The 47,827-nt window shown below is 44.5% G+C and carries 34 protein-coding genes, 2 tRNA genes and 2 rRNA genes (1 of these 38 running past the window's edge); all 38 read right to left on the bottom strand.

Going from position 1 to position 47,827, the window contains the following annotated elements; genetic code table 11:
- Positions 1-2,600, bottom strand: a 23S ribosomal RNA gene (locus tag Q8R38_01345); the annotation flags it as partial.
- 216 nt (positions 2,601-2,816) lie between these two features.
- Positions 2,817-2,892, bottom strand: a tRNA-Ala gene (locus Q8R38_01340).
- A gap of 8 nt (positions 2,893-2,900) precedes the next feature.
- A tRNA-Ile gene (locus Q8R38_01335) sits at positions 2,901-2,977 on the bottom strand.
- Between the two features lie 207 nt (positions 2,978-3,184).
- A 16S ribosomal RNA gene (locus Q8R38_01330) occupies positions 3,185-4,732 on the bottom strand.
- A 356-nt stretch (positions 4,733-5,088) separates the two neighbouring features.
- Positions 5,089-6,351: a tyrosine--tRNA ligase gene (gene tyrS / locus Q8R38_01325; GenBank protein ID MDP3790672.1), complete on the bottom strand. Its 1,263-nt coding sequence runs from the start codon at positions 6,349-6,351 to the stop codon at positions 5,089-5,091.
- A gap of 85 nt (positions 6,352-6,436) precedes the next feature.
- Entirely contained in the window at positions 6,437-6,637 is a 201-nt protein-coding gene (locus Q8R38_01320) for a cold shock domain-containing protein (protein MDP3790671.1), read from the bottom strand.
- 195 nt (positions 6,638-6,832) lie between these two features.
- Positions 6,833-8,221 (bottom strand): hypothetical protein, encoded by a 1,389-nt coding sequence (locus tag Q8R38_01315; protein ID MDP3790670.1) that lies wholly within the window; start codon positions 8,219-8,221, stop codon positions 6,833-6,835.
- 122 nt (positions 8,222-8,343) lie between these two features.
- Entirely contained in the window at positions 8,344-8,760 is a 417-nt protein-coding gene (locus tag Q8R38_01310; GenBank protein ID MDP3790669.1) for a type II toxin-antitoxin system death-on-curing family toxin, read from the bottom strand.
- The gene (locus Q8R38_01305; GenBank protein MDP3790668.1) at positions 8,760-9,017 is read right to left on the bottom strand and encodes an excisionase family DNA-binding protein; all 258 of its coding nucleotides are present in this window, start codon (positions 9,015-9,017) and stop codon (positions 8,760-8,762) included. Before Q8R38_01305 ends, Q8R38_01310 begins: the two co-directional genes overlap by 1 nt.
- Positions 9,018-9,184: 167 nt before the next feature.
- Positions 9,185-9,775, bottom strand: a complete 591-nt coding sequence (locus Q8R38_01300; GenBank protein MDP3790667.1) for a transposase — start codon at positions 9,773-9,775, stop codon at positions 9,185-9,187.
- Positions 9,776-10,054: 279 nt separating this feature from the next.
- Positions 10,055-10,426 (bottom strand): phage integrase N-terminal SAM-like domain-containing protein, encoded by a 372-nt coding sequence (locus Q8R38_01295; GenBank protein ID MDP3790666.1) that lies wholly within the window; start codon positions 10,424-10,426, stop codon positions 10,055-10,057.
- A 109-nt stretch (positions 10,427-10,535) separates the two neighbouring features.
- Entirely contained in the window at positions 10,536-11,255 is a 720-nt protein-coding gene (locus Q8R38_01290; GenBank protein ID MDP3790665.1) for a toll/interleukin-1 receptor domain-containing protein, read from the bottom strand.
- Between the two features lie 143 nt (positions 11,256-11,398).
- Positions 11,399-12,016: a tetratricopeptide repeat protein gene (locus Q8R38_01285; GenBank protein MDP3790664.1), complete on the bottom strand. Its 618-nt coding sequence runs from the start codon at positions 12,014-12,016 to the stop codon at positions 11,399-11,401.
- On the bottom strand, positions 12,006-22,118 hold the full coding sequence (locus tag Q8R38_01280) for a LamG-like jellyroll fold domain-containing protein (GenBank protein MDP3790663.1): 10,113 nt from the start codon (positions 22,116-22,118) through the stop codon (positions 12,006-12,008). Before Q8R38_01280 ends, Q8R38_01285 begins: the two co-directional genes overlap by 11 nt.
- Positions 22,119-22,201: 83 nt before the next feature.
- Positions 22,202-23,806 carry a 30S ribosomal protein S1 gene (locus tag Q8R38_01275; protein ID MDP3790662.1) on the bottom strand — a complete coding sequence of 535 codons (1,605 nt, stop codon included), beginning with the start codon at positions 23,804-23,806 and terminating at the stop codon, positions 22,202-22,204.
- A complete protein-coding gene (locus tag Q8R38_01270) occupies positions 23,803-24,681 on the bottom strand; it encodes a 4-hydroxy-3-methylbut-2-enyl diphosphate reductase (GenBank protein ID MDP3790661.1) in 879 nt (292 codons plus the stop codon). The genes Q8R38_01275 and Q8R38_01270 overlap by 4 nt, the downstream gene beginning before the upstream one ends.
- 14 nt (positions 24,682-24,695) lie before the next feature.
- Positions 24,696-25,367, bottom strand: a complete 672-nt coding sequence (cmk, locus tag Q8R38_01265; GenBank protein MDP3790660.1) for a (d)CMP kinase — start codon at positions 25,365-25,367, stop codon at positions 24,696-24,698.
- Positions 25,348-26,211, bottom strand: a complete 864-nt coding sequence (locus Q8R38_01260) for a prephenate dehydrogenase/arogenate dehydrogenase family protein (protein MDP3790659.1) — start codon at positions 26,209-26,211, stop codon at positions 25,348-25,350. The genes cmk and Q8R38_01260 overlap by 20 nt, the downstream gene beginning before the upstream one ends.
- A 3-nt stretch (positions 26,212-26,214) precedes the next feature.
- Positions 26,215-27,231 carry a 3-deoxy-7-phosphoheptulonate synthase gene (gene aroF, locus Q8R38_01255; protein MDP3790658.1) on the bottom strand — a complete coding sequence of 339 codons (1,017 nt, stop codon included), beginning with the start codon at positions 27,229-27,231 and terminating at the stop codon, positions 26,215-26,217.
- A gap of 13 nt (positions 27,232-27,244) precedes the next feature.
- Complete coding sequence (hisC, locus tag Q8R38_01250; protein ID MDP3790657.1) at positions 27,245-28,351, bottom strand: histidinol-phosphate transaminase; 1,107 nt, start codon at positions 28,349-28,351, stop codon at positions 27,245-27,247.
- Positions 28,352-28,394: 43 nt separating this feature from the next.
- Positions 28,395-29,465 carry a prephenate dehydratase gene (gene pheA, locus Q8R38_01245; GenBank protein ID MDP3790656.1) on the bottom strand — a complete coding sequence of 357 codons (1,071 nt, stop codon included), beginning with the start codon at positions 29,463-29,465 and terminating at the stop codon, positions 28,395-28,397.
- Complete coding sequence (gene scpB / locus Q8R38_01240; GenBank protein ID MDP3790655.1) at positions 29,434-30,120, bottom strand: SMC-Scp complex subunit ScpB; 687 nt, start codon at positions 30,118-30,120, stop codon at positions 29,434-29,436. The genes pheA and scpB overlap by 32 nt, the downstream gene beginning before the upstream one ends.
- Entirely contained in the window at positions 30,113-30,907 is a 795-nt protein-coding gene (locus Q8R38_01235; GenBank protein ID MDP3790654.1) for a segregation/condensation protein A, read from the bottom strand. Before Q8R38_01235 ends, scpB begins: the two co-directional genes overlap by 8 nt.
- Entirely contained in the window at positions 30,908-31,897 is a 990-nt protein-coding gene (trpS, locus tag Q8R38_01230; protein ID MDP3790653.1) for a tryptophan--tRNA ligase, read from the bottom strand.
- A gap of 3 nt (positions 31,898-31,900) precedes the next feature.
- The gene (gene infB / locus Q8R38_01225) at positions 31,901-34,096 is read right to left on the bottom strand and encodes a translation initiation factor IF-2 (protein ID MDP3790652.1); all 2,196 of its coding nucleotides are present in this window, start codon (positions 34,094-34,096) and stop codon (positions 31,901-31,903) included.
- A complete protein-coding gene (gene nusA, locus Q8R38_01220) occupies positions 34,093-35,301 on the bottom strand; it encodes a transcription termination factor NusA (GenBank protein MDP3790651.1) in 1,209 nt (402 codons plus the stop codon). Before nusA ends, infB begins: the two co-directional genes overlap by 4 nt.
- Before the next feature lie 16 nt (positions 35,302-35,317).
- Positions 35,318-35,770: a ribosome maturation factor RimP gene (gene rimP / locus Q8R38_01215; GenBank protein ID MDP3790650.1), complete on the bottom strand. Its 453-nt coding sequence runs from the start codon at positions 35,768-35,770 to the stop codon at positions 35,318-35,320.
- A 115-nt stretch (positions 35,771-35,885) separates the two neighbouring features.
- Positions 35,886-36,440, bottom strand: a complete 555-nt coding sequence (gene efp / locus Q8R38_01210; GenBank protein ID MDP3790649.1) for an elongation factor P — start codon at positions 36,438-36,440, stop codon at positions 35,886-35,888.
- A 352-nt stretch (positions 36,441-36,792) separates the two neighbouring features.
- A complete protein-coding gene (locus tag Q8R38_01205) occupies positions 36,793-38,505 on the bottom strand; it encodes a proline--tRNA ligase (protein MDP3790648.1) in 1,713 nt (570 codons plus the stop codon).
- Positions 38,506-38,533: 28 nt separating this feature from the next.
- Positions 38,534-39,556, bottom strand: a complete 1,023-nt coding sequence (ispG, locus tag Q8R38_01200) for a flavodoxin-dependent (E)-4-hydroxy-3-methylbut-2-enyl-diphosphate synthase (protein ID MDP3790647.1) — start codon at positions 39,554-39,556, stop codon at positions 38,534-38,536.
- Positions 39,556-40,635 (bottom strand): RIP metalloprotease RseP, encoded by a 1,080-nt coding sequence (gene rseP, locus Q8R38_01195; protein ID MDP3790646.1) that lies wholly within the window; start codon positions 40,633-40,635, stop codon positions 39,556-39,558. Before rseP ends, ispG begins: the two co-directional genes overlap by 1 nt.
- Complete coding sequence (gene dxr / locus Q8R38_01190) at positions 40,626-41,777, bottom strand: 1-deoxy-D-xylulose-5-phosphate reductoisomerase (GenBank protein ID MDP3790645.1); 1,152 nt, start codon at positions 41,775-41,777, stop codon at positions 40,626-40,628. The genes rseP and dxr overlap by 10 nt, the downstream gene beginning before the upstream one ends.
- Positions 41,778-42,599 carry a phosphatidate cytidylyltransferase gene (locus Q8R38_01185; GenBank protein MDP3790644.1) on the bottom strand — a complete coding sequence of 274 codons (822 nt, stop codon included), beginning with the start codon at positions 42,597-42,599 and terminating at the stop codon, positions 41,778-41,780. It abuts the gene before it with no gap.
- Complete coding sequence (locus Q8R38_01180; GenBank protein ID MDP3790643.1) at positions 42,589-43,287, bottom strand: isoprenyl transferase; 699 nt, start codon at positions 43,285-43,287, stop codon at positions 42,589-42,591. The genes Q8R38_01185 and Q8R38_01180 overlap by 11 nt, the downstream gene beginning before the upstream one ends.
- A 22-nt stretch (positions 43,288-43,309) precedes the next feature.
- Positions 43,310-44,584: an adenylosuccinate synthase gene (locus tag Q8R38_01175; GenBank protein ID MDP3790642.1), complete on the bottom strand. Its 1,275-nt coding sequence runs from the start codon at positions 44,582-44,584 to the stop codon at positions 43,310-43,312.
- 13 nt (positions 44,585-44,597) lie between these two features.
- On the bottom strand, positions 44,598-45,230 hold the full coding sequence (locus Q8R38_01170; GenBank protein MDP3790641.1) for a hypothetical protein: 633 nt from the start codon (positions 45,228-45,230) through the stop codon (positions 44,598-44,600).
- Positions 45,231-45,247: 17 nt separating this feature from the next.
- Positions 45,248-46,486 (bottom strand): homocitrate synthase, encoded by a 1,239-nt coding sequence (locus Q8R38_01165; GenBank protein MDP3790640.1) that lies wholly within the window; start codon positions 46,484-46,486, stop codon positions 45,248-45,250.
- Between the two features lie 19 nt (positions 46,487-46,505).
- A protein-coding gene (gene serA / locus Q8R38_01160; GenBank protein MDP3790639.1) for a phosphoglycerate dehydrogenase crosses the window boundary here: on the bottom strand, positions 46,506-47,827 show its 3' portion. The gene runs 268 nt beyond the window's last position; only the last 1,322 of its 1,590 coding nucleotides appear in the window; the start codon falls outside the window, past its right edge — the gene reads right to left on this strand; it ends in the stop codon at positions 46,506-46,508.

Here is a 47,827-nt window from a genome sequence, read left to right as displayed (position 1 = left end):
ATGTGATGAGCCGACATCGAGGTGCCAAACCTCCTCGTCGATGTGAACTCTTGGAGGAGATCAGCCTGTTATCCCCGGAGTACCTTTTATCCGTTGAGCGATGGCGCTTCCACACGCCACCACCGGATCACTAAAACCTACTTTCGTATCTGCTCGACTTGTATGTCTCACAGTTAAGCTCCCATATGCTTTTGCGCTCAGCGTGCGATTGCCGACCGCACTGAGGGAACCTTTGTACGCCTCCGTTACAATTTAGGAGGCAACCGCCCCAGTCAAACTGCCCGCCTGGCATTGTCCCCCGACCCGCTATAGGGCCTTAGGGTTAGAATCCTAATACAGTAAGGGTGGTATTTCACATTTCCGCTCCATCCCGGCTAGCGCCGAAACTTCAAAGCGTCCCACCTATGCTACACATACCGGATCAAAATCCAGTACCAGGGTACAGTAAAGGTTCCGGGGTCTTTCCGTCTTGATGCAGGTAACCGGCATCTTCACCGATACTACAATTTCGCCGAATCACTCGTTGAGACAGCGGCTCTGTTGCTACACCATTCGTGCAGGTCGGAACTTACCCGACAAGGAATTTCGCTACCTTAGGACCGTTATAGTTACGGCCGCCGTTTACCGGGGCTTCAAGTCAGAGCTTCACCCGTCTTGCGACGGGATGACCCCTCCTTTTAACCTTCCGGCACCGGGCAGGTGTCAGACCCTATACATCCTCTTCCGAGTTAGCAGAGTCATGTGTTTTTGCTAAACAGTCACAGAGCCCACTTTAGTGTCGCTTCTTCGCGCTACATAAGTATTTACTTGACGCTAATGAAGCACCCCTTCTTCCGAAGTTACGGGGCTATTTTGCCTAGTTCCTTAACGAGTGTTAATTCGAGCGCCTGAGGATATTCTCCCCGCCTACCTGTGTCGGTTTGCGGTACGATCACTCATTAAACTCGCCCCGGAGGCTTTTCTCGACAGTGTGGCCCAAGCCAGTTCGCCTTTTCCGTAGATTGGGCTCCCATTCGCCTCTCAGTCTGTTAAGACTTACGGGCTTAGACGACCACATCCAACCGGTCGATGGTTCTACCTCCTGCGTCACTCCAAGATTGATAACGCGAAATGAGTGGTATCTGAATATTAAACAGATTGTCCATCACCTACGCCTTTCGGCCTCGGCTTAGGATCGACTAACCCTGGGTGGATTAACCTTCCCCAGGAAACCTTAGGTTTACGGCGTGTCCGTTTCTCGCGGACATTTGCGCTACTTATTCCGGCATAATCACTTCTAATTCCTCCAGCAGTCTTTACAGTCTGCCTTCGCTGTACTATAGAACGCTCCCCTACCACTTGTATCGTCCGAAGACGATAGCAAATCCGTGGCTTCGGTACCATGCTTAGCTCCGATTATTTTCGGCGCGAGACCACTCGACCAGTGAGCTGTTACGCACTCTTTAAATGATGGCTGCCTCTGAGCCAACATCCTGGTTGTCTAAGAAGACTCACATCCTTGTACCACTTAGCATGAATTTAGGAACCTTAGCCGTCGGTCTGGACTGTTTTCCTTTTGAGAACGAAGCTTATCCCTCGCTTTCTGACTCCCGTGATACGGGCGGTAGCATTCGGAGTTTCGTTGGGTTCAGAAACCCGGTAAGGCTCTTAGCCCATCGAGTACTCTACCTCCACCGCCTATTACACGAGGCTATCCCTAAAGATATTTCGGGGAGAACCAGCAATAACCAAGTTTGATTAGTCTTTCACTCCGACCCTCAGCTCATCCCATAACTTTTCAACGTTAACGGGTTCGTACCTCCAGCTGGTTTTACCCAGCTTTCGCACTGGCCATGGGTAGATCACCTGGCATTCGGGTCTGCTTGACGCAACTATGGTCGCCCTATTAAGACTCGCTTTCGCTACGGCTACCCTATCAACTTTCGTTGGAAGGTTAACCTTGCTGCGCCCAGCAACTCGCCGGATCATTAACCAAAAGGCACGCGGTCACACATTACGCATCCGAAGATGCGTCATAGTGCTCCCACCGCTTGTAAGCTTATGATTTCAGGTACTATTTCACTCCCCTTAAAGGGGTTCTTTTCAACTTTCCCTCATGGTACTTGTTCACTATCGGTCACGAGATAGTATTTAGCCTTGGCCTGTGGTCAGGCCGGATTCATACGGGGTTTCACGTGTCCCGCATTACTTGGGATACCACTAGGGTGCTTTGGAATGTCGTTTACGGGGCTCTCACCCTCTTTGGCTGAGTTTTCCAGCTCATTCTACTATTCCTCTACAATCCCACATTGTGGTCCCGCAACCCCCTGCACCTTACGGCACAGGGTTTAGGCTGTTTCCCGTTCGCTCGCCGCTACTAGGAAAATCAATGTCTTTCTCTTTTCCTCGGGTTACTGAGATGTTTCACTTCTCCCGGTTTCGCTTCAGGCACCTATGAATTCAGTGCAAGATTTCACGGTATTATCCGTGAAGGGTTTCCCCATTCGGAAATCTCCGGATCAAAGTCTGTTTGCGACTCCCCGGAGCATATCGCTGCTTACCACGTCCTTCTTCGCCTTCTCGTACCAAGTCATCCGTCATAAGCTCTTAGTAGCTTGACCATTTTAATTCTTCATTAAAATGTAAAGTTGTTCGCTTTTGGCAACAAACAACGTCAATGTTTTGATGCTCGATTTACCTATGTTTTGTTACTTGCATTTGTTACTTTGGATAACATTTACTATGGATTGTCAAAGAACGAGCTTTCTCCGCCTCGCCCTATGCGTACTATCCGGCGGAAAAAAATTCTTATATATCAAAATTTCAAATAAGTTAGCTGGTGGAGATAACCGGGATCGAACCGGTAACCCCCAGCTTGCAAAGCTGGTGCTCTCCCAATTGAGCTATATCCCCACAAAACTTGGTGGGCCCATCTGGAATCGAACCAGAGACCTCCGCGTTATCAGCACGGCGCTCTAGCCAACTGAGCTATAGGCCCCTCTGGGCCTATCGGCCCGAAGGGCCGGAGGCCTGATTCGAAAAAGCACTTTTGCCCGATTCATAAATAAAATTATGAGGGCTTTGCTCGCAGTTATATAATTTGGAACAAGCCAAGACGAAACTCTTTTTTTTTCACCGATTTAAGTCGCCCGAGTAGGTGAAACTTACTCGAGGTTTGTGCTTCTTTTGTTTAAAGTCTCCTTAGAAAGGAGGTGATCCAGCCGCACCTTCCGATACGGCTACCTTGTTACGACTTAGCCCTCCTCGCCAACCACACCTTAGACGCCTTCCCCCCTTGCGGGTTAGAAGTAACGTTTTCGGGTGCAATCAACTCAGGTGGCTTGACGGGCGGTGTGTACAAGACCCGGGAACGTATTCATCGCGCCGTGGCTGATGCGCGATTACTAGCGATTCCGGCTTCATGAGGGCGAATTGCAGCCCTCAATCTGAACTGGCCCAGCTTTTTTGGGATTTGCTCCACCTTACGGTATTGCGTCTCTTTGTAGCTGGGATTGTAGCACGTGTGTAGCCCTCGGCATAAGGGCCGTACTGACTTGACGTCATCCCCACCTTCCTCCCGTTAAACACGGGCAGTATCGCTAGAGTGCTCCCTTGCGGGTGGCAACTAACGACGAGGGTTGCGCTCGTTGCGGGACTTAACCCAACATCTCACGACACGAGCTGACGACAGCCATGCAACACCTGTGCAAAAGTGTCTTTAGGACAGGTCTCTACTTTCATAGAGATTTCAAATGCATGTCAAGCCGAGGTAAGGTTCCACGCGTAGCGTCGTATTAAACCACATGCTCCACCGCTTGTGCGGGTCCCCGTCAATTCCTTTGAGTTTCAGTCTTGCGACCGTACTCCCCAGGTGGTTCACTTAATGTGTTTACTGCGGCACCGAACCCAGAGGGCCCGACACCTAGTGAACATCGTTTACGGCTAGGACTACCAGGGTATCTAATCCTGTTTGCTCCCCTAGCTCTCGCGTTTCAGTGTCAGCAGACATCCAGTAAGTCGCCTTCGCCACTGGTGTTCCTCCCGATATCTACACATTTCACTGTTACACCGGGAATTCCACTTACCTCTCTGTCGCTCAAGCAAATTAGTTTCGAATGCAGTTCCTTGGTTAAGCCAAGGGATTTCACATTCGACTTAATTCACCACCTACACGCCCTTTACACCCAATCAATCCGAGTAACGCTTGCCACCTCCGTATTACCGCGGCTGCTGGCACGGAGTTAGCCGTGGCTTCCTCTGCCGGTACTGTCAAACCTTCTCCTTTATTAAAAGAGAAGACCTTCCTCCCGGCTGACAGTGCTTTACAATCCGAAGACCTTCATCGCACACGCGGCGTCGCATTGTCACTCTTTCGAGCATTGCAAAAGATTCTCGACTGCAGCCTCCCGTAGGAGTCTGGGCAGTGTCTCAGTCCCAATGTGGCTGACCATCCTCTCAGACCAGCTACCCGTCAAAAGCCTTGGTGGGCCATTACCCCGCCAACAAGCTGATAGGACGCGAGCTCATCTCCAAGCGACGGGCCTTACGGTCCCCGTCTTTTACCACTGCTAGATGCCTAGCTGTGGTCATATGCGGTTTTAGCCTCGGTTTCCCAAGGTTATTCCCCACTCAAAGGTAGATTGCTCACGTGTTACGCACCCTTTTGCCACTATACCTTGCGGTATCGTTCGACTTGCATGCCTAAACCACGCCGCCAGCGTTCACTCTGAGCCAGGATCAAACTCTCCAATTGAATATCTATTAGAGTTATCTGTCTTGGCTCGTTCCAAAAATTGATCGCTAACTTAAAACTCGTCTTTTTAAAGAACAAGTGAAAAAAAATCCGTCCAGGGGACGGACTTTATACAACAAAAAAGACGTCAGAGACGTCTTAATATTTCATCCTCTGCTACTTTATGTATTCCAAAATTTTAAGGTGAAGTGATCAAAAACTTCTCCTTCTTGCGACACTGTTATCCACACCTTAGCGGTATGCAATCAGTTCTGTCGCGGAAGTCAAGTATATCATTTTCAGGATTTTTGTCAAGCGTTATTTTAAACTTTTCGCTAAAATATTTTTCTTAGCCTTGGGCGCGGAATTTTCTCACATTATCTTAAGCCTTGGGGAAAATTTTTTAAACTAATCCTGGCGAATTTCTTACCCACCCTTATCTTATATTCCCTGCCTGCCGGAAGCCCTAAATTGACGTCGGAAATCCTGGCCCCATCCACCTCAACAGCCCCTTCCTGGATCTTACGTTTCGCCTCACCCTTACTGGAAAGTAATTTGGATAAATCGGAAAGGACCTCCGTAATCACTGCCTTATCACCCTGTATCTGTACTTCTGTTAAATTTATATCTTGGGGGAAACCCTTGTCTTTGAATGCGCGGTCGAATTCCTCAATCTGTTTGTCAGCTTCAGTCTTACCGTGGTATTGTGCGGTGATGATTGCTGCCAAATTCACTTTGGCCTGTTTAGGATGCAATTTCCCAGCGTTAACCTCAGCCTTAACCTTTTCGACATTCTCATCCGTTAAAAGTTCATAGTATTTCCACATAAGTTCATCTGAAACCGACATAAGTTTGCCGAACGTGTCCTTGGCCGTTTCATTAATACCAACGTAATTGCCGAGCGATTTAGACATCTTGTTTACGCCGTCAAGACCTTCGAGAAGCGGCATTGTTATTACTACCTGCGGATTCTGCCCATAGGACCCCTGAAGATCCCTGCCGACCAGCATATTAAACTTCTGATCCGTTCCTCCGACTTCTATATCCGATCTCAATTTTACAGAATCGTATCCTTGCATCAGTGGATAAAAAAGTTCCGAATAACTTATTGGACGATTTTCCTTTAATCGTTTCTCGAAATCATCCCTTTCCAATAACCTCGCTACGGTGTATTTTTGTGCCAGTTCGATAAATTGCTCAAACCCGAAAGGATGTTCGCCGTTTCCGCTGAATGGCTTAATAAACCAATCTCTATTATGTTTTATTTCAAGAAGTCTTGGGTCCTCACGCAATATCCTTTTGGCTTGATTTACATACGTTCTGGAATTTCTATCTACTTCCTCTATAGGCAAAACTTTTCTGGTCTGTGACTGACCTGATGGATCACCAACTAATGCGGTAGCATCACCGATTAAAAATATAACCTTATGCCCTAGGTCCTGAAAATGCCTCAGCTTCCTTAATAATACCGTGTGGCCCAGGTGTATATCCGGTGCGGTGGGATCAAAACCCGCCTTCACAACAAGCGGTTTATTGGTTTTGATGGCGTTATCGAGCTTCTTCTTAAGCTCTTCAAGCTGTATTATCTCTACTGTCCCACGCCTTATCAGCTCTAATTGTTTATCTATATTTTTTTCCATAATGAGGACATTTTACCAGATTAAACTGCACATAACAATAAAAAAGGCCCGGTAAATTAATACCGGGCCTTTTGGTCGATCTAGGTTACAACTTTGTTACTTTTGATGCCTGTTCCCCTTTTGGACCCTTGGTGACCTCGCATTCGACGTCCATACCCTCGTCCAAAGTCTTATAGCCATCACCCTGAATCGCGCTGTGATGTACGAATACATCCGTGCCCGAATCAAGTGTAATAAATCCATAACCCTTCTGGTTGTTAAACCATTTTACTTTTCCTTTTACCATTGCTTCCTGTTCCTCCTTTCAACTATATTAAGCATTTAAATAAGCCGCACACAAAAAAACCGTAAGGTTTAGACTCTGCCTCACGGTTCAAGTTGCTAATCCTATCTAATACTCGAAGGCGAGTATACACTACGTATCATATTTTGTCAAGGGAAATTTTAACTTTTATTTTAACTTTATTAATTAGTCGGACTTTTACTCGCAAAAGACGGGAGCGGGTGAAATCTTTACTGAATTCGCGCCGACCATTTCTACCACTGCATCGCTATCCGTCTTTTCTTCCTCCGTAACTATATGCGTCACCTTTAAATGCGGTAAATCAGTATATTCGGACAAATCAACTACCCCGTCTCCCGTCTCGGACCAAAGCACAAAAACAGGCTTTTTATCTTCAAATGAAAATTTATAAATACCGTCTTTTACCTTATTTATTCTTGTAAATCCGGATAATTTTTCAGCCATCAATTTGTATGTGTAATACGCGGGCTTTTTATTCCCATCCATATCTATTAAAGAAAGCCTGGTATAATTATTACTCCATCCCAATGTGGGCCTAAGCGAACTGTAAAATATTTTACTTATACCGCCATCTAAACCTATTACATATCTTTTGATAAGGCAAGAGGCATGTATAGCGGGGTCATAAATATTCGTATCGCGATCCTCGGGTTTAGATAATCCCAACAGCGGGAAAAAATAAAATGGCCCGGCGTTTTCCAATGACCAGATCTCTTTTCCGCGGACATCGTTTTCTTCCATTGCCTTCCTTAGCCACGCGGCTTCATATTTTAAGTTTGAAGAATTATTCTCATATGAATGAAAATCGATCACATCATAGTAAGGGGCAAGATTCTTTATTAAAAATAGCGCCTTATCTCGCATGCTTTCGATCACCGTCAGCATCCCCTCCGGAATATTTTTAAAATAGTATTTCTTGTATTTGTAATCCGGATCCCCTATCTCAAAGTAACCATCCGCCAAATGGCCGTCCATTCCGGCAAATATCCCCACCCCTGTCAATACCCCAAGAATTATCTTTGCCCCAGGATCCTTTCTTTTTATAGCGCTCCTTATCGCAATAAAATGCCTTGCCAGCTCTTGACTGGATGCGGCTTTTCTAATGTCTTTGGAGTCTTTGATCTGCCAGAACCATTCATTTTCAATCTGCCAATATTTAATCGGCCTTCTCTTTATCGCGTCTCTTACGTCTTTGCTCGGATAAAGCCTGTCTCTTGGCCCGCAACCGAAGTCATCGTCTCCGTCATATCTCTCCACGAGATTGCCCACAGCCTTTTCCCACTGCTTTAGATCCCTGCCTTTTATCAAGGCAGACTCAGACATCCCTGTCTCTGATGAGTCCAGGGTTATCACAAAATCACAGTCGCTCTGAACAATGTAATTGTCAACCAGGCGTATATTTTCTGCATTTAGCTTGCCCCTGACCGCTATGAGCCTTATATCAGCTTTTAACTTTTTGACCAGGGCCGCATCATTTTTTCCGGGGGCATGTACGCCGAAAGGGTTCCCATAAACATGCGTTGAAAAACTCAATGATACGATAAGGAGTATTATTATTTTTTTCATTAAGAAATTTTTTTTGTGACAATAAAGGCGATTATGGCGTACCAGCTCGGAATCGCTATATTAGCTATAAATGTATTTGGGTGCATGCATGATTTCTCCCTGATTGTTTTACAATAGAAATTTTATAAACTGATCAGGTTAGATTTCAGAAATTTTTCCGTTGCCATAACTGTCTCATTTTTTGCCTTTGGCGGACTCTGAGCTATCCACATAGTAAAATTATATAGCTCCTGGGTGTCTACGGTCAACCACTTACCATTCATGTGAAGAAAAACGAACAGTGTTGTCATGGCAATTCTCTTGTTTCCATTCTGGAAGGGGTGATTTTTAATCATCAAATAGAATAGAACACTTGCCTTAGATATAAAATCCTTATAAGGTGATTTCCCAGAAAAACTCTGAAATGGCGCTGCTAAACAGCTTTCCAGTCTATTTGAAAATCTCGTAGAAAAATCGGGTATAGGCTCCTTAAACGACATCAACTCTTTGGCTAACCTGAACGCCATGTATTCAACTTCTTTCAGCGTTATAATCTTCATCAATCTCTGCCTAGGAGCCTTAAGACCTCTCCATACTCTTTGACCGTCTTCTTTACAGCATTGTCTATTTCTTTTTTATCCTTTTTATCTAGAGCCTTACCCAGAATATGATCTACGTATTTTTTTGGTATTGCGAAGCTTCTCCCTATCCTTACAGCCTTTATTTGCCCTTTTTTAACCTTTTTATACACAGCTATCCTGCTTATGCCTAAAATTCGGGCCATCTCTTGAATACTGATATATCCCCTATCTTGCATATTCTCACCTTCTAATAAATCTTATCGTTAACCGCTTGCTATTCAATTAACAATTGTTAACCTACATATACAAGGTTAACATATGATCTTTAAAAAAGCAACTCTTATTTACAAACATAAAAATCTCTCTTTACTATAATAGACCTTATCACTTTGGGACACTCCACTTATTTTAACTCGGATAACTTTTCATCGAGAAGCTGTTCATATGGCCGATCAGTAGAGACATATTCAATATATTTTGCCCTTCGTTCGGCATCTATAACAGAAAGAGCAATATATAAAGGGTCTGGCGTTATTATATCATCTGGTATGGTTTTTGCGTAGAAATTATAGCTTGACCAATAGTATTTTTCCGGATTATCGACTATACCTGCCCTTGCGGGATTACGTTCAATATATCTGCCGCATTCCATAAGATATTCATCCTTTTCAATAAGTATGCTCTTATATCTATTCTGAAATAAATAGCCGGAAAAATGATGTTTTCTCTTGTAGTGAAAGGCATAAGTCTGGCATATGCCTTTCATAAGAAAAGAAAGCTCTTCGCCTTTTGCTATTTTTAATAACAAATGGAAATGGTTTGACATAAAACAATAATGGTAAAGATCGAACTGGAATTTTTGCTTATACCTTGCTATCATGTCTTTGAAACTCTTGAAATCCTCGGCTTCCTGAAACAGTCTTCGCCTATCATGCCCCCTGTTAAGAATATGATAGACTGCATTATCATATATGACTCTTCCTATTCTTGGCATAAAAATGCCTCCTTTTTTGCCTTATATGTCCCTACTATATAAGACGTAAAAAGAGGCTAAATTGTTGCAGATTATTTTTAAATATTTTTATTTTCTAAAGTTGTGTGTCCCTAAGTGACACGTCCCCTATTTGCCTATTAAATACGATCTGCCGATAATTGCCCCGCTGAGTTATATGATGAGGGTAATCCGGAACTACTAATCGTGCTATACGTGGCATGGAGCAATACTATTACTAAGAATTTAATATGTCAATAAAAATAGGTGTCTGTCCCCTATTTAATCACTATAAGTAAGGTATTGAGGCGAAGGCCTTTTAGGTAACCTTGGAAGCTCAATAGAGGATGTCGGATCTGCGCCTATTAAACCTTTCCTAGTAAGAAATCGAAAAAATGACATAACACCAATAAGCCTTCCTATCCTGGTAGCTGTCGACAGGACTATCTGCATATATTCGTTTTTTGTAGATATATCTATCTGGTATTGGTCGATGACATTCCTTGTAATATTTTCGATATTTTCTATGTCTTTTTGTTTCAGATATCTGTCAAATATGTCTACATAAAGGACATAAGTTTTTACAGTTCGTGGAGAAAAACCCCTAGCCTCAAGATACCCTTTAAAATCTTCAAGCAATTCTTGGATTTTCATATGCACCTCCGGTAGATTTTTGTAAAAAATACATGATAGTACCTATGTTTGGTTTAGTTTGTTTGAGATTTATTTAGGAAATGGTGTGGAATATTGCGCAGGAATGCATTTAATTTTCAAAAACTTTGGCAAGCTTTGTGGCAACTTCTTTGATGCTATGGCCTCTAGTAGTAATGGCAACTTTGTCGGCAAGGGCAGGACTAAACTTTAGAATATCATCCTTAGTGATCTTATGCCAAATAGGTAGGATAACTTTGTGGCCCCTCATCTCTTTAGCAGTTAATCCGTTAAGCTCATATTGAGGCCAGTTCTTTGCGAAAAAAGCATTCGACAGAACAACTATTCCGTATCGTGAGTTTACAAGTCCTCGGTCGATTGATTGCCGTAAACTGTCCCCAACTTGAAGCTCAAATTCGTCATACCATATACGATAACCCATTCTTTTAAGGACATTTGCTAGGGGCCGAACTAGACCTGTCTTATCTTCAGAGGCATGAGAAATAAACGCATCATATCCAATATCTTCAGGAACGGTAGTAGAATGTTTAAAATCATGTGCCGCCATACGAAGCATCAATCCAGTATGCATGGAAAAAGCTTCATCAGCAGAATGAAAATGAATCTTTGAGTAAAGATTCATTGGGGTAGATCCTCCGACAACCCACCACTCAGGCTCCTTTTTGTCGGTTATTACAACGGAAAATACAATATCCTCTTTGCCTAAAAGTTGGAAACGTCCAACGTAAGAAACGCTCTTTACCTTCGTATGAGCCTCAGTTTCAACGTATTCCTTTACTCCCTTCAACAATTGTTTCAGATTTAGTGCCATATACAAAGCCTTTTATATCGTTTGCAAAATATATTTTTTAACTGCGTCCGTTTATGAGCTTAAAACTTATTTTATTATAACTCTACGACGGAAAAGGAACAAGGGAAATGAAGGAGAGGTAAATACTACTTTTCAAGAGTATACTACTGCTTCTTGAGACTTAATATATAATCTTTTGCGGCTTTCAAATCATTAAGACGCTGAATGTAATCAGGGCTACCGCCTTTAGGAGCGTTTGGAAGTTGGCTATCTGCTTCGAGTGCTTTTTGTGCATGTTCTATGGCAAGATCGTAATCTCCATTAGCTGCATACAGCAAATACGATAATCGTTCATCGTCAGGTAGTCGCCACATGTCACCTTTAGGTATTTTAAAAGTAGCTATTATTTTTTCAAATGATTTAGCAGCAGTCACATAATCATGTATCTTCTCATAAACATCAACAATCCCCCGCCTAGCTTCTGGTAATGCTCCAGTAGGTTGATTTCGCTTTAATACAATCTCGAATTGCTCTCTGGCTTTATTAAAATCTCCAGTCTTAAGATATTCATATCCTTGGGTAATATACGCATGCTCAGTTGCAACTATTTGTAGTTCTTTGAGAACACCCGTTTGTTTCTCTGGCAATCCTGTAACTATATAAGTCTGTTGAGTTCTTTTTTCATTAACATATGTTTTAACAGTTATACCGCCTGCTATAATAACAATAACACTGACAATCATTACCATAATCTTTAATATTTTATGTTTTTTAATTTCCATATTTCACCTTACTTAGGTCAACTAAATACGATTTTGTTTGAGAATCATACTTAATACTACCAATTTCAACCTGATTTGCAAGAAAACTCCGTATTGACGCCGTATCATTTCCTCTGACCGCCATTTCCGCTGTGAATCTTGCTGACTGCACGGATACCGGATCTGGATTTGTATTATTAGGGTCGTAAGAAAATTGCGTATGACTAACCCCGTTTAATACTATTTTATAAACATTTAATGGCCGAGGATTTGTCTCAAACCCTTGACTTATAAGCCCGTGAATAGACAAAAGATCACCATCTGCGGCAATCATTATAACATTATTTACATTTGGATTAGTAATTTTTCTTTCAAATCCAATCGGGGTATCCACCAAGACAATCGATTTTATATCCCAGTTTGGATTTTCATTTAGTGCTTGAATTAATGGGTCTCCACTACCACTATAAGCAACGCCTGTCATATTTGATGGTATTTGACCATTAAATTGAGCTTGCATGCCAGTTATTACATCATTTGTTAAATAATGAGAGCCAAGATACGCATTTGCAATCCAATTTACTGTATCATCCATCTTAGCATCTATTGGCAAGGAACCGCTATTTGGAAACATGGCAATACTCTTAACGGTTGCACCACTTGGGTCTGCTATCGCTAATTGGGTTTCAAAGCCTCTCATATAAGACGGTGCCATTCCTGCAGGGAACGGATTACCTATACCATTAAGAATAACATATGTTATTTGCTGTTTCTGAGCATCTGTAAAACTAAATTTTGCTATATCACCTGATGAAATAGACAAGCTATTAAACATTAGCCCTATTGCAGCGAGCTTGCTAAAGTCAACATCGAATAATGATGTGTTATCCGTTATGTCAAATTCTTGATATTGTTTCAACATATCATTACTAAATGAGTAGGATTTTCCACTCAGTGGACTACTAATTTTAGCATCCACATAGTCACCGTACGAGTTATACGCATTAAAGTGTCCATCCGCTGTTGGCTCGATTATGATCAGCGTGTTACCCTGCAAATCCTTAATCTCAGCATAAGTTTGTTGCCCATCCTGTATTCTCTGGAACTGTGTATCGCTATTAAAGATTGAATATAGTTGAGCATCGGTGTAACCAAGCTTACCGTAAGTATCTACCCCAAGGGTGCCCCAACTAAGATATGTGCCATTAGGCGTTAAATCTTCCTTACCAACAACATTCCATTTTCCATCAGTATTCTTTACAAAAAAGACATTAGAGACAATGTTACCTTGCGCATCTTTTATCGCAACCTGTGTAACCTGCGTTCCATCTTTCAATGTTCTCGTAACACCCTGATTATTATCAAGCTTATTATTAAAGTAATCTCCTATTGATAAACCCGATTGAATTATTTGATTAACAGCCACAGCGTTAAAGAAGCTTGCCCCATAGGTATTAAGGGCATTTACTATCCCTTTATCCTTTACGATATTTGAGAAGTCTAATATCTGGGATATATACGCCGCTTGTTGCCAAGGAGACAAGGTAGTACCTGGTTCAGTATAACCCAAGAAATTTAAAGCATTTTTCTCGTATGTTTCAAATATAGTCTTGAATATATCCTGACTCCCGCCTGTAGCAGCTTGAATTCCAGCATTGATGGCTCCAGAAATAGCTGAAAAGCCGATGTTGGCCAAGAGCGGATCAAGACCAAGCTCAGTAGTAGCATAGTTAAGACCCCCTGAGGTCACACCTTGCAATAGCCCGTCGGTAATTCCTTGCCACATCGTTCTAGGATTTCCTGTTTCAGGATCAATTCCAGGATTGATGTAACTCCTTATGAGACAACCACTTACGTAGGAGATCCTGGGATCCACACCCAGCAACTCACCCGCTTTAGTAATACCATAATAAGCCAGTTCACCGGCTACGCTGGGCATAATTTGCGTGCCTATTGACGTGCTGAATCCTTCAAGGCTGAACAGCCCAGTTTCAGGCGAGATATTGTTCCCTACCGCTCCTATGAAGGCACCGGCAGTCATGCCTATGACGTTCGTTAGCATCGGATCGATACCTAACCGCGGGGCGAGCTCGTTCACACCTTGTATGGCAAGCCCTTGTATGCCACCGGTAATAAACGACAACACCGAGAATCCGTTATTAAATAAGCCCGAAACACCGCCAGTGACGAAAGAGCTTAGGAGGCCGGATATTGTTGAATTTACGCCAAGCAATTCAAGGCCTTTTGAAATACCCATTGAGAGAGCAACGCTAACAACTGTCTTACCAAGCGCAAGGCCAAGGCCCGTAAGGTTGAATCCTGTTGCTGATATTATCCCGCCTAATCCAAATCCATTACCAATTGCTGCACCTATGCCACCTATCCACGAACCAATACCGCCTATCCAACCACCGATAGTAGGAAGGAGACTTGTTCCAACGAATTGGACGGCACTAAATAAGGCACCGCCTATCTGGGTCATAAATCCGGCGATGCCTGTAATGAGCTGCCCTATACCTGCTATAATAGGCCCTATAACAGCTGAAATACCCGCAACAATAGCGCCTATTGCACCAACTACTGCCGTAGCTACACCTGTGATAGCACCGAATATCATTCCAAGTAGCGGGAATAAGAACGGCAGACAGCTACCCTTTACACGCATAGCCGTATCGTCAGAAATCTTCTTCGCTAATACAGTATCGGGAATAGTGCCTTTTGTAGACGTTGTCTGAACAATGGCATAACCTGTCCATGAATTCTCAAAATCTTGCCTTGAAACTGTCCACGTATAGCCGTCCTGCCCTCTATTACGCTCCACATAACTAATCTTGCCGTCTGCGGCGATATTTGTGACAACGACGTAATGGTTATTGACGAGGTGGACAACTACCTGCCCGCTTGAATTAAAGACTTGCTTCAGCTCATCATAGTTTAACCTTGTATTATTTAATTCAACTCCATATGAGGAAGCGGTCTTTGAGAGGGCATACATGGATAGTTCTAACAGTGTCCCTTCACTAAACTTATTGAGGGAACCAGTGAATATGTCAACCAATATGGTCTTAAGGGCTAAATCTTCGAGATCATAGGTAATACCATTATTAGAGAGAACCGTTCCTAAAGCGACGAAGGCGCTTCTGCCAAAGTGGATATTCTGCTTATCAAGGAGGGAAAGAATTGCATCTACGTCTTTCTGGCTTAAGGGGACACCCTTAGCCATGGAAAGGCCAAGCGTCGAAAGAAGCGATTCTTTGCCCGCCTCGTCACTATTGATATAATTGGATAATTCTGTTTCAATCCTGTCTTTAAGGGCCGCGACAAAGACTTCCTGGTCTGTCCTTTCCTGTGAATTGAACAGAGCATTCTTTAGAGTAGCAACATTTATTTTTGAATCGTAACCGACTGTATTCAGCCAGCTTTGAGTCTCCGCATCATCCGGATCGCGGCCTAAAATTGTCCGATAGTACTCCAATATCACAGGCGTCGACTCTTCGGCGATAATCTGGACGTGGAACTCTTCCTCCTGGGCCGCGATTTCTGCCAAGGCCGCTTCTTCATCCTGAATCAAGTCCGTTTCAGTGGATGCAACTTCACTATTCAGTTCGGCATAGGCATTAGCCTCTTCATCATTAAGAATCCTCTCCTGTTCATTCAGTTGATTCAGGGCGCCCCTGACCTCGGAGACTTCTATTGTCTCCGCATAAGTCTCATACCAGCCGAAGATCCACCAGCCGACCCATCTCTGACGCTGCACTTCCTGATAGAGCATGGGCTGGAGCCGCGACCTTTCCGTATTTATCTGATCACGAATAATCTGAACCTGGTCTCGGATCTGGGTATAAGCAAGCCCTTTCTGCTCGGCAAGCGTTCTTAGGTAATTGGCGCGCTCTTCGGCTATCTGCTGGCGCGCAAGCGTTATTTGTGTATCAATCGAGTTGCGCGCTGAAGGAAGATTGACAGACACAAGGCTTCCTTCGCCATCATAAGAATACTCCACCAACATTTCCAGATGATTGTCGTCGTATTTCTGATACGTAGCCTGCACTTTGCCGTCAAGATAATATGTAAGTTTACCGTCCTTTGTGGTTTCGACTGTGACATCGCGCGAATCTTCCTTGAAAGACTTTGTCTCTATTATTGTGGAATCGGGAAGGATGCGGGACGCAATCTCCGCGGCAAGCGGATTAAAGTAAATAAATTCGGGATTAAGATTTGATAATTGAAGCGACTGTGGAATGACTAGCGGAGCGATAGTCAATAAGCCCCTGAATACTAAATCTTCCGGCGGCGCTGTGGCATCAAAACCCTTTATATAAATATAACCTAATTTTATAAGCGCATCGCCGTCTGAATATATGGACGGAGTCCTTCCGGGATCGGTCGTATTCATCGCAAGCTGATATTGCAGATATTTATTTACCGGAGAATTAACCGACCAACCGGAAGCTGTTCTGGTCGAATCTACCCAGCCGCTCCATGTGCCATCGTCCAAGTTGGCGGTGGCGCCTGTTCTGGTCCTGAACGCAACAGCGGTGCCGGGAGGCTCGTTAATATTCGCTATGATACCGGAGATCTCGGTCGCCACAATGGGTATGGGGCTCGATATAACAAGACCGGATGTCTTGTAAAGGTCATTATACTCTTCGGTTGGCGCCGTAAAAGGGCCGCCCCACCTTGCCACACCTTTTGATACGCGTATTTCATCCATCCAGCCGTTGAAGGAATTACTGCCGTTGGCGCTGGCCCCGATAGTCAGGGAGTTTATATAGGTCAGATCAGTGGTATCCGCGACATCACTGCCTAATTGAGTTCCATCAACAAAGATCTTGATGCGGCCCGAAGATCTGACCAAAGCTACGTGATACCATTTATTAGTCTCAGGAGCCCAATATTGCGAGGCCTTATTAAGGCCGTTGGCCGCATAATAAATATTATTGTTATGCCAATATAAGGTGTAGCCGTTGGTGTTATTTCTGTCGAAGAAGTATGCTGTAGAAAGCGACTTGAACTTCACAAAAGTTTCCAGCGTAAAGTCCCCTGTGCCGAAATCCCAATCGGGAGAGTCTGGCATAGCCAGATAATCGCCGCTGCCGTCGAATCTTATGCTGCCGGTACCGAAAGCGTATGGCTTGCTAATAACAGCGTTGCCGTTTAAGGTAATACCGGCATGAGGAACGGGGCTGGAGTCCATACCGTTTGATTGGTCAAGATGAAGAAGAAGATTAGTGTTTGAATCAGAGGCAAATTGCGAGGTTTGAGGGGTGAAGCTTGAAGTGTAGCGGGCGGAATTTGAGATTCTGACTTCCTTTACGAAGCCGTTGAAATAATTATATTGCCCATATCCTATCCTTGTTCCAAGCGTTCCGCCATCTATGCTTCTTGGGTCAGACCCTGAAGCAATCTGCGTACCATTTAAGAATATTCTAAGCGTTCCGCTTGCTCTTGTAACAGCCAAATGATACCAGGTATTAGCGGTGATATTCCAATATGTTTCAAGGGGGTATCCACCATTCAAATATACATCTATCGCTCTCCCGGAATCCGATGATGATACAAGAATTCCTTTGCCTTGTGAATAAAAACCGCCTATTGTTATAAACTCCGCGGATTTAATAGTATCTTGCTTGAACCACATCTCTACCGTAAAGTCTCCGGTTCCAAAGTCCCAGTCTGGGCTGTCAGGGATTGTCATGTAATCATCATTGCCATCGAGGTTCAATGTGGCTGAATTGAAGAAATCGCTATCTGAAGAATCTATATGCGCATCGCCGTTAAAGACGACCTCGTGATCGGCGTAAGAGTCGTCTATATTAGAGGCGGCGCCGTTTGTATCGTTAAGGTGCAGCAAAAGAGGCGTATCCGGATCCGGATATCCGGCAAGCCGCAGGGTATCGACATTATCGAGCTTTATTAATTCCATATCACTCCCTGAGCCGTTTGTTGCGGCGCTAAGAATCGTTAAATTTTCTACATAATCTATCTGCACAAAATTGCCGTTAGCGTCAGGGATCAGCCTCGGTGTAGCCATGGAATCCAGTGATTTAAAATTCACCTTATACTGGATAAATTTAGCGGCCGGCGACATAATCGCGGCAGAGGCTGAATCAGTAAGCTCCTCCGACCACTCGCTCCATGTGCCGTCATCGGGATCTGGTGTATCGCCTGTCCTGGTCTGAGTTGTGATATCAGTTGTTTCCGGTAGATATTCATTCCAGGAGATTGAACCAAGCTGCGTAGCGTTGATCTCGATCGGTGTGGAGGTTATGGAGCCGGTTGTTTTATAGAGTGCGTCAATGTGTTCCGATGCGGGCGGTGTGAAGCTCGATGTCCAGAGCGCCTTGCCTTTGACTATTTTTACCTCATCCATCCAACCATTAAAAGAATTGCCGCCGTTAGCGCTGGCTCCGATAATCAAGGGGTTGGCATAGGTCAGATCGGTGTTGTCCGCGACATCGCTGCCAAGCTGAGTTCCATCAACAAATATCTTGACAAGGCCTGAGGATCTGACCAACGCGACGTGATACCATCTGTTAACCTGCGGCACCCAATATTGACTGACCTTATCAGAGCCGTTCGAGGCATAGTAAATATTATTGTTATGCCAATAAAGGGTATAACCATTGGTGTTATTTCTGTCAAAGAAATATGCTGTGCCGAGAGAATTGAAGTTCACAAAAGTTTCCAGCGTAAAGTCCCCTGTCCCGAAGTCCCAGTCCGGAGAGTCAGATACCGACAGATAGTCGCCTGAGCCGTCAAGATATAGTGACGAGGAACCGAACCGGGCGCTTGTTGCATCGAGCCTTGCGTCGCCGTTAAAGACGACCTCGTAATCGGCGTAAGAGTCGTCTATAGTAGAGGCGGCGCCGTTTGTATCGTTAAGGTGCAGCAAAAGAGGCGTATCGAGGTCTTTGTACTTTTCTATCTCCAAATATTCATCGACGCCGTTATCGATAAATCGCAGATTTTCTTTGCTGAAACTTATGATATCTTCAATGGATGAGTATCTACTCGTATATATAGATGTTACGGAGGCCTCTTCCTCCGTATATTCATAGTCGTATTCCCTGCCGGAAGAATCGACTACCCTGATAAGACGGTCTTGCGTGTCATAAAAATAATGTGCGGCGTTCTTTACGAGCTCATATTTCTCTAAAGTTTGAGGCTCCGTTTCGCTGTAAATATAATTCAATATCTGCCCGTCAGCATACTCGACCTGATTTATGAGGCCGGCGCTGTCAAATTTATATGCTATTTCGTCTTTTGTGGCATGGATATATTCGACATTGTCTTCGGTTCCAAAATCATATGCATATAGGGTAACCTCGCCATCTGGAGAAGTTATCGATTTTGCCCAGCCATTATTGGCATAATATTCGATATCTGTGCCATCGGCCTTAATCTCTCTAACCACACGATCATTTTCGATGTAATATGCTATCCCGTCTTTTTGCGCGACATAGCTTGTGGCCACACCATTCGTAACTACAATATTTGTTAACACTGTACCGTCCGGCCTTACTACCGACTCAATGCTGCCATTCCTATAATTGGTAATGACCCCCGTATCATCCCTTACTGCGACAAGCGCTTGAGCTGATATTTCCGTGCCTGCGTCGTCCGCCGTATAAGTGTAGTCGTACGTCCTCCAATCTTCCTCGAGACGCGTAAGTCTGTCATCCTTGTCGTAGGCCCTGCGCACACCATCTATGTCCTCGATAATGGTATTGTCACCGTCATATGTATAGGTGTATTGATTTATCATTTTGCCAAGGTAAGTCGCGGTGGATTTCGAGATTTTTTTATCGGCGTCATATTCATATGCCGTTACAATATCTTTCGCGTCGGTTACTGACACTAAAAACTCATCCTTATAGCGCTTGATATCTTTCGTGGCGATATCCTCTATTCTGGTGACCTCCGCGCCCACGTCATCAAATTCATATGAATATCTATATATTAAATCATTACCTTTATATACGCGTCGGATGCGGCCATATTCATATTCTGATATTGTGGAAAGAGGGTCATCGGCAGCAGGCAGCACTTCGGTTTTTTCGATATTATTATTCTCATCATATGTTGTTACAACCTTTCCATCGCTGGCGATGACCTTGCCGCCTGAATAGTTATAATTTATGACCGTGCCATTCTTGCGGCGGGCTTCGATAAGCCGTTTATCAGAGTTATATTTTTGAAAAACGATTTCTTCGGGATCGGTTATAGAATCAAGCGCTTCGGCGTTCGCGACCGTATATATCTGGTCGCCTTCTGTAATAGTTGAATATATATAGGTAATGCCTTTAGCATTTACGAGTTTTGCTATGTTACCCGATACGTCGTAATAGAATATGCCGCCATCAGGCTGATGAGCTTCTGTCAAAACGCCATCGCTATAAACCGCCTGGACGCCATCTGGTTTGGTTATTTTCGCGCTTACGATATTATTATCTGTATCGAAGACCGCGTCCTCTATTACTGTGCCGTCTTCTTTTTCTATCTTTGTAACTTCGCCATTCTGCGTGTTAAGGGCTACCCCGCCGCCTGTTATCCTTGAAAGATTTCCGTATTTATCATAGATACGCTTTACACCGTCACGAATAAGAGATATTCCTTCGATATTATTTGACTCTGTTAAGGAATAGCTATATTGTGTTAAGATAGAGCCGGCCAAAACATTATCGACCAACCCTTCTTTGAAAGAGATGGTTTCGCCGGTCGCTTTTAAGATTTCTTTTACGCTTGCGTCCTGATTGTATATTATTGTATCCGCATAGATATCGTCTAATACAGGACCCGGATTAGTTTGGATATTTCCATAGCTTGCCATAAATAAATCTATATCTGTATCATCTACTATTCCATCGCGGTTCGCGTCGCCTTCCGAATATGTCTTATCCGAGCTTCCATAATTCACAAGTAGTATATCTACATCGGAATCGCCGACAGCGCCATCGAGATCAAAGTCGCTTGCATAGAAGATATTGCCTCCATTCGCGCGGAACTGACCCTGACCGTAATTTGCGCTAAATATATCTACATCTGTATCGTCTACTCTTCCATCATAGTTCGCGTCACCTTCGGAATATGTCTTATCCGAGCCTCCATAGCCTGCGCTTAATATATCGACATCGGTATCGTCGATGGCTCCATCGAGGTTAAAGTCGCCTGTTATGAATGGCACGTAATAATAGATACTGCCGTCCTGGCCTATAATATTCTCCAGGCTGACCGCATACGTAATATTGCCATCTATATTCGTAGTCTCCTTTTTATAAACATAGGTCTTCCCATCAACATCTGTTACCCAGGATAGGATGCCGCCATCGTATCCGATTGTTTTACCTGTATTGAATTCGACTTTTTTTAGCCTGTTATTGGGGTCATAGCGGGAGGTTTTTTCAGGATCTGTCAGTGTAGTCTCGACTACATCTCCCAGTCCATCCTTTAAATAGGAGTAATTAACGACCCTGCCATCGGTATAAACGGCCGATTCTATAAGCTCTTCGGAATTATAATTATAGGTAACGCCATCCGGCTTTATTATTTTTAAGGTTGTGCCATTATTTACAATTTGAATTGTGCCATCCGGATGATATATATCGGCTGATGTTAGATTATTTGAGCCATCAAGCACAATATTGCGCAGTGTAGTGCCGTCCGGCCTCTCTATGCAATCTATTACACTGTCTTTATAACTAACCTTGTCGCCATCAACTGTCGTTACGCTGATTACGGCCGAATTATCCTGCACCGGAGTCTGTGTATCAGTAGTAGTGCTTGTGGTGCTGACAGAGGGCGCGGGTTCGCCGCCGCCTTGCGGGCCCTGCAGGTCGATGATGGGCTCTTCTTCTTGCGTAGTTGTTGAGGATGTGTCCTGGAGAAGAGTTTGCGTGGCCATGTAGTCTTCGCTTGCCTGCTGCTGCGAAACAAGGCTTTCGGCAATGGATTGCTGGTTCTGCAGATACTCGGGCGCGAATGTCTGGGATTGTTCCTGATATTGCTGTTCGAGGGCCGTATTGATAAGATCGCCTGCCCAGGCTATCTGTTCAAATAAAAAAATCCCGGCAAGAGTTGCCGAGATTATCTTAAACGCGATTTTTGATTTATTTGGTAAAACCATGGTATACCCTCCTCAATAACTATTAGGAAGAGTATACCATTGATTTATCTATTTGTCAAGAATAATTTGATTTTTAGTCAAATCTATACTTTCAAGCTCAACGCGATCTTGTGCTGGATCGAGTCAACCTTCACTACTTTCACCTTTATCTCGTCGCCGACTTTGTATTTCTCTTCGAGTTTCTCGCCTTCGGCCAGCGATATTTCGGAGATATGAGCCAAGCCCTCGAGATCCTTGTCTATTTCGACGAATAGGCCGAAGTTTGCGACCTTCGTTACCTTGCCATTCATCTGAGCGTCCGGCGCGTACTTGCCCGCTATCTCATCCCACGGATCCTGTGTAAGCTGTTTCAATCCGAGCGATATCTTTCTATTGGTAGCGTCTACAGCCAAGATAACCGCCTCTACCTTTTCGCCCTTCTTGAATACATCCTTAGGATGGCCTATTCTCTTGGTCCATGATATGTCAGAGACATGGATCAGTCCGTCTATGCCGTCCTCAAGTTCAACGAATGCTCCATAGTCGGTGAGATTGCGTATCTTTCCTTTTACCTTCGTTCCTACCGGATATTTCGCTTCGACTTCCACCCACGGATTTGATTCAAGTTGCTTCAATCCAAGGGATATCTTGCGGTTCGCCTTATCCGTATCTATCACCGATGCTTCAATCCTGTCGCCTATAGCAAGCAGTTCGTTCGGGTGGTTGTATTTCTTCGTCCAGGATAACTCCGATATGTGCAGGAGTCCCTCGACGCCCTTTTCCAACTCGATAAACGCGCCGTAAGGCATCAGGTTTACAACTGTCCCCTTTACCTTGCTTCCGGCGGGATATTTAGTATCGACTGTTTCCCACGGATTGGCCGTCTTCTGCTTTAATCCGAGCGACACCTTCATGGTATTCGCGTCGAAATCGAGGACCACTACCTCTATAGTATCGCCAATAGCAAGAACTTCGCTCGGGTGAGAGACCCTGCCCCAGCTCATGTCGGTAATATGCAGTAACCCTATTATCCCGGCATTTATTTCTACAAACGCGCCAAAGTCAGTGATATTTCTCACAACACCGCTTATGGTAGAGCCTTTTTGCAGAGTCTCGAAGACCTTCTTCTTGTCTTCGGTATTCTGCTGCTGCATGGCGTCTTTGCGCGATACCACGATATTCTTCCTCGGCTTGTTTATCTTGATTATCTTGAACGGAAATACCTGGCCGACCATCTGATTTAAGTTACCGAAAGACTTAAGCGCAGCCTGGCTGGCGGGTAGAAACGCCTCAACCCCGATATCGACCATGAAGCCGCCTTTTACCTTCTTCGATATCTTGCCGTCGACAACATCGCCTTCGCCGTATCTTGAGATAACCATATCCCAGCCTACCGCGCGCTCGGCTTTTTGTTTCGACAACACAACCATGCCGTTTTCGTCTTCCTTTGATTCCAGATACACTTCAACTTCATCGCCTATCTTCAAAGCATCCGAATCGGAAAATTCAGATATGGAGATCGCGCCTTCGGACTTATAGCCGATATCTACTATGACTTCCTTTGAAGTGATATTGACTATCTTGCCTTTTACTATCTCACCATCGTTGAAAGTCGTGATAGATTCCTCGTAGAGCCTTTGAAATTCGCTCTTGGGTACATCCTTCATTTCATTATTTTCTACATCTACATCATTCTTCTCTTTTGTCATTTACTATTTGCAACCTTCCTTTCCTTTTTATTTTTTAATTGTGCTCCTACTTCGCTTGCGACATCTTTTACTATCCAATCGGGCGTCGACGCGCCGCTTGTTATTCCGACCGTCTTCGCCTTTTTAAACCATGCATCCTTCAAATCCTTACAGGTCTCTATAAGGTAGGAATTCTTTAATATCTTCTTGCAGACCTCCAATAATCTTTTTGTGTTGGCGCTGTTGCGGCCTCCGACTATAAGCATAAGATCGACATCTTGCGCCAGGTCCTGCGCCGCCAGCTGTCTGTCTTCAGCATCCCTGCATATTGTGTTGAATACCCGCAACTCTCCGGGCTTAGCGTCTATTACCGACCTGACAACCGGCAAAAAATTGTTCATCGCCTGTGTCGTCTGGGACAATATCCCGATCTTTTCTTTTGGCTTTAAGCGTAATGCCTTTATACCTTTTACATCTTTTATAACGCTTACGTTTTTGCCGGCAAAATCTACCAGCGCTTTGACTTCGGGATGATTGGCATCGCCCACTATTATTACCCTGTAGCCCGCCTGGCTCAAACGCTTGGCTATATCCTGCGCATTCCTGACGAAAGGACATGTAGTATCAACCAGTTTCAAAGAACGTCTCTTTATCTCTTCCGCTTTATACGGGCTTATGCCGTGTGATGATATTACTATGCAGCCGCTCTTTACCTTATCTATATCGTCTATGACTTTAAGGCCGCGAGCTGAGAGAGCTTCAACCACTTGCCTGTTATGGATCAGCGAGCCTAAAGAATACGCGCTTACTTCTTTTTTTATAACATCTTCGGCGATATCTATCGCGCGTTTAACGCCGAAACAAAAACCGACCTTTTTAGCTAATTTTACCGGCATTTGAATCTTTGCCCTTATACTATATGGCTAATCAAGGTCTCGACGACCTGGTCTATTGATAAATTTGTCGTATCAACCACTATAGCTCCGGGTGCGATTTTGAGGGCGCCTACATCCCTATTCATATCGGATTCATCCCTGGCTATAATATCCTTCTTAACATCCTCAACTATGCTCTTCTTGCCTATCGCGAGCAGGTCCTTGAGGCGCCTCTTGGCTCTTACCTGCGGGCTCGCGTCCAGATAAAATTTATAATCCGCGTCGGGAAATACTACCGTACCGATGTCTCTACCTTCAAGCACTCCGCCCTGGTTTTCCCCAAGAGCGCGCTGCAACTTCACCATCTCATGCCGCACACCGGGAGTCCTGGCTATATATTTTACATTTGCTGTCACTTCCGGCGTCCTTATGGGGCCGCTTACATCTTCCCCGTCCAGGATCACGTGAAGACTGCCGGCGTATTTTAACTCTATCTTTGTCGACTTCGCTAAATCGGTAAGCGCCTTCTCATCTTCCAGATTGACGCGCTTATTCATAGCCTTTAGCGTCAAAGCCCTGTACATCGCGCCTGTATCTATATATAGAAGACAGAGCTTCTTGGCGACAAGCTTGGAAACTGTGGACTTACCGCTTCCAGCCGGTCCGTCGATAGCGATTATCAAATTCTTAGCGCCCGGTCCTGCCATAGATAAACTTATCTCTTTTGTCTTTAGCTCTCTTTAATATACTGACCGTCTTTGAATAATCGCCGCTCGATACCGCATTTAATATATCTTTATAATATTTCTCAAAGAGCCTGCCTGCTTTAACTACTTCTATATTGTTTGTTAAAAATATATCGGCCCACAATTCGGGGTCGCTCGACGCCACGCGTGTTGTGTCTTTAAATCCTTCAGCCGCGTATTGAAGTTCTTTTCCCGGCACAGCGCCTGCCAGGCCAAACGCCACAATATGCGGCAAATGGCTTATAAGTGAAACGCTTCTGTCATGTGCGGCCGGACTCATAACTTTAACTTTAGCGCCCAGCGATTTCCAAAAATTTATTACTTTTTTTAATGCAGCTCCATCTGTTTTTAAGTCCTTCGTTACTATACAGGGAGCGCCCGTCAAAAGATCCGCTCTTGCGTATTCTACACCGGCATGCTCGGATCCCGCCATAGGATGCGATCCTACAAAATATATGGCGCTATGGTTTTCCAATATTTTTTCGACGCTACCTACGATCCAGCTCTTCGTGCTCCCGACATCGGTGATTATTGCGCCCGGCCTGGCATATCTTGCGGCTTCTTTTACTAAAACAGGTATCGAATGTACCGGCGATGCGGCTATGATAAGATCCGCATCCTTCACGCCTTCGCGAATAGACATAGTAGCTTTATCGACAGAGCGCGCTTTAAGCGCTTTCTTCAAAGTCGACGCGTGCCTGAATACACCGATAGTTTCTTTGGCAATACGTCTTTTTTTGATCGCCAGGCCTATCGACCCGCCTATCAATCCCACGCCTATTATCGCAATCTTATTAAATTTCATTTTTTATAATTCTCTATCGACCGACTTCGCTACCCTCGCCACTTCCTTCATGAGATGCTCGAAATTTTCCGGTAATAACGACTGTTCACCGTCGGACATAGCTTCCTCCGGCTTAGTATGGACTTCTACGATCAACCCGTCCGCTCCGGCGGCTATTCCCGCCTTCGCGCACGGCTCAACAAGCCCCCATTTGCCCGTAGCGTGAGACGGATCCACTATTATCGGCAGATGACTTAAGCTTTTTACCACAGGTACCGCGTTTATATCCATGGTAAACCTTGTGGAGTCTTCAAAAGTCCTTATGCCTCTTTCGCAGAGTATGACGTTAAAGTTACCCTCCGAAAGAACATACTCGGCGGACATCAGTAATTCTTTTATCGTATTGGACATTCCTCGCTTTAAAAGCACCGGCTTCCTGGCCTTGCCGACCTCTTTTAATAAATTGAAGTTCTGCATATTACGCGCGCCTATCTGAAACACATCGGCATATTTGGCTATAACTTCCACATCGCGCGTATCCATGACTTCTGTTACTATAGGCAACCCTGTCTCTTTCCTGGCATTAGCTAAAAACTTTAAACCCTTCAACCCTAACCCCTGAAAAGCATATGGAGAGGTCCTGGGCTTAAAAGCTCCGCCTCTTAAGACTGTCGCGCCCGCCTTTTTGACTTTCTTCGCTATGTCGATAAGGAGCTTCTCGTTTTCAACGGAACATGGACCGGCCATTACAACAAGTTTCTTGCCGCCTACCTTTACCCCGTTTCCTATATCTATTACGCTAGCCTCTTTTTTAAAATCTTTGGATGCCAGCTTATAAGGCTTTAATATCGGCATTACCTTCTCAACGCCGCGGAATGCCTCAAGCGGCTGTATTCTCAAAATATCCTCTTCGCCGATAACGCCTACTATAGTCCTCTCAACGCCCGCGGAAACCCACGGCTTTAAACCCAGCTTCTTTATCTTCTCTACAAGATGGCTTACGTCCTTTTTGGACGCGCCCGGCTGCATTACGATGATCATCTATTTAAATCTCCTATTTGGCCAGTATCTTTTTGAGTGTCTCTATGAATATATTATTTTCCTGACGCGTACCGACGCTTACACGTATGAATGTATCATAACCCCACGGCTTCATATCGCGTATTATGATACCCTTGCATATCATATCTTCAAACACTTTCTTAGAATCTCTTTTAACATTTATCATCATGAAATTTGTCACGGTCTTTACGTATTCAAGGCCCATCTTTTCGAGAGAATTATAAAGGAACTGCCTCTCTTCTTTTACGAGTTTCAGCGTCTTTTTTACAAACTCTTTGTCATCCATGGCGGCGCATGCTCCCGCCTGAGCAAGGCAGTTAACGTTGAACGGGTCTCTGAACTTATCCAGATATTGGACTATGCGCGGGCTCGTAACTCCATAACCTACTCTCAAACCAGCAAGGCCGTATATCTTCGAGAATGATCTGGCCACTATTAGATTCTGCCTATCAAGGTAATCGATGCCATTGGGATAATCTTCTGCCAAATAGCTTGCCAGCTCAAAATACGCTTCATCGAGATATACAAGGCAATCGCTGGGCAGCCCGTCAAAAAATTCATCGAGCTCTCTTTTTGTTACATAGCTTCCCGCCGGATTATCCGGATTGGCTATAAAGATTATCTTGGTCTTGTCGGTAACGGCTTTTTTCATAGCCTTAAGGTCGTATTTAAGGTTCTTTGTTAAAGGAACGTATTTTATATTAGCGCCGGCTATCCCCGCCGCTACCTGATATATCAAAAATGTAGGTTTGGCTATTATGACTTCATCGCCTTTATTCACAAAAGCCTTCATCGCCAGAATAATAATTTCATCGGAACCGTTTCCGCAAATTATCCTGTCTATCTCGGTCTTGTGCGTCGTGGCTATCTTAGCCTTAAGGTACCAGCTCGCGGCGTCAGGATATCTATTAGCGTCCTTAAGCGCCCTCTTTATTGCCGATACCGCCTTAGGCGAAGGCCCGAGCGGATTCTCGTTTGAAGCAAGCTTTATAACGCGTTTTAAGCCCAGCATTCTCTGGACCTCTTCGATAGGCTTTCCGGGAATGTAAACCGGTATATCCTCTATCTCGCTCCTAAATAATCTATCAATTTTGCTCATTAATAACCCCCATTACCCACCCGGTGGGTACAACGGTCTCTCATTAAATGACGTCGGCTGCGGGATACGAACCAAGTATCTTTAAATATGTGGTGCTCTTCTTTAATATGGATAGGGCCTTGGCGACTTTCTTATCCGCGTGATGCCCTTCCATATCCACGAAGAAATAATATTTCCACGCATTCACTTTAGAAGGCCTCGACTCTATCTTGGTAAGATTTATGCCATTGTGCTTAAAAGGCATAAGGATGTCGTGCAGCGCTCCCACTCTGTCTTTAAGGGAGAACATTATCGACGTCTTATCTTTCTTGGTTTGTCTCGCCTCGGTCCTTCCTATGACAAGGAACCTCGTAACATTATGCGCGTTATCTTCTATGGATCGGTTCAATACTTTGAGACCGTATTTGCCCGCGGCAAGCTCACTGGCTATGCATGCGGCATTCTTTTCTTTTGAAGCGATCTCGGCGGCTCTCGCGGTGCTCGACACGTCGACTAAAGTCACATTAGGCAGGTGCTCTTCTAACCACAGCCTGCACTGGCCGAATACCTGATCTTTGGAATATATCTTCTTTATCTTTTTTCTGTCGGATTCCTTGGACAAAAGGCTGTGCGATATCTCAAGGTATATCTCCGAACATATCTTAAGATCGGAATCTATGAACATATCCAGAGTATGATTTACAGCGCCTTCTACCGAATTTTCAATAGGAACGACTCCATAATCAGCCCTTCCCTTATCAACCTCGTCGAACACAGATGTAATGGTGTTACAGCTTGAGTAGTCCACGCTTGAACCGAACTTCTTCATGCTTGCCAAATGTGTGAATGTATATACAGGGCCAAGATACGCTATCGTCAGTGGCTTTTCCAAATTCAGCGCGCTGGACATAACTTCTCTGTATATGGCCTGTAACGCGGCATTCGAAAGCGGGCCCTTATTATTGTTCGCAAGCCTGGCGTAAACTTCCGACTCCCTATTCGGCACATAGATAGACTGGTTCGACTTCGATTTTATCTTGCCTATCTTAAGCGTAACCTTAGCGCGCTCATTCAAAAGATTCAAAATCTTCGAATCAATGGAATCAATTGCTCTTCTCAAGCCCTTCAGTTCCATCTTTATTCTCCTTTTCAGCCGTCACGGCCGGCTCGAGCCCCGTAGTCTGTTCAGGGCTTTTGTCTATAGTCTTTAACTCACCGGTTTGCGTATCGATAGCCTGCGTCTTCTGTTGTTCTTTGACAAAATCCAGGTCACTTTCCTGAAACTCCTTTAATTTGGGCAGGTCTTCCAGCGACTTCAGACCGAAATGCTGTAAAAATTCGTTTGTGGTGCCATATAGAATGGGCCTGCCTGGCGCATCAACCCGCCCCCTGGTCCTTATCAAGTTTCGTTCCTCTAAAGTGTGCAGTACGCCATCTACATTGACACCCCTTATTACTTCTATATCGCTTCTGGTAAGAGGTTGCTTATATGCTATTATAGCGAGTGTTTCAAGCGCCGGGCCGGTCATCCTGTCCGCCGGCTTCTTGTATAGCGACGATATCCAGGTGCTGTAAACAGGATCCGTCAGCATCTGAAATCCGCCCGCTATCTCTTTTATACTGAAACTTCTGTCATAAGAATTATACTCGTTATTTAACTCTTCGATGCATGTCCTTACTTCCGTCGGTTCGATATCTTTTAATACATCTTTCAGTGTCGATATCGACACCGGCTTGTCGCTTACAAAAAGTATAGCTTCTATTATTTTTTTCGCTTCTTTCCTATCCATTACCCTCACCTACCGGTTTTATTTCGCTCCCTTCGGTCGCGGAATCCGCTGATGTTTCTCTAGGGCGGATTTCCTCAGTACAACGAAATATTTCTATATCATCAAAGGCCTGCGCCTGTTTAACTACCACAACCTTTTGTTTTATCAATTCCAGGAGCGCTAAAAATATCGTTATCATCTCCCTTTTGCTCTTTGCCGCCTTAAACAACTCCAAAAAAAATATCGATGGCTTCTCGACTATCATATGCAGAATATCGTGCATCTTCTGCGCTACGGTAAATTCGTCCTTTATAACCTCGTGAAATACGTCTTTCGGAATATCTTTTAATACTTTTGTGAACGCGGTTATAAGGTCGAATAGATTTGCCTCAAAGAGCATATCCTTAGGGATAGCGACCTCTTCCGGCGCCGCTATACCCACCCTGGGAAAAAGATGCTTCTGCTGCGACTCCATAGACGCCAATTGGGACGCGGCCTCTTTAAACTTTTTGTACTCCAAAAGGCGCTTTACGAGTTCGGCCCTGGGATCTTCCTCTATCTCCTCCTGGTCCAACTGGTCCGGTGGTAGCAGCATCTTTGATTTTATATGCATTAAAGTTGCTGCCATCACCAGAAACTCGCCGGCTATATCAAGGTCGAGAAGCTGCATAAACTCAAGATATTCCAGATACTGCTCCGTTACCTTTGCTATAGGAATATCGGATATATTCAGCTCTTCTTTCTTTATCAGATACAAAAGAAGGTCGAGCGGACCCTCAAAAACTTCTAATTTTACTTTATAAGTCATTTATCGGGCCAAGCTTAAAATACTTTTGACTTCGTCCATAGTCTGCGCCGCAAAATCCATGGCTTCCTTTGCGCCTTCTTTTAAGATCTCTTTTATCTTCGAGTCCGACAGGCTTTCCCTCTTCTCTCTTATCGGCGCAAGATAATTTATCAGTATCTTGGACAGATTTTTCTTGCACGCTATACATCCAATGCCGGCAGATTCACACAAAAGCTTCGTCTCTTCACGTATAGAATCTTCGCCAAAGTTGGTAAAATAGCTGAACACCGTGCAGACATCCGGATGCCCTTTATCTTTGACATGAATACGCGACGGGTCCGTAATCATCTGGGAAACCTTCTTCTCTATAACCTCGGGCGTATCCGAAAGTGCTATAAAATTTCCATAACTTTTGGACATCTTCCTGTTATCCAGGCCCAACAACTTCGACGCCTTCGTTAATATCGGCTCTGGTTCCGGGAATACATTCTTTTTATAAAGAGCGTTGAATCGGCGCACTATCTCGCGCGTCAATTCAAGGTGAGGCAATTGATCTACCCCGACGGGAACAGCGTTGGCTTTATAAAGAGCTATATCCGCGGCCTGCAAAACCGGATAACCCAGGAAGCCGTATGTGGTAAGCTCTCTTCCCCTCAATTCACGCAGCTGCTCTTTATATGTCGGACACCTCTCCAGCCATGCCAAAGGCGTAATATTGGAAAATATCGCCGCAAGCTCCAGATGTTGAGGAACCTGGGACTGTATAAATATCGTACACCTGTTAGGATCAAGTCCCGCGGCTATAAAATCTTTGGCGATTTCATAGGAATCCTTCTCCATCTCTTTCGGGTTTTCGTACTCGCTCATCAGCGCGTGCCAATCAGCGATCATATAAAAACACTGATATAAACTCTGAAGCTCAACCCAATTGCTTAAAGCCCCGACGAGATGGCCCAGGTGGAGCCTGCCTGTTGGCCTCATACCGCTTAAAATGCGTTTTCTGTTAGTCACAGTTTATGGCTTTCTTGAATCAAGTCTGCGAGCGACTTTTTCTATTGAATACAACTCTATCAGGTCGCCCTCTCTTATATCGTCGTGCCTGTCTAATCCTATTCCGCACTCTACACCTTCGTTAACCTCTTTAACGTCGTCTTTGAAGCGCTTCAATCCGCCTATCTTGCCCTCATAAACGACCTGTTTGGCTCTTATCAGCTTCGCCAGGCCATGTCTCGCCATCTTACCGCGCATAACTTGACAACCCGCGATGGTGCCAGCTTTAGAAACCCTGAATACCTGCTTTACCAAAGCCCTGCCAACAAGTATCTCTTTAGAGATAGGCTCTAATAAACCCTCCATGGCGGCAATTACATCCTGTATAGCTTCGTATATTATCCCGTATATCTTTATCTCTATCTCTTCTTTAGCGGCAAGTTCTACGGCACGCTCGTCCACCTTGACATTGAATCCCATGACGACCGCGTTAGATACGACCGCAAGCATTACGTCAGACTCATTTATATTACCGACATCGGAGTGCACTATTGTTATCTTCACATCCTTGGTATTAAGTTCTAATAGCGATTTTTGTATCGCTTCTATAGAACCCTGGACGTCGCCTTTTAAAAGTATCGCGAGCTCTTTAGTAACGCCTTCTTTCATCTTCTTGTAGAAATCTTCCAGCGTCACACGCTTGGAAGATCTCAGCTTGTGCGCGCGAACCTCGTCCTGCTTTAATAGCGACAGCGTCCTGGCCTTCTTTTCGTCTTTTACTACAAAGAACTCCTCGCCTGCCATAGGAACGCCCGACAGGCCCAATATGCTTACGGGCTTCGAAGGGGGCGCGGATTCTATCCTCTCGCCTTTATGATTTAACATAGCCTTCACGCGGCCATAATGGCTGCCGCTTAATACCATATCTCCGAGATGCAGCGTCCCGTTCTTCACGAGTATAGTCGCGACCGGGCCCTGGCCGCTGGAGAGCTTGCCTTCTATTACAACACCTCTTGCCTTGAGACTGGGATTGGCCTTTAATTCGAGCAACTCCGCCTCAAGCAATAATAGTTCCAATAATTTATCAACGCCTTCGCCTGTTTTTGCTGATACAGGCATCGTAATAGTCTTACCGCCCCAATCTTCCGGTGCCAGTCCTATCTGTGACAATTGGCCTTTGACTTTTTCGATATTTGCTGTCGGCAGGTCGCATTTATTCATCGCGACGACTATAGGCACTCCGGCCACCCTGGCATGATCTATAGCTTCCTTTGTCTGCGGCATTACGCCGTCATCCGCCGCTACCACCAATACTACAACATCTGTTGCGCTGGCGCCGCGTGCCCTCATAGCGGTAAATGCTTCATGACCCGGCGTATCAAGGAAAGTCACTGAGCCATTCGGCAATTTTATCTCATATGCGCCTATATGCTGCGTTATACCGCCTTTTTCTTTGTCAGCGACGCGGGTTTTACGTATAAAATCGAGAAGGCTCGTCTTGCCATGATCGACGTGGCCCATAAATGTTACTACAGGAGGACGCGTTACAACATTCTTCATGTCCTGCTTCTCTTCCATCTCCCTGTGTTCTTTTACCATCTCCCCTTCAAGCCGGGCCGGTTTTCTGAATTCGATGCCATAATCTTTCAATAAATCTATAACCATATCTTCGCCAAGATTCTGATTTATAGTGGCAAACACGTTTTTTGCCATTAATTTCATTATAAGTTCGTTTGATTTAACTCCGATCTGCGAGGCAAGATCCTTCAGCGCTATAGGAAGCTCCAACTCAAGTATTCTAACCTTAGGCTCCTCGACAACGACTTTTATCTCTTCGACTTTTTTTAGCTCTTCTATCTTTTTAGCGAGATCCGCTTTTTTAGGAACTTCTACCTTTGGGGCAGCATCGGCCTTCACTGGGGCCTCTATCTTTTTGGGGATTTCCGGAGCCTTGGGTATTACAACCTTTACTGCGGCTTCTTTCTTTACAACGGGCTCTACTTTCTTTGGCGCCTCAACCTTAACTTCTTTTTCCTTCTTCACTGCCACCTTTACAGGCTTTATCTCTTTTTTTACAGCCTTGGGTTTTACAGCCGCGGGCTTCTTGGCCGTCTTAGGCTTTACTGCCGCAACCTTTGTGGCAATTTTCCCGCCTTCGCCAGGGCTACGGCGGGCAGGTTTTACGACAGGCTTCTCTTTGTCTTTAGATTTTTTTATCATATTCCCTTCGCAGACTTGACTATCTTCTGGGCAGTCTTTTCACCTATACCTTGTAACTTTGTCAGGTCTTCTACTGTAAGGTTCTTTATCTTTTCCAGCGTATCAAATCCCGCATCTTTTAATATTTTGGCTATCTTAGGCCCGACTCCTTCAATACTGGTAATATTAAACTCCGTGGTAGTTTCAACCGCCGGTGCCGGCTCTGTGGGGGCCACAGGCTCTTCCTGGGCCTTTGCCGGGCCCATCACAGCCTCTGCCGCCTTCTTAGCTTTCTCTTCTTTACCCCTTATATCTATCTCCCATCCTATAAGCCTTGACGCAAGCCTGACATTCTGGCCGTGCTTTCCGATGCCTATAGAAAGCTGATCGTCGGCTACTACAACGCCTATTCTCTTATTGGCCTTATCGACAGTTATCTCAAGCGGTTCAGCGGGATTTAAACTTGCCTTGACATACTCTTTTATATCGTCACTCCATCTTACTATATCGACGCGTTCGCCTCTTAATTCATTCACTATATCTTTTACGCGCGAACCTCTCATGCCGACACACGCCCCAACAGCGTCCACCTTCTCGTCCTTCGACCATACCGCTATTTTGGTCCTCTCACCCGGCTCTCTTGCCATGGACCTTATCTCTACTATCCCATCCATTATCTCCGGCACTTCGATTTCGAATAATTTCTTTACGAATGCGACATCGGAGCGGGTTAATATTACCTGAGGCCCGTGAGCCGTTTTGTTGACCTCCAGAATATAAGCGCGCACCCTGTCGCCCTGTTTATATCGTTCGCCTTGTGACTGCTGGGATCTTGGAAGCACAGCTTCAGTCTTACCAAGGTCAATTATTATATCGCCCTTTTCGAATCTATGCACAGAGCCGTTTACTATGGTACCGATGCGTTTTGTGTAATCCTCCAATACTATGTCGCGCTCCGCCTCGCGTATCTTCTGTATTATGACCTGCTTTGCCGTCTGGGCGGCTATTCTGCCAAATTCAGCGCTTTTAATTACTTTGCCCTCGCTCATTATATTTATCTCGCCTGTTGTGCGGTCTATAACAGCTTCGACAGCGGCCTCTTTATTGCCAATGATCTTCTTGGCAGCGCTTGCAAGAGCAGACTCTATCGCCTTGAATAGCAATTCTTTGTCTATGCCCTTTTCGCGCTCCATATGATCCAAAATTGTCAGCAACTCTTCGTTCATGATTACACCTTCCTATCTAAATCTCTATCTTTAGCCTGGCCAAAGCAATTTTATTTCTCGGTATTACTGTGCTAATCCCATCGGATTCTACCACAATATTTTCTTTATCCATACCCATTAATGTGCCTTCATGGGCCTTTTTGTCGTCTATCCTCTCGTAGGTCGTTATCTCCAAAAGCTTGCCCATAGAACGTTCGAAGTCCCTGTCGGTTTTTATGGGCCTGTCGAGTCCCGGAGAGGAGATTTCTAATACATACCGCTCCTGTATCACGTCTTGATTATCCAGTTCTATGCTCAGAAAATTGTTCAACTCCTCACACTCGGCTATCGTCACGCCTTCCGGCTTATCTATAAGTATCCTTAATACCATACCGGGCTGTTCGCGTCTATATATGACATCTACCACCTCTATGTCGCGTCCGTCCAGATGATGCTCGGCTACTTGTCTTACTCTATCCGTTATTTCCATTTTAGCAAAAAAAAATGGGTTTACGTACAGCTTAAACCCACCTACTTTCCTCCTTTTAAGGATAAATTTATTCGGATATCAGTATACTATATAACTCCTTTGGTGTCAAGCGCTTTTATGCCCTACCCAGGTATTGGCCAGTCCTGGTATCTACCTTGATTATCTCGCCTTCTTCTATAAAAAGAGGCACATTCACCACCAGGCCCGTCTCAATCTTCGCGGGTTTTGTGACCTTGCCCGATGTATCGCCGCGAGCCCCGGGAGCGGACTCGATTACCTTAAAATCCATGCTTACCGGAAGATCGGCCGTAACAGGCTTGTGGTCATGATAAAGCAGGGCTATCTCGGCATTCTCCTTAAGGTAAACCTTAATATCGGACAATATATCATCGCCAAGGACTATCGTGTCGTACGTCTCCATGTCCATAAAATGAAAACCTGCGTGGTCATGGAAGAGATATTGGGCCTTCTTCGCCTCAAGGTCAACCTTTGTAACACTATCGCTTGGATTGAAACGTTTATTTGTTACCCTGCCATCCAGCAGGTGCTTGAGCGTCAACTGATAGATAGCGCGTAAATTACCGGGCGTCTTATGGTCTACGTCTGTAACGACATAGAGCTGCCCGTCTTCCTCTATCATCATTCCTTTTTTTAATTCTGATGCCTTCATAGTGGGCACAATTGTACCACACCATATTAAAAAAGCAAGGGATTTTTTGCAGATTACACACTGTAGGAAGGCGTCCCGCGGGAACTTTAGGGTGGTATTTGTTGCGCCACCCTAAGGCCAAGCATCCCCTCGCGGACTCTCTAGCGTCTAAAACAGATAAACTTTATTTACTAAGTAAATAAGTAGGGGGCGATTCTAAATCGTTTTTCCTTCTCATTAATAAGCTTACCCGCTATTTCACACAATACAATGGCTAATAATTGACTTTTTTATTAGTTAACATAAGGGGCAACCATTCGGGTTAGAAGATATTTTATTCTGTTTTATAAATGGTGTTGATTTTCAAAAATAGTTATGCGGGAATAAGGCTCTTAAGGTTTGCTATCAACTCCGCGGACTTGACCTCTATTACTTTCTTGTCACGCCTCATCTTTATTTCAACGATATCTTTTTTGGCGTTCTTTTCGCCTATAACGATCTGTATCGGTATCCCTACAAGGTCCGCGTCTTTAAATTTTATCCCGGCTGAAATATCGCGGTCATCGTACAGGACGTCATATCCTGATTTAACAAGCTCTGCATAAGCAGCATCTGACACTTCTTTCACTTTCTTACTGGCCATGTTTAACGCGACTATCAATATCTGATAAGGCGCTATGGAAAGCGGCCATATGATACCGTCTTTATCATTACTGGTCTCAATCAGTGTGGGTATTATCCTTGTAACGCCTATTCCGTAACAGCCCATTATTATCGTATCTGCCTTCCCTTGGGCATCAAGGATCTTTGCATTAAGGGTTTCGGAGTATTTTGTCCCAAGCTTAAAAGTATGTCCTACTTCTATGGCCCGTTTGACATCTACAGGCTTGCCGCATACAGGACACTTATCATCTTTAGTTATCGTTCTAAGGTCGGAAAATTCTTTTACTTCGAAATCTCTGCCCATGTTCACATTTATAAGATGTGCGTCTTTTTTATTGGCTCCGGTGACAAGATTTACCATATCCTTTACACTATTGTCCGCGACTATCCGCACGTTCTTCAATCCTACCGGGCCTGAAAAGCCTACCGGAGCGCCAGTCACTTCCTGTATCGTTTTTTCATCCACCAGTCCGAGTACGCCGCATTTAAGATAATTTTTTAACTTTGTCTCATTTGCGTCAAAGTCGCCCCTGACCAATAGCGCGACGACATTATCGTCGGATTTATATAATAGCGTCTTAACCAGCTTCACCGGATCAACCTTCAAAAATTCGGAAACTTTTTCTATGGTACTTACACCGGGAGTTTCTACTTCCGCTATCGGTAATTTTTTCTCGGATTTCGAGGATTTGCCTTCAGGCGTGGTTTTACAAGCGGCGATATGCGTGCTGGCGGCGTACTTACACTTCTGGCATATGACTATATTGTCTTCACCGGCTTCTGACGGCACCATAAATTCATGCGACACAGATCCGCCCATCATACCCGGATCGGCCTCAACGGGAATATAAGGCAAGCCGCACCTTTCGAATATTCTGCAGTATGCATCGTACATCTTCCTGTAACTCGCTTCCATGCCTTCTATATCGCGGTCAAAACTGTACGCATCCTTCATTATGAATTCTGATGTCCTCATAACACCAAAACGCGGCCTTGGCTCATCTCTGAATTTCGTCTGTATCTGATATAATATTAAAGGAAGATCTTTATAGGATTTTACATTATTGGCGACTAAATCAGTTATTATCTCTTCGTGGGTAGGCCCGAGCACTAATTCCTTATTATGCCTATCTCTAAACTTTATCAAGACTTCGCCCAAAAGATCATAACGGCCGGTCTTCTTCCATAGTTCCGGCGGCTGCATAGCGGGCAACAATACCTCCTGGGAACCCTTAAAGTTCATCTCTTCGCGTATTATATTGCTTACTTTCTGCAAAACCTTAAGCCCCAGAGGAAGATATGAATACGCTCCGGAAAACAGCTTTCTTACGAGGCCCGCCCTGATCATAAGCTTGTGACTTATAACTTCGGCGTCCTGAGGATCTTCTTTAAGTGTAGGTATTAAACTTTGTGTCCAACGCATAATTCAGCTTTAAGCCGTAGGCTTTAAGCTACAAGAGCTTCAACAGCTCTTTAATAGCATTCCCTACAGAAACCTTTCTTATAATTTTTCCCTTTTTAAACAGCATCCCGCTTCCCTTGCCGAATGCTATCCCTATATCGGCCTGACTGGCTTCGCCGGGCCCATTCACTTCGCAACCCATCACCGCTATTGTTACGGGCTTCTTTGTTTTGGACTTTGAGCCATAGGCCGCAAACTCATCCTCTAACTCCTGGACTATGCTCACAAGATCCACCTGACAGCGGCCGCATGTAGGGCACGAAATAATTTCCGGACCGAATTTCCTCAAGCCTAAAGAGCTTAAAATTCTCTTTGCCGCCACCACTTCGGTTTTGGGCTCGGCCGTCAATGATACTCTTATAGTATCCCCTATGCCGTCTAAAAGCAGCGTACCTATCCCTATCGATGACTTTATTATACCGCAATCGTATGGACCGGAAGCCGTAACACCCAGATGCAGTGGGTAATCACACCGCTTCGATATTCTCCTATAAGCTTCTACGGTCTGTGAAACATCCGATCCTTTAAGAGAGATGATTATATCATGAAAATCCAAATCCTCAAATAATTTGACGTATTTTAACGCCGAATCAACGAAGTCGCACGATGTCGATCCTGAATTGACGCCAATCCTTATCGGTATCCTTGCCTTCTTCGCGGCCCGCACTACCTGCGCAATCTCGTCGCGATTCTTCATATTCCCGGGATTAAGGCGTATCTTATCCGCGCCGCTTTTTATGGACTCGAGCGCCAGTCTATAATCAAAATGGATATCCGCAACGAGCGGTATGCCTATTTTCTTCTTTATCTCTTTGATCGCCTTCGCGTCTTCGGTTGTCTTGACCGCGACTCTTATGATCTCACATCCGCATTTTTCAAGGCCCTCAATCTGAGATACAACTCTTGCCACGTTAGATGTGTCAAACTTCGCCATCGACTGTATCGATACGGACGCGTTGCCTCCTATCTTTACATTCCCGACTTTAACCTGTCTTGTTTTGCGTCTGGTTATCATTTGAAAAATTTAGCCATATTTTTAAACACACCGAACTTTATTATGTCATTGTAAAATATAAATACCGTTAATAATATCAGAAAGGCCACCCCGACATTTGCGATAACTTCCTGGGTCTTCATAGAAAGAGGCTTCCCCCTCAACTTCTCTATCGCGAGAAACAATATATGCCCCCCGTCAAGCACAGGCAGAGGCAACAAATTAAATATCGCAAGAGACGCGCTCAATAGCCCCATAAGATGCACAAGATATATCAGGCCCATCTGCGCCGCCTTACCCGTTATTATAAATATACCTATAGGACCCGTCATAGACTCTTTAAGCGACATCTTGCCGCATATTATTGACCACAACGCCCTGTAGGTTATAACAGTGAGGTCCACGAGCTTCTTAAAACCCATTCCAAACGCGTCGAAAAATCCATACTTAACATTTTCTATCTTCTGTGACGGCGCTATGCCAAGAAGGGCAATTCTATTTGTCTTGCCGAAGATATCTTTCATGTCACGGATGACGGGCTGTATCTCAAAATCTACAATTGCATCCTTTCTCTGGATCTTCAACTTTATGGGGCCATCCAGATGCTTATGTATAATAGCCGTCATATCTTCCCAGTATTTGACACTTTTACCGTCTATCTGCATTACTCTATCCCCTATAGATATACCGCTCTTGGCCGCGGGATAGTCGTTCATGAGAGACCCTACCTCTGTGGTAAGAGTAGGGCTTCCGAACATAAATATAACAGAGAATATTACGAATGCCAGGATATAGTTTAAAAGTGGGCCCGCGAATATTATATTGAAGCGATCCAGTATCGATCTCGATAAAAATTCGCATCTTTCGCCCTTTAATGCCTCGCCAGGCTCGTCTCCGGCCATCTTCACATATCCACCCAAAGGAATCGCGGATATCAGATACTCTGTTTCGCCCTTTTTGATGGAAAAAAGCTTCGGGCCAAAACCAAAAGAAAATTTTTCTACACGCACACCCAATTTTTTTGCCACGATAAAATGGCCGAATTCATGTATCAAAACCAGGATGCTTAATACGATCAAAAAATAGATTAATGACAAAGTCTTAAGGCCTCCTCTCTTGCCCAACATTCCGCACCGATTATTTCATTCAACGATAATTCCTTTATCTTTGAGCCGGTGTATCCGGCCAGCACCTTCTCTATTATATAAGGTATGCGGCTAAATTTAATTTTACATTCCAAATATTTTTTCACAGCCTCCTCATTGGCGGCATTGAGAAGCGCCGGATACACTCCTGCCATCTCAAGCGCTCTTTGCGCAAGGTTAAGACACGGAAATTTCTTCGTATCGGGTCTTTCCAGCGAAAGACTCCTTATCTGCGAAAAATTCAAACTTCTCAATTTTGTATCAAAGCGGACCGGATATGTTATCGCATACTGAATCGGAAGGCGCATGTCCGGAACGCTCAATTGAGCGAAAAAAGTGCCGTCTATAAGACTTATCATCGAATGTATTATAGCTTCGGGATGCACTACGACCTCAATATCGCCTGCGTCCACGTCAAAAAGCCATTTAGCCTCAATAATCTCCAGTCCTTTATTCATCATAGTCGCTGAATCTACTGATATTTTTTTACCCATCTTCCACTTAGGGTGATTTAGAATAAAATTGGGGGATAACCTATCAAACCTGCTTTTTGGAATATCGCGAAGCGGCCCTCCGGTGGCTGTAAGATAGAGCTTCTTCAGATACTCTCTTTTGCCTTCCAGGCACTGAAATATCGCGCTATGTTCGCTATCTATCGGTATGATATTAACGCCATTCTCTTTTGCAAGGCGCATTATGATAGAGCCCGCGCTTACCAGCGCTTCTTTATTGGCAAGGGCTATCTTTTTTTTGCTTTCTATGGCCTTTATCAAGGGTTTAGTGCATGATAAGCCGCTTATAGCGAATAGAACCGTATCGATATCTGCTCTTGAAGCTATTTCTTCGAGGCCGTCATTGCCGCAGAGCACTTTTACACACGAAGGGATTATTTTTTTTATTTTTTGCGCATAAGATCCATCCCTTACGCATATTACCTTGGGATTAAAAATATTAACCTGCCGGGCTAACACCTTTATATTGGAATCGGCGGAAAGGGCGATAATTTCTACCTCTTTACCGAGGGAAGACGCTACCTTTAACGCATTAACTCCTATTGAGCCCGTCGAGCCGAGGATGGCAATTCTTCTTGGCATTTAAACCAGCACCTTTACGTAAAAATAAAATATGGGGACGGTGAAGATAAGACTATCTATAATATCGAGCATGCCTCCGAATCCTGGTATGCTGCCACTGGCGTCCTTGACCGAACAATCTCTTTTTATAAGCGACTCGGCAAGGTCTCCCATCTGCGCCAGTATCCCCAATAGAAACCCTAAGGTCAAAAGATGCGCAAATGAAAAATTGGGAAGATATAGTTTGCCCGCAAGGGCGCTGCCTACGCTGAAAAGCAGGCCTCCTATTGTCCCCTCAACGGTTTTATTGGGGCTGATGCGCGGTATAAGACTGTGTTTACCGAAAGATTTTCCTATAAAATACGCTCCTACATCACCCATCTTGGTTACAACTATCAAAAAGACCACCAATAATGACCCTTGCGGCAGAAACTTCAGTTTTATAAAAAATGAAAAGAACCATGCTATGTATAAAAGGCCGAACATCGTCACCGCTACGCTGGCAAGAGCCTGTGAGTTTTCCCTTCTTGTAAATAAAAGAACGAATGTGAATAGACACGCTATCACTATAATAAATGGCTCGGTCGTGACATAGCCTTCCATACCCATTTGAAAATATATTATTACCGGAACGAGCATACCTATAAGTATGCCAAAATATTTATAGACGAATATACCCTTCTTCTCCGCGAGGCTGAAAAATTCCCATAACCCAAGGCCTATCATCGCGCAGGCAAGCAGCGCGAAGACCCAATTCGGAAAACAAAATATAACGAGCCCCACCAGAGTAAGTATTATTACGGAACTTACAACTCTTTTGCCCAGGGAACTATTATCCGCCATATCTTCTCTCCCTGTCCTGATACTCTTTTACCGCCTTCTTAAAATCGGACGATCTGAAATCAGGCCAAAGCTTACTTGTCACATATAATTCCGCGTACGATATCTGCCATAAAAGAAAATTTGATACCCTCATCTCCCCGGAGGTTCTTATTAAAAGGTCGGGGTCCGGAAGATCCTTTGTATAAAGATATCTGCTAAAGGTTTTTTCGTCCACCTGGTCCGCCTTGAGCCTTCCCAAGACGCAGTCATCCGCTATCTTGCGCACGGCATCCAATATTTCAGTCCTGCTCCCATAGTTCAGCGCCAGATTTAATATCAGGGATTTATTATCTTTTGTCTTATTAATAACATCCGCCAACTTTCTTTGCGTGTTCTCAGGCAGCTCTTCCATCCTGCCTATAACCGATAGTTTTATATCATTTTTATGAAAGGATTCAATCTCTTTGCATAGATAATCTTCGAGTAATTTGAAGAGCGCGGCCACTTCATGTTTAGGCCTCTTCCAGTTTTCTGTGGAGAATGTATATAAGGTAAGGATCTTTACACCGGACTCTTTAGCGGCCTTGATAACTTCCCTAACCGACTTTGCGCCGGCGCGGTGCCCGGCTATTTTAGGCAGGCCTCTTTTCCTCGCCCACCTGCCGTTACCGTCCATTATGATCGCGACGTGTTCTGGTGTATTAGACATTTTGATCGAAATTTAAAGAAGGTTATTCACTTGAAAATGTCTGCTTTCTGTCTGATCCGACAGAGATAAGAGCTATCTTAGTGCCAAGTATGCTCTGTATCTTTTTGAGATATTTTTTGGCATTCTTCGGAAGGCCCGAATACGATGTAACCGCTGTGGTATCCGTCTTCCATCCTGGCATCTCTTCATAAACCGGCTCGCAATTATTCAGCAACTTTGCGTCCGATGGAAAATCCTTATAAAGCTTGCCTTCGAATTTGTATGCTGTGCATATCTTAAGACTATCGAGACAATCGAGAACGTCTAATTTTGTGACTACTATCTCGTCAAGGCCGTTTACCATAACGGCATGTTTTACAACGATGCCGTCAAACCATCCGCATCTTCTCGGCCTGCCTGTAGTGGCGCCGAATTCCCTGCCCTTTTGACGTATCTTGTCCATAAGATCTTCCCCGAATTCTGTGGGAAACGGCCCTTCCCCGACCCTGGTGGTATAGGCCTTCACAACTCCTATTACTTTATCTATCTTTGTCGGACCCACGCCGGTTCCGGTAGCGGCTCCACCTGCCGTTGAATTCGAGGATGTTACATAAGGATATGTGCCATGGTCCACATCAAGAAGCGTGCCCTGCGCGCCTTCGAACAATACTCTCTTCTTTGCCTTTATCGCGTCGTTCAGCATAACCGCCGTATCGCATACATACTTCCTTACCTTCTTACCATAATCGGCATATTCCTTATACAGCTCATCAAATGAATACCCCTCTACGTTATAAATCTTTGAGAAGATAGGATTCTTTTCGTCGAGATTAGCGCGAAGCTTCTCCCTGAATATATCATCATTTAAAAGATCGACGAACCTTATTCCAAGTCTCGCGACTTTATCGGCATAACACGGCCCTATGCCCTTCTTAGTTGTTCCTATATTTTTTTTCTTCGCCTCACGAAGCTCATCTAACTTTCTATGATAAGGAAATATTATATGCGCATCTTTGCTTACGAAAAGCCTGGAATCCACTTTAATACCCTTGGATTCCAGCATCTGGATCTCTTCGAGAAGGGCTTTCGGATCAACGACAACACCGTTACCTATAACGCATATCTTGCCATTATGCAATATTCCCGACGGGATAAGATGTAGAACAAAAGAATCTTTGCCTATAACAACGGTATGGCCCGCGTTATTACCACCCTGATACCTCGCGATATAGTCCGCATTCCTGGCATAGATATCTATAACCTTGCCCTTGCCTTCATCGCCCCACTGTGCTCCTATAATAGCTATATTTTTTGACATATTTTATTATCCATTACCTTCGCGAAGGCGGAGCTGGCGGTGGTGCCGATGCTCTTGGCGGAGCTGGCGGTGGTGCCGATGCTCTTGGGGGTGCTGGCAGCGTTGGGGCACGCAGGGATTGAGGCGCGGAAGGCGCTGCCACAGGGACTCTACCCGGCCCGCCCTGATTAGCCTGTCTTACCGTATCTAACTGCCTCTGTATTCTTTCTGTCCTGAATTTTACAGCTAATTGCCCAACTTTGCTGAACAGCTGCTCCAATTCCTCCTTGCTCATGTCATCTATTTTTACGCCATTGAATGCGTAGAACACTTTTCCTTCGCTGTCTTTTTCCGCCTTTAGAGAAGGCATAGCCTCAAGTATCTCTTCCTGCGTCTTGAGGTCATCTTTAATATCTTGCAGCAATTCTTCTTTGGTGGCGGGCTTTTTCTTCTCTTCTTTTTTGGCTATAGGCGCCGGCACAGGAACGCTCGCTTTTTTCACTTGGCCGCGATTCCTAAAATCGTTATAACTTTTTTTGATCCTGTCCAGCACGCTCATTCTTTCAGGCGCCTGACCGGATTGTTTTTTTTCTTCGCATTTAGCCATATCTAAAAACAGAACCGATACAATAATCATAGCTGCTGCAAAAAAAAGCATCTTCCTCATGACTCACCCTCCTTATATTATGGGGTCATCGTAAATATTTTACGCGCGATTTCTGGATAGGTCGCAATAAACCTTAACTCATCTTCTGTGAGAGGCCTCTGGGTGTGGACGTTCGCATAGCGAACAAGCTCCAGGATCTTTGCGGCGTCTTTTTCATCTTTAAATTTTATCTCGAGCTTTTCATAAACGTTCCTGAAGCCTTTTATACCGCTATATTCTCCGGCGGTAATCTGCCTGCCGGTCTCTATCAGTTCTGGTTCTCCCCGGCCCAGCTCTTCAAAATCATACAATTCATAATTTCTTCTATCCTTCAAAGCGCCATCCGCGTGTATACCGGATTCGTGCGCAAAAGCATTGGCCCCCACACCCGGCTGATTTATCGGCAGCGGCACACCAAAAGCATATGATGCGTATTTCGCTATCTTCCATGCGCAGGAGAGCTTTATTCTCTCGTCCAAAATATACTTATCCCGCAGACCGCTGGAATATTTTATCGCCAGTATTACGCTCACCAGATCGGCATTACCCGCTCTTTCGCCCATGCCATTGACCGTGGTATTGATATAAGCGTTTACACCCGCATCTATGGCGGCTTTCGCGCCCGCAACCGAACAGGCGACGGCCATACCCAGATCATTATGGCAATGCAATTCTATGGGAAGTTTAACTTCCTCTGCCAGGATCTTTATCCTGTCATAAATCGAAAATGGGTCGTCATACCCAAGCGTGTCACAATAGCGGATCCTGTCAGCGCCTGCTTTCTTCGCGGCTCTGGCAAATTTTATAAGATAGTCTATGCGTGTCCTTGAGGCGTCTTCGGAATTTACGCCGATAAGTTTTACACCGAGCTTACGCGCGGTGCGTACGGCTTCCGTCATCTCTTTTATAACATCATCTTTTGTATATTTACCCTGAAACTTTCCACCTATCATCTGATCGGATGTAGATATCGAAAGGTTAAGATTTTCGATCTTCGTCATCTTGCACGCCTTTTCGACATCTTCTTTTATCGCCCTGATCCAGCCGCTTAAAACTATAGGCTTTAGCACACCCATCTTAGCAAGCTCAAGGTTGGCGTTAAGATAATTTGTTTCATGGCGCGTAACCGGAAAACCAAACTCAGACTGCGCGACACCCATTTCATTCAGGTAGATATTGATCATCGTCTTTTGTAGTTTTGCCAGACCCAGCCTGGATGTCTGCACACCGTCTCTGTTCGTAACATCAAGTATGTAAATCTTGCCCTGCTTCTTCATTTATCACACCCCTCTATTATTATAATTTTGCTAACTTCACTTCCTGTATATTCTTAGCATTTCTAATATCGTCCAGCACTTTTTTGGGCACATCGCTATCGACATTCCATACGCTCACAGCCTTACCGCCTTTGACATCTCTTCCAAACGAGACACTGGCTATATTTATATTATTCTTGCCGAATATCGTTCCTATCTCTCCTATGATGCCGGGAACGTCCTTGTTAAATACGAATAGCATATTCCCTTCAGGTGCGCAGTCGACCCAAAACTCATTTACCTTCACTATCTTCAGGTCCGTCTTTGTAAACAAAGTTCCTGCCACCATGCTCTTGGCTTTGTCTGTCTCGACATCCACTATTATAAGGCTCGCGAAGTCCTGGATTTCCGTGGTCTTTGATTCAACTACGCTTATCCCGCGCTCTTTGGCTATCACCAGGGCGTTTACAAAATTAACTGTCTCCTGCAATATCGGCGTAAGCATACCCTTCATAACAGATACCGTAAAGGGCGAAAGATCATACTTTAATATATCTCCTACGTATCTTACCTTAACCTTCTTAATATGGCCTTCAACTATCTGCGCTGTTATCAAACCTATCTTTTCCGAAAGCTTTAAATAGGGCTCGATAACCTTAAATACCTCCGGGTCCACACAGGGCATATTTACTGCATTTCTTATGCAGCGGCCCAAAAGTATATCGCGGGCCGTATTCGCTATATCTATGGCTACATTGACCTGCGCCTCCTCGGTCGACGCGCCAAGATGAGGGGTTAAAACAACTTTGTCCAATTTTAAGAGTTTCGAATCTTTCGCCGGCGGCTCTTCTTCGTATACATCCATCGCCGCTCCGGCTACTTTACCGGATTCTATGGCCTTGATAAGCGCGGCTTCATCTATAATACCGCCCCTGGCACAGTTTATTATCCTCACACCCTTCTTCATCATCTCAAACTGCTTATCGGAAATAGCATGCCTTGTGTCATCTGTAAGAGGTGTATGGACCGTAATATAATCGGATTTTTTTAATAGATTATCCAGGTCTGAAGATTCTATTCCAAGCTCTTTGGCTTTTTCGAACGAAAGATACGGATCATATGCCACGACCTTCATATTAAAACTTAACGCCCTCTTCGCCACCTCTGTTCCTATTCTTCCAAGTCCTACAATGCCAAGCACCTTACCATAGAGTTCGACGCCCATAAATTTCTTTCTTTCCCATTCGCCTTTTTTCATAGATAGGTCAGCCTGCGGTATGCGGCGGGAAAGCGATAACATCATCGAGAATGTATGTTCGGCTGTAGATATAGTATTACCGCCGGGAGTATTTATTACAATAA

The sequence above is a fragment of the Candidatus Omnitrophota bacterium genome (assembly GCA_030695905.1).
Classification (GTDB): domain Bacteria; phylum Omnitrophota; class Gorgyraeia; order 2-01-FULL-45-10; family 2-01-FULL-45-10; genus CAZHPY01.
Note: the sequence above shows the minus strand (reverse complement) of the source record. Positions and strands in the feature narration are given on the sequence as shown.

What these genes read in the sequence shown, in the direction of transcription:
- tyrS (MDP3790672.1), bottom strand. Translation starts at nt 6,351, where the DNA reads ATGGAAAAAAATATAGATAAACAATTAGAGCTGATAAGGCGTGGGACA.
- Q8R38_01320 (MDP3790671.1), bottom strand. Translation starts at nt 6,637, where the DNA reads ATGGTAAAAGGAAAAGTAAAATGGTTTAACAACCAGAAGGGTTATGGA.
- Q8R38_01315 (MDP3790670.1), bottom strand. Translation starts at nt 8,221, where the DNA reads ATGAAAAAAATAATAATACTCCTTATCGTATCATTGAGTTTTTCAACG.
- Q8R38_01310 (MDP3790669.1), bottom strand. Translation starts at nt 8,760, where the DNA reads ATGAAGATTATAACGCTGAAAGAAGTTGAATACATGGCGTTCAGGTTA.
- Q8R38_01305 (MDP3790668.1), bottom strand. Translation starts at nt 9,017, where the DNA reads ATGCAAGATAGGGGATATATCAGTATTCAAGAGATGGCCCGAATTTTA.
- Q8R38_01300 (MDP3790667.1), bottom strand. Translation starts at nt 9,775, where the DNA reads ATGCCAAGAATAGGAAGAGTCATATATGATAATGCAGTCTATCATATT.
- Q8R38_01295 (MDP3790666.1), bottom strand. Translation starts at nt 10,426, where the DNA reads ATGAAAATCCAAGAATTGCTTGAAGATTTTAAAGGGTATCTTGAGGCT.
- Q8R38_01290 (MDP3790665.1), bottom strand. Translation starts at nt 11,255, where the DNA reads ATGGCACTAAATCTGAAACAATTGTTGAAGGGAGTAAAGGAATACGTT.
- Q8R38_01285 (MDP3790664.1), bottom strand. Translation starts at nt 12,016, where the DNA reads ATGGAAATTAAAAAACATAAAATATTAAAGATTATGGTAATGATTGTC.
- Q8R38_01280 (MDP3790663.1), bottom strand. Translation starts at nt 22,118, where the DNA reads ATGGTTTTACCAAATAAATCAAAAATCGCGTTTAAGATAATCTCGGCA.
- Q8R38_01275 (MDP3790662.1), bottom strand. Translation starts at nt 23,806, where the DNA reads ATGACAAAAGAGAAGAATGATGTAGATGTAGAAAATAATGAAATGAAG.
- Q8R38_01270 (MDP3790661.1), bottom strand. Translation starts at nt 24,681, where the DNA reads ATGCCGGTAAAATTAGCTAAAAAGGTCGGTTTTTGTTTCGGCGTTAAA.
- cmk (MDP3790660.1), bottom strand. Translation starts at nt 25,367, where the DNA reads ATGGCAGGACCGGGCGCTAAGAATTTGATAATCGCTATCGACGGACCG.
- Q8R38_01260 (MDP3790659.1), bottom strand. Translation starts at nt 26,211, where the DNA reads ATGAAATTTAATAAGATTGCGATAATAGGCGTGGGATTGATAGGCGGG.
- aroF (MDP3790658.1), bottom strand. Translation starts at nt 27,231, where the DNA reads ATGATCATCGTAATGCAGCCGGGCGCGTCCAAAAAGGACGTAAGCCAT.
- hisC (MDP3790657.1), bottom strand. Translation starts at nt 28,351, where the DNA reads ATGAGCAAAATTGATAGATTATTTAGGAGCGAGATAGAGGATATACCG.
- pheA (MDP3790656.1), bottom strand. Translation starts at nt 29,465, where the DNA reads ATGGAACTGAAGGGCTTGAGAAGAGCAATTGATTCCATTGATTCGAAG.
- scpB (MDP3790655.1), bottom strand. Translation starts at nt 30,120, where the DNA reads ATGGATAGGAAAGAAGCGAAAAAAATAATAGAAGCTATACTTTTTGTA.
- Q8R38_01235 (MDP3790654.1), bottom strand. Translation starts at nt 30,907, where the DNA reads ATGACTTATAAAGTAAAATTAGAAGTTTTTGAGGGTCCGCTCGACCTT.
- infB (MDP3790652.1), bottom strand. Translation starts at nt 34,096, where the DNA reads ATGATAAAAAAATCTAAAGACAAAGAGAAGCCTGTCGTAAAACCTGCC.
- nusA (MDP3790651.1), bottom strand. Translation starts at nt 35,301, where the DNA reads ATGAACGAAGAGTTGCTGACAATTTTGGATCATATGGAGCGCGAAAAG.
- rimP (MDP3790650.1), bottom strand. Translation starts at nt 35,770, where the DNA reads ATGGAAATAACGGATAGAGTAAGACAAGTAGCCGAGCATCATCTGGAC.
- efp (MDP3790649.1), bottom strand. Translation starts at nt 36,440, where the DNA reads ATGAAGGCATCAGAATTAAAAAAAGGAATGATGATAGAGGAAGACGGG.
- Q8R38_01205 (MDP3790648.1), bottom strand. Translation starts at nt 38,505, where the DNA reads ATGCGTTGGACACAAAGTTTAATACCTACACTTAAAGAAGATCCTCAG.
- dxr (MDP3790645.1), bottom strand. Translation starts at nt 41,777, where the DNA reads ATGCCAAGAAGAATTGCCATCCTCGGCTCGACGGGCTCAATAGGAGTT.
- Q8R38_01185 (MDP3790644.1), bottom strand. Translation starts at nt 42,599, where the DNA reads ATGGCGGATAATAGTTCCCTGGGCAAAAGAGTTGTAAGTTCCGTAATA.
- Q8R38_01180 (MDP3790643.1), bottom strand. Translation starts at nt 43,287, where the DNA reads ATGTCTAATACACCAGAACACGTCGCGATCATAATGGACGGTAACGGC.
- Q8R38_01175 (MDP3790642.1), bottom strand. Translation starts at nt 44,584, where the DNA reads ATGTCAAAAAATATAGCTATTATAGGAGCACAGTGGGGCGATGAAGGC.
- Q8R38_01170 (MDP3790641.1), bottom strand. Translation starts at nt 45,230, where the DNA reads ATGAGGAAGATGCTTTTTTTTGCAGCAGCTATGATTATTGTATCGGTT.
- Q8R38_01165 (MDP3790640.1), bottom strand. Translation starts at nt 46,486, where the DNA reads ATGAAGAAGCAGGGCAAGATTTACATACTTGATGTTACGAACAGAGAC.